This window comes from Kitasatospora sp. NPDC057936, from assembly GCF_042887525.1.
Lineage (GTDB): Bacteria > Actinomycetota > Actinomycetes > Streptomycetales > Streptomycetaceae > Kitasatospora.
This window is the reverse complement of sequence record NZ_JBHVPD010000066.1, coordinates 1-57671: the sequence shown is the minus strand read 5'-3', so window position 1 is coordinate 57671 and position 57671 is coordinate 1. Positions and strand designations below refer to the sequence as shown.

The 57671-nt window shown below is 72.5% G+C and carries 51 protein-coding genes and 1 pseudogene (1 of these 52 running past the window's edge); 15 read left to right on the top strand and 37 right to left on the bottom strand.

Annotation, left to right across the window (positions count from 1 at the left end; genetic code table 11):
* From ACFVU9_RS29495 to ACFVU9_RS29470, 6 genes are all read right to left on the bottom strand, one after another.
* A protein-coding gene (locus ACFVU9_RS29495) for a demethylmenaquinone methyltransferase (RefSeq protein ID WP_380439990.1) crosses the window boundary here: on the bottom strand, positions 1–590 show its 5' portion. It extends 112 nt beyond the left edge of the window; only the first 590 of its 702 coding nucleotides appear in the window; it begins with the start codon at positions 588–590; the stop codon falls past the left edge of the window.
* A gap of 175 nt (positions 591–765) precedes the next feature.
* The gene (locus ACFVU9_RS29490) at positions 766–1353 is read right to left on the bottom strand and encodes a hypothetical protein (RefSeq protein ID WP_380498092.1); all 588 of its coding nucleotides are present in this window, start codon (positions 1351–1353) and stop codon (positions 766–768) included.
* Positions 1354–1645: 292 nt separating this feature from the next.
* On the bottom strand, positions 1646–2314 hold the full coding sequence (locus tag ACFVU9_RS29485) for a hypothetical protein (RefSeq protein ID WP_387598510.1): 669 nt from the start codon (positions 2312–2314) through the stop codon (positions 1646–1648).
* A gap of 82 nt (positions 2315–2396) precedes the next feature.
* The gene (mqnC, locus tag ACFVU9_RS29480) at positions 2397–3617 is read right to left on the bottom strand and encodes a cyclic dehypoxanthinyl futalosine synthase (RefSeq protein ID WP_380439983.1); all 1221 of its coding nucleotides are present in this window, start codon (positions 3615–3617) and stop codon (positions 2397–2399) included.
* A gap of 185 nt (positions 3618–3802) precedes the next feature.
* Positions 3803–5494, bottom strand: a complete 1692-nt coding sequence (locus ACFVU9_RS29475; RefSeq protein WP_387598507.1) for a protein kinase — start codon at positions 5492–5494, stop codon at positions 3803–3805.
* Positions 5495–5619: 125 nt separating this feature from the next.
* On the bottom strand, positions 5620–6516 hold the full coding sequence (locus ACFVU9_RS29470) for a menaquinone biosynthetic enzyme MqnA/MqnD family protein (RefSeq protein ID WP_380439979.1): 897 nt from the start codon (positions 6514–6516) through the stop codon (positions 5620–5622).
* Positions 6517–6837: 321 nt separating this feature from the next.
* Between ACFVU9_RS29470 and ACFVU9_RS29465 the strand changes: the two genes are divergently transcribed.
* Positions 6838–7041, top strand: coding sequence for a cold-shock protein (locus ACFVU9_RS29465; RefSeq protein ID WP_030060085.1), 204 nt, complete (start codon positions 6838–6840; stop codon positions 7039–7041).
* Positions 7042–7243: 202 nt separating this feature from the next.
* Here the strand turns inward: ACFVU9_RS29465 and ACFVU9_RS29460 are convergent.
* A pseudogene (locus tag ACFVU9_RS29460) lies at positions 7244–7402 on the bottom strand (dicarboxylate/amino acid:cation symporter); the annotation flags it as partial.
* A gap of 423 nt (positions 7403–7825) precedes the next feature.
* On the opposite strand from ACFVU9_RS29460, the gene ACFVU9_RS29455 reads away from it, so the two are divergent.
* Positions 7826–9646, top strand: coding sequence for a glycoside hydrolase domain-containing protein (locus tag ACFVU9_RS29455; protein ID WP_387598503.1), 1821 nt, complete (start codon positions 7826–7828; stop codon positions 9644–9646).
* 104 nt (positions 9647–9750) lie between these two features.
* Positions 9751–11187: a recombinase family protein gene (locus ACFVU9_RS29450; protein WP_387598521.1), complete on the top strand. Its 1437-nt coding sequence runs from the start codon at positions 9751–9753 to the stop codon at positions 11185–11187.
* Between the two features lie 108 nt (positions 11188–11295).
* Here the strand turns inward: ACFVU9_RS29450 and ACFVU9_RS29445 are convergent, their stop codons facing one another.
* The 5 genes from ACFVU9_RS29445 to ACFVU9_RS29425 form a co-directional block, all read right to left on the bottom strand.
* Complete coding sequence (locus tag ACFVU9_RS29445) at positions 11296–12735, bottom strand: replication initiator (protein ID WP_387598499.1); 1440 nt, start codon at positions 12733–12735, stop codon at positions 11296–11298.
* 160 nt (positions 12736–12895) lie between these two features.
* Positions 12896–13099: a hypothetical protein gene (locus ACFVU9_RS29440; RefSeq protein ID WP_387598497.1), complete on the bottom strand. Its 204-nt coding sequence runs from the start codon at positions 13097–13099 to the stop codon at positions 12896–12898.
* Entirely contained in the window at positions 13099–14400 is a 1302-nt protein-coding gene (locus ACFVU9_RS29435; RefSeq protein WP_387598518.1) for an FtsK/SpoIIIE domain-containing protein, read from the bottom strand. Before ACFVU9_RS29435 ends, ACFVU9_RS29440 begins: the two co-directional genes overlap by 1 nt.
* Entirely contained in the window at positions 14400–14606 is a 207-nt protein-coding gene (locus ACFVU9_RS29430) for a hypothetical protein (protein ID WP_387598495.1), read from the bottom strand. Before ACFVU9_RS29430 ends, ACFVU9_RS29435 begins: the two co-directional genes overlap by 1 nt.
* Positions 14606–14959 (bottom strand): hypothetical protein, encoded by a 354-nt coding sequence (locus ACFVU9_RS29425; protein ID WP_387598492.1) that lies wholly within the window; start codon positions 14957–14959, stop codon positions 14606–14608. Before ACFVU9_RS29425 ends, ACFVU9_RS29430 begins: the two co-directional genes overlap by 1 nt.
* 249 nt (positions 14960–15208) lie before the next feature.
* On the opposite strand from ACFVU9_RS29425, the gene ACFVU9_RS29420 reads away from it, so the two are divergent.
* Both ACFVU9_RS29420 and ACFVU9_RS29415 read left to right on the top strand, forming a co-directional pair.
* Complete coding sequence (locus ACFVU9_RS29420; protein ID WP_387598490.1) at positions 15209–15997, top strand: GntR family transcriptional regulator; 789 nt, start codon at positions 15209–15211, stop codon at positions 15995–15997.
* 540 nt (positions 15998–16537) lie between these two features.
* The gene (locus ACFVU9_RS29415; RefSeq protein ID WP_387598487.1) at positions 16538–17959 is read left to right on the top strand and encodes an RNA-binding domain-containing protein; all 1422 of its coding nucleotides are present in this window, start codon (positions 16538–16540) and stop codon (positions 17957–17959) included.
* 349 nt (positions 17960–18308) lie between these two features.
* Here ACFVU9_RS29415 and ACFVU9_RS29410 read toward each other — a convergent pair whose 3' ends face one another.
* From ACFVU9_RS29410 to ACFVU9_RS29390, 5 genes are all read right to left on the bottom strand, one after another.
* Complete coding sequence (locus tag ACFVU9_RS29410) at positions 18309–18602, bottom strand: hypothetical protein (protein ID WP_387598484.1); 294 nt, start codon at positions 18600–18602, stop codon at positions 18309–18311.
* Between the two features lie 172 nt (positions 18603–18774).
* Complete coding sequence (locus ACFVU9_RS29405) at positions 18775–19068, bottom strand: hypothetical protein (protein ID WP_387598481.1); 294 nt, start codon at positions 19066–19068, stop codon at positions 18775–18777.
* Complete coding sequence (locus tag ACFVU9_RS29400) at positions 19065–19379, bottom strand: hypothetical protein (RefSeq protein WP_387598479.1); 315 nt, start codon at positions 19377–19379, stop codon at positions 19065–19067. The genes ACFVU9_RS29405 and ACFVU9_RS29400 overlap by 4 nt, the downstream gene beginning before the upstream one ends.
* Positions 19376–19756, bottom strand: a complete 381-nt coding sequence (locus tag ACFVU9_RS29395; RefSeq protein WP_387598476.1) for a hypothetical protein — start codon at positions 19754–19756, stop codon at positions 19376–19378. Before ACFVU9_RS29395 ends, ACFVU9_RS29400 begins: the two co-directional genes overlap by 4 nt.
* 241 nt (positions 19757–19997) lie before the next feature.
* Entirely contained in the window at positions 19998–20444 is a 447-nt protein-coding gene (locus ACFVU9_RS29390) for an ATP-binding protein (RefSeq protein WP_387598473.1), read from the bottom strand.
* 156 nt (positions 20445–20600) lie between these two features.
* Here ACFVU9_RS29390 and ACFVU9_RS29385 point away from each other — a divergent pair, with 156 nt between their 5' ends.
* A complete protein-coding gene (locus ACFVU9_RS29385) occupies positions 20601–21953 on the top strand; it encodes a transcriptional regulator (protein ID WP_387598470.1) in 1353 nt (450 codons plus the stop codon).
* 95 nt (positions 21954–22048) lie between these two features.
* On the opposite strand, the gene ACFVU9_RS29380 is transcribed toward ACFVU9_RS29385, so the two are convergent.
* Complete coding sequence (locus ACFVU9_RS29380; protein WP_387598467.1) at positions 22049–22786, bottom strand: hypothetical protein; 738 nt, start codon at positions 22784–22786, stop codon at positions 22049–22051.
* Positions 22787–22997: 211 nt separating this feature from the next.
* Positions 22998–24320, bottom strand: a complete 1323-nt coding sequence (locus ACFVU9_RS29375) for a dicarboxylate/amino acid:cation symporter (RefSeq protein ID WP_387598464.1) — start codon at positions 24318–24320, stop codon at positions 22998–23000.
* A gap of 431 nt (positions 24321–24751) precedes the next feature.
* On the opposite strand from ACFVU9_RS29375, the gene ACFVU9_RS29370 reads away from it, so the two are divergent.
* Complete coding sequence (locus ACFVU9_RS29370) at positions 24752–25966, top strand: MFS transporter (RefSeq protein WP_387598461.1); 1215 nt, start codon at positions 24752–24754, stop codon at positions 25964–25966.
* 73 nt (positions 25967–26039) lie between these two features.
* Here ACFVU9_RS29370 and ACFVU9_RS29365 read toward each other — a convergent pair whose 3' ends face one another.
* The 4 genes from ACFVU9_RS29365 to ACFVU9_RS29350 form a co-directional block, all read right to left on the bottom strand.
* On the bottom strand, positions 26040–27158 hold the full coding sequence (locus ACFVU9_RS29365; protein ID WP_387598458.1) for a LacI family DNA-binding transcriptional regulator: 1119 nt from the start codon (positions 27156–27158) through the stop codon (positions 26040–26042).
* Between the two features lie 32 nt (positions 27159–27190).
* Positions 27191–27535 (bottom strand): DUF4229 domain-containing protein, encoded by a 345-nt coding sequence (locus ACFVU9_RS29360; protein WP_380498103.1) that lies wholly within the window; start codon positions 27533–27535, stop codon positions 27191–27193.
* Positions 27536–27777: 242 nt separating this feature from the next.
* The gene (locus tag ACFVU9_RS29355; protein ID WP_380507522.1) at positions 27778–28305 is read right to left on the bottom strand and encodes a GNAT family N-acetyltransferase; all 528 of its coding nucleotides are present in this window, start codon (positions 28303–28305) and stop codon (positions 27778–27780) included.
* A 22-nt stretch (positions 28306–28327) separates the two neighbouring features.
* Entirely contained in the window at positions 28328–29644 is a 1317-nt protein-coding gene (locus ACFVU9_RS29350; protein WP_387598454.1) for an MFS transporter, read from the bottom strand.
* A gap of 167 nt (positions 29645–29811) precedes the next feature.
* Between ACFVU9_RS29350 and ACFVU9_RS29345 the strand changes: the two genes are divergently transcribed.
* Complete coding sequence (locus ACFVU9_RS29345; RefSeq protein ID WP_380439961.1) at positions 29812–30780, top strand: GlxA family transcriptional regulator; 969 nt, start codon at positions 29812–29814, stop codon at positions 30778–30780.
* 506 nt (positions 30781–31286) lie between these two features.
* Here ACFVU9_RS29345 and ACFVU9_RS29340 read toward each other — a convergent pair.
* Positions 31287–31766 carry an ATP-binding protein gene (locus tag ACFVU9_RS29340; RefSeq protein WP_380498107.1) on the bottom strand — a complete coding sequence of 160 codons (480 nt, stop codon included), beginning with the start codon at positions 31764–31766 and terminating at the stop codon, positions 31287–31289.
* A gap of 498 nt (positions 31767–32264) precedes the next feature.
* Here ACFVU9_RS29340 and ACFVU9_RS29335 point away from each other — a divergent pair, with 498 nt between their 5' ends.
* Together ACFVU9_RS29335 and ACFVU9_RS29330 are read left to right on the top strand one after the other, a co-directional pair.
* On the top strand, positions 32265–32915 hold the full coding sequence (locus ACFVU9_RS29335) for a sigma-70 family RNA polymerase sigma factor (protein ID WP_387598450.1): 651 nt from the start codon (positions 32265–32267) through the stop codon (positions 32913–32915).
* Positions 32912–34117 (top strand): zf-HC2 domain-containing protein, encoded by a 1206-nt coding sequence (locus ACFVU9_RS29330; protein WP_387598448.1) that lies wholly within the window; start codon positions 32912–32914, stop codon positions 34115–34117. Before ACFVU9_RS29335 ends, ACFVU9_RS29330 begins: the two co-directional genes overlap by 4 nt.
* A 127-nt stretch (positions 34118–34244) precedes the next feature.
* Here ACFVU9_RS29330 and purU read toward each other — a convergent pair whose 3' ends face one another.
* Positions 34245–35111: a formyltetrahydrofolate deformylase gene (purU, locus tag ACFVU9_RS29325; protein WP_380439952.1), complete on the bottom strand. Its 867-nt coding sequence runs from the start codon at positions 35109–35111 to the stop codon at positions 34245–34247.
* A 133-nt stretch (positions 35112–35244) separates the two neighbouring features.
* Positions 35245–35760, bottom strand: a complete 516-nt coding sequence (locus tag ACFVU9_RS29320) for a hypothetical protein (RefSeq protein WP_380439949.1) — start codon at positions 35758–35760, stop codon at positions 35245–35247.
* A gap of 176 nt (positions 35761–35936) precedes the next feature.
* Between ACFVU9_RS29320 and ACFVU9_RS29315 the strand changes: the two genes are divergently transcribed.
* Complete coding sequence (locus ACFVU9_RS29315) at positions 35937–37232, top strand: ABC transporter substrate-binding protein (RefSeq protein WP_380439947.1); 1296 nt, start codon at positions 35937–35939, stop codon at positions 37230–37232.
* Between the two features lie 54 nt (positions 37233–37286).
* On the opposite strand, the gene ACFVU9_RS29310 is transcribed toward ACFVU9_RS29315, so the two are convergent.
* Positions 37287–38465, bottom strand: coding sequence for a hypothetical protein (locus ACFVU9_RS29310; protein WP_387598443.1), 1179 nt, complete (start codon positions 38463–38465; stop codon positions 37287–37289).
* Between the two features lie 168 nt (positions 38466–38633).
* Positions 38634–40010: a transcriptional regulator gene (locus ACFVU9_RS29305; protein ID WP_380439943.1), complete on the bottom strand. Its 1377-nt coding sequence runs from the start codon at positions 40008–40010 to the stop codon at positions 38634–38636.
* A 315-nt stretch (positions 40011–40325) separates the two neighbouring features.
* Between ACFVU9_RS29305 and ACFVU9_RS29300 the strand changes: the two genes are divergently transcribed.
* Complete coding sequence (locus tag ACFVU9_RS29300; RefSeq protein ID WP_380440058.1) at positions 40326–41024, top strand: bifunctional DNA primase/polymerase; 699 nt, start codon at positions 40326–40328, stop codon at positions 41022–41024.
* A gap of 540 nt (positions 41025–41564) precedes the next feature.
* On the opposite strand, the gene ACFVU9_RS29295 is transcribed toward ACFVU9_RS29300, so the two are convergent.
* Positions 41565–42257, bottom strand: a complete 693-nt coding sequence (locus tag ACFVU9_RS29295; RefSeq protein WP_380439941.1) for a metal-dependent transcriptional regulator — start codon at positions 42255–42257, stop codon at positions 41565–41567.
* Positions 42258–42479: 222 nt separating this feature from the next.
* On the opposite strand from ACFVU9_RS29295, the gene ACFVU9_RS29290 reads away from it, so the two are divergent.
* The 3 genes from ACFVU9_RS29290 to ACFVU9_RS29280 all read left to right on the top strand — a co-directional run bounded on the left by ACFVU9_RS29290 (position 42480) and on the right by ACFVU9_RS29280 (position 45267).
* Positions 42480–43244 (top strand): sugar isomerase domain-containing protein, encoded by a 765-nt coding sequence (locus tag ACFVU9_RS29290; protein ID WP_380439938.1) that lies wholly within the window; start codon positions 42480–42482, stop codon positions 43242–43244.
* Between the two features lie 167 nt (positions 43245–43411).
* Entirely contained in the window at positions 43412–44368 is a 957-nt protein-coding gene (locus tag ACFVU9_RS29285) for a DUF4231 domain-containing protein (RefSeq protein WP_387598440.1), read from the top strand.
* A gap of 44 nt (positions 44369–44412) precedes the next feature.
* Entirely contained in the window at positions 44413–45267 is an 855-nt protein-coding gene (locus ACFVU9_RS29280; RefSeq protein ID WP_380440056.1) for an alpha/beta fold hydrolase, read from the top strand.
* A gap of 21 nt (positions 45268–45288) precedes the next feature.
* Here the strand turns inward: ACFVU9_RS29280 and ACFVU9_RS29275 are convergent, their stop codons facing one another.
* From ACFVU9_RS29275 to ACFVU9_RS29240, 8 genes are all read right to left on the bottom strand, one after another.
* Positions 45289–46251 carry a 2-hydroxyacid dehydrogenase gene (locus tag ACFVU9_RS29275; RefSeq protein ID WP_387598438.1) on the bottom strand — a complete coding sequence of 321 codons (963 nt, stop codon included), beginning with the start codon at positions 46249–46251 and terminating at the stop codon, positions 45289–45291.
* Between the two features lie 55 nt (positions 46252–46306).
* A complete protein-coding gene (gene fxsT / locus ACFVU9_RS29270) occupies positions 46307–50314 on the bottom strand; it encodes an FxSxx-COOH system tetratricopeptide repeat protein (protein WP_387598435.1) in 4008 nt (1335 codons plus the stop codon).
* Positions 50311–51666, bottom strand: coding sequence for a TIR-like protein FxsC (locus ACFVU9_RS29265; protein WP_380507503.1), 1356 nt, complete (start codon positions 51664–51666; stop codon positions 50311–50313). The genes fxsT and ACFVU9_RS29265 overlap by 4 nt, the downstream gene beginning before the upstream one ends.
* 137 nt (positions 51667–51803) lie before the next feature.
* Entirely contained in the window at positions 51804–52514 is a 711-nt protein-coding gene (locus ACFVU9_RS29260) for a hypothetical protein (protein ID WP_387598432.1), read from the bottom strand.
* A gap of 99 nt (positions 52515–52613) precedes the next feature.
* Positions 52614–53336 (bottom strand): aminoglycoside N(3)-acetyltransferase, encoded by a 723-nt coding sequence (locus tag ACFVU9_RS29255; protein WP_380498116.1) that lies wholly within the window; start codon positions 53334–53336, stop codon positions 52614–52616.
* 152 nt (positions 53337–53488) lie between these two features.
* Entirely contained in the window at positions 53489–55867 is a 2379-nt protein-coding gene (locus tag ACFVU9_RS29250) for an FxsB family cyclophane-forming radical SAM/SPASM peptide maturase (protein ID WP_380439924.1), read from the bottom strand.
* Between the two features lie 34 nt (positions 55868–55901).
* On the bottom strand, positions 55902–56087 hold the full coding sequence (fxsA, locus tag ACFVU9_RS29245) for an FxSxx-COOH cyclophane-containing RiPP peptide (protein ID WP_359962476.1): 186 nt from the start codon (positions 56085–56087) through the stop codon (positions 55902–55904).
* 239 nt (positions 56088–56326) lie between these two features.
* Entirely contained in the window at positions 56327–57232 is a 906-nt protein-coding gene (locus ACFVU9_RS29240; RefSeq protein ID WP_380498118.1) for an aKG-HExxH-type peptide beta-hydroxylase, read from the bottom strand.
* Positions 57233–57671 lie beyond the last annotated feature (439 nt).

Here is a 57671-nt window from a genome sequence, read left to right as displayed (position 1 = left end):
TGGTCCGGCCAGGCCCGGATCGACTCGGCGAGGTAGACGTAGGCGTCGGGGTTGCTGCTGACCGCGGTGGCGACCGGCGGCAGGGCGCGCATCAGGTACTCGGTGTAGACCGTGCGGAACGGCGTCCAGGTCGGCGTGGAGAACTCGCACAGCACGAGCTTGCCGCCGGGCTTGGTGACCCGGTGCATCTCGCGCAGCGCCGCGTCCGTGTCGTGGACGTTGCGCAGCGCGAAGGAGATCGTCACCGAGTCGAAGGTGTCGTCCGCGAACGGCAGCCGGGTCGCGTCGCCTGCGGTGAGCGGCAGCTCGGGGTGGCGCTGCTTGCCCTCGGCGAGCATGCCGACGGAGAAGTCGCACGGGACGACCCTGGCGCCGGCCTCCGCGAAGGGCAGCGAGGAGGTGCCGGTGCCGGCACCGAGGTCGAGCACGAGGTCCCCGGGTCCGGCGGCCACCGCCTCGGCCACCGCCCGGCGCCAGGCGCGGGCCTGGCCGAGGGAGAGCACGTCGTTGGTGCGGTCGTACTTCGCCGCGACGTCGTCGAACATGGCGGCGACTTCGTGCGGCTGCTTGTCCAGAGAGGCTCGGGTCACGCCCCCATTGTTCACCCTGGCGCCCGCGCCCGGAGCAACGGGGCGGCGCAGCACCCGCGGCCCGCGCCCCTCGGAGCTCACAGGCGCCCCTCCGCACGCCCCCCGACGGACCTCGTGGGGCACCTTGCGGCGCACCTCGTGGGGAGCCCGTCGGCGCACCTCCCGACGTACCCCGTCAGTGCAGTGCGCGCCGTCCGCCCGCACGCCGCTTGCGGCGCGAGCGCTTGCCGTCCGTTATCGCCGGCATCCCCTCGGCCAGGGCCCCGGTCGCGAAGGCGACGGTGGTCGCGATCCGGCCCTGCCCGGTGCGGACGGCGACCGCCCGCCGGTGCCGGCGGATGCGCCACAGGCAGACCAGGAAGAGCGCGACCGCCACCGGCACGCTGTACCGGGCCAGCCCGACGCCGACCGGCTGCGGGTAGGTGTCGCCGCAGATCCGCACCGCGCCCGCGTCGTCGGCGGCGTGCTCCAGGCAGACCTGGTCACCGACCTTGGCGCCGTCCGCGAGCGGCAGCGCGGCGGCCGTGTGCGGCTGGCCGCCGACCCGGTAGCTGACGGCGCTGTAGGAACCGCCCCCGGTCGGGAGCTGGGTGACGACGCCCTCGACCCGCACCGGGTGGGCCTCGATCCGGTCGGCCTGGTCGGCCTGGCGCCAGCCGAGCAGGCACATGCCCACGGCGAGCACGGCGCTGAGCACGGCGGCGAGGTACCAGCCACGGCCCAACCGCGGGGTGCGCGGCGGGGGGACGGTCGCGGATCGCATGGTTCCTTGTCCTGGCTTGCGTCGGGGCCGGGGACGCGGCCCCGCTTCCCGCGGGCACGGGCGGTGGTGTGGTGGGGGTACGGAGTGAGCTGTCCGGGATCGTATCCGCTGGCGGGCCCTCAGGTCACGGCGAAGGGGCAATCACCCGGCGCCACGCGAGCCGGAGTTCGGCCGCACACGAAGGAAGTCCCTTGTGCCGCAGGGAAGTCGGCCCGAAGGCCGGCCGACGACGGGCCAATGGCGGCCCGACGGCGGGCCAACGGCGGTTCGGGCGCCCGCACCGGCCGCGCCGTCAGCGCCGTCGGTACACCAACCGGCCGCCGAGCACGGTCGCCAGGCAGCCCCCCGGCAGCGGCGCCGGGACGTCCCCGTCGCACGCGAACACCGCGAAGTCCGCCCGTCCCCCGGCCGCGATCCGCCCGTGCGCGGCCTGCGCGAGCGGCAGCACGGCGAGCGGGTCCAACGGGCCTTCGGCGGCAGCCGTGCCGCCCCCGGGAGCGAGCGCGGCCAGCCCGGACCGCGCGACCGCCGTCCGCACCGACGCCCGCTCGAAGGGCCCGGCCACCGCCGTCACCCCGAACCCCAGCATCCGCTGCAGCCCGCGCCGGGCGCTCGCCCCGCACCGCACGTCGTCGCGCTCCGCGTCCAGCCCGCCCGGCACCGGCTCGGCGCCGGTCCCCTCGCGCGGGTCCGGGTGGTAGGCGCGCTCCAACAGCCCGTGCCCGTACGGGTTGCACAGCCCGGGTGTGAGCACGGCCGCGCCCCAGTCCCGCACCCGGGCGCCCGGGTGCGCCGCCGCGAGCTCGCCGAACGGGCCCACCGCCTCGACGAGTTCGCCGCGCACCAGCACCGCGCCGTCGACGAGCACCGCGCCGTCGACGAGCACGGCGCTGTCGGCGGGCGCGGGGTCGGCCCCGGCCGGATCGGGCAGCACGAAGCCCGCCCGGTGCAGGGTCAGCACGGCGCCACCACGGCGCCCGGCACGGCTGCGGCGGGCATGGGCGTGGGCGTGGGCGTGGGCGTGGCGACTACGGCGGCGGCGCTCAGTTGTCCAGGATCTTCAGCTCGGGGTGCGCGGTGCCGCCCTCGATCGCCGTGGAGGCGATGTGCGAGGCGACGCGCGGGTCGACCGGGTCGTTCGCCGGGTCGTCCAGCACCCGCAGGTGCTCGTAGGTGGTCGAGCGCTGCGCCGGGACGCGGTCGGCGGCCCGGATGAGGTGGATCAGCTCGGTCAGGTTGGAGCGGTGCTTGGCCCCGGCCGCCGAGACGACGTTCTCCTCCAGCATCACGGAGCCGAGGTCGTCCGCGCCGTAGTGCAGCGACAGCTGGCCCGCCTCCTTGCCGGTGGTGAGCCAGGAGCCCTGGATGTGGGCGACGTTGTCGAGGAAGAGGCGCGCGATCGCGATCATCCGCAGGTACTCGAAGACGGTCGCCTGCGTCGAGCCCTTCAGGTGGTTGTTCTGCGGCTGGTAGGTGTAGGGGATGAACGCGCGGAAGCCGCCCGTGCGGTCCTGCACGTCGCGGATCATCCGCAGGTGCTCGATCCGCTCGGCGTTGGTCTCGCCGGTGCCCATCAGCATCGTGGAGGTGGACTCCACGCCGAGGCCGTGCGCGGCCTCCATGATCTCCAGCCAGCGCTCGCCGGACTCCTTCAGCGGCGCGATCGCCTTGCGCGGGCGCTCCGGCAGCAGCTCGGCGCCGGCACCCGCGAACGAGTCCAGGCCCGCCTGATGGATCCGGGTGATGGCCTCCTCGATCGAGACGCCCGAGATCCGCGACATGTGCTCGACCTCGGAGGCGCCCAGCGAGTGGATCACCAGCTGCGGGAAGTCCGCCTTGATCGCCGAGAACGCGCGCTCGTAGTACTCGACGCCGTAGTCCGGGTGGTGGCCGCCCTGGAACATGATCTGGGTGCCGCCCAGCTCGACCGTCTCGGCGCAGCGGCGCAGGATCTCGTCGAGCTCGCGGGACCAGCCCTTGTCGCTCTTCGGCGGCACGTAGAAGGCGCAGAACTTGCACGCCGTCACGCAGACGTTCGTGTAGTTGATGTTGCGCTCGATGATGTAGGTCGCGATGTGCTCGGTGCCGGCGTAGCGGCGGCGGCGCACCGCGTCGGCCGCCGAGCCGAGGGCGTGCAGGGGCGCGGAGCGGTAGAGCTCCAGCGCTTCCTCGGGGGTGATCCGGCCACCGGCGGCGGCGCGGTCGAGCACGGCCTGCAGGTCGGTGCTGGGCGCATCGAGGGTGGTCGCTGCGAGCTCGGACACCTGGCGGCCTTCTCTCTCTCGGGACTGCTCGGGTACTGCTGTTCTCAGCGCGTCGGTCCCGGTCGCGGGTGTTTCCGGGTACGGCCGAACCAGCCTACGCCAGCCGATTCCGGCCCCTGCGCCAGCCCGCCGCCCGGCCCCTTCCCGCCTCCTGTCCCCCGGTGTTCACCCGTGTTCACCCGTGTTCACCGGCTGGTGCCGTCGGGCTGGGCCGCGCCCGTGCGGTGCATCGTCCCGGCCGGGTTGCCCGCCACCGGGTCGGCGGAGGTGAAGCGGATCGTCCCGTCGTCCTGCAGGGTGAGCGTCTCGGTGTACGCGCCGCCGGAGCACGCGCCGGGCAGGCTGGAGCGGACCAGCCGGGACTGGAACACGAGCTTCTTCGGGCCCGCCTCCCGCAGCTTCCAGACGCCGTCGCAGCTGATCGAGATGATGCCGGACATGCCGTTCTGGCTGGTGGTGTTCTCCTGCCCGATCGCGGCCGGCCCGATGGTGAGCCGGGTGGTGCCCGCGGGCACGCCCTTTTCGGTGGCCATGTCGCCGGTCCAGGTGCCGAGGAACGCGGCCGGCACCGCGTTCGGCCCGGTCGGCGTGCCCGGCCCGCTCGAAGTGCCCGGGGTGCTCGGGGTGCTCGCTACCGCGGTCGGACCGTCCGGCGTCGGCGCGGGCTCCGGCACGGCGCTGCCGCTCCCGGACGGGCCGGTGGGCGAACCGCTGCTCGTGGCCGTCACCGCGGGAGCCGCCGGGTCCAGCCACCGGTACGTCCCGTACCCGCCGCCCGCGAGCACCACCAGCGCCGCCGCCAGGGCCGCGACCAGCACCGCGCGGCGCGGCCGGGAGCCGCCCCCGGGCGCCGGCGGCACGTAGGTCGGCGTCCGCTCCACCCAGGCACCCGCCCCGGCACCCGTCCCGGAAGCCGCCCCGGAGGCCGGCCCCCAGGCCGCCGGCGGCACGTCGGCCGGAGCGCTCCCCGACTCCCCCTCCAGGTCCAGCAGTTCGACCGCGCTGCGCCCCACCCCCGCCGCGAGCGCCGGCGGCAGCCAGCCGCCCTGCCGCAGCCGCAGGGCCGCCGTGCCCTCCGGGTCGAGCCGGGCGCGGAGCTGCTGCGGAGTGGGCCGGTCGGACGGCTCCTTGGCGAGGCAGTCGAGGACGATCGAGCGCAGCGGCCCGCTCAGTCCGGGGACGTCCGGCTGCTCGTGCAGCACCCGGTAGAGGAGGACGGCCGCGCTGACGCCCTCGCCGAAGGGGTGGACGCCGGTGGCCGCGTAGGCGAGCACCGCGCCGAGCGAGAAGACGTCACCGGCCGGCCCGACACCCTGCCCGTTCGCCTGTTCGGGCGACATGAAGCCGGGCGAGCCGACGACGTAACCCGACTGGGTGAATCCGCCGGCGGCGTCCAGGGCGCGGGCGATGCCGAAGTCGATCAGCCGCGGGCCGTCCAGGGTGAGCAGCACGTTGGACGGCTTCACGTCGCGGTGCACCAGGCCGAGGCCGTGGACGTGGGCGAGCGCCTCGGCGAGCCCGACGCCGAGGGCGCGCACGGCGGCCTCGGGCAGCGGCCCGCCGTCGCGGACGGCGGTGCCGAGCGCGGGCCCGGCGACGTAGCCGGTGGCGACCCAGGGCTGTTCGCCCTCGGTGTCGGCGTCCAGGACGGGCGCGGTCCAGCTGCCGCCGACCCGGCGTGCGGCCGCGACCTCCTGCCGGAAGCGGGCGCGGAACTCGGCGTCGTCGGCGAGTTCGCCGCGCACGAGCTTGACGGCGACGGTGCGCCCGCCGGCCGTCCGGCCGAGGTAGACCCGGCCCATGCCGCCGGCGCCGAGCCGGCGCAACAGCCGGTAGGCGCCCACCTGGCGCGGGTCGTCCGACCCCAGTGCCTGCATCCCCCGCATGCTCCCCTCGCCGACGGACGGCCCTCCACCGGGCCGCTCCCGGACGCCCGCACCGCGCGCGCCCGGGAGCAGACCGTACCGGCCCCGGCTTCCCGGGACGTCGGTGCCTCAGGATCTCAGCCGACCACCGCGGGTTCCAGGCCCGCCACCGGCTCCAGCAGCCGCACGGCGACGTCCGGCGCGAAGCCGCTGTCGTGCGCGACCCGGCGGGCGAACTCGGCGACGCCGGCCAGCTGCCGCTCGCCGAGCGAGAAGTCGAGCGCCTCGCTGAAGTACCGCTCCAGCACGTCGGCGCCGAAGGCCTCCCAGCGGGCGGCCTGCTCGGCGACCTTGGCCGCCTCGACCAGCGACAGGTCGCGGGACTCCAGGAAGGCCCGGTGGACGGCGGCGGTCAGTTCGGGCCGGCGCGCGGCGAAGTCGCGGCGCACCGCCCAGACGGCGAAGACGAAGGGCAGGCCGGTCCACTCCTTCCACATCGCGCCGAGGTCGTGGACGGTGAGCCCGAGGTCGGCCGCCTGGCCGAGGTGGGCGCGCAGCGCCGGGTCGCCGATGAGGACGGCGGCGTCGGCCTCGGCGAGCATCTGGGCGAGGTCGGGCGGGCAGCTGAAGTACTCGGGGCGGACGCCCTCGCGCTCCTCCAGGAGCAGGCGGGCGAGCCGGACGGAGGTGCGGCTGGTGGAGCCGAGGGCGACCCGGCGGCCGTCGAGGTCGCCGAGCGGCACCTTGCTGACGATCACGCAGGACATCACCGGGCCGTCGCTGCCGACCGCGATGTCGGGCAGGACGAGCAGTTCGTCGGCGTGCCGCAGGTATTCGACGCAGGTGATCGGGCCGATGTCGAGCGTGCCGTCGACCAGCTGGTCGCTGAGCTTCTCGGGGGTGTCCTTGGTGAGGTCGAGGTCGAGCAGATTGCCGGTCCTGGCGAGTCCCCAGTAGAGGGGTACGCAGTTCAGGAACTGAATGTGTCCGACCCTCGGCCTGACCGGGGTGCGTTCCTCCGGGGTGTGCTCCACTGCGCCGCTCCCTTGCTCTTCGTGCGCCTCCCCGCAGCGTATGCCCGGTGTCGTGAACGGCTCGCACCCGCCCTCCCGACACGCGCCGTGCGCACCGCAGTTCACCCCTGGTCGTCACCGCAACCGCATGCTAGCGTTGCCCTCAGTTGCAGTTTGATTCCCCTTGCAGTACTTGAAGCCTGCGGAGCATGTAACCGCAGGCTTTTTGTAGTTTTTCAGCAATATCGAAAAACTTCGGACTCGTCCGGAGGCAGGGCGATCAGCGCAGCGGACCGGGAGCCACACGGTGTGGCCCCCGACACGCCTCGCAAGGAGAACGGCATGGCCACGGGAACCGTCAAGTGGTTCAACGCTGAGAAGGGCTTCGGCTTCATCGCCCAGGAGGGCGGCGGCCCCGACGTCTTCGTCCACTACTCCGCCATCAACGCGAGCGGCTTCCGCTCGCTGGAGGAGAACCAGGCGGTCAGCTTTGACGTCACCCAGGGTCCGAAGGGCCCGCAGGCGGAGAACGTCACCGCTATCTGACCATCCTCTGATGATCTGATCGCTCGGGACCCCACGGGTCCGCAGGCGGCTCCCGACGGCCGCCACGATGAGCACAAGAGCAACACCCAAGGGGGCCCGCCACACGGCGGGCCCCCTGCCTTTTCCCCACCCCCGCACCACGGACGCGCGAAGGCCCGCGCCCGTGCCGGTCGGGCGCGGGGGCCGGGCCCCGTCGGCTGCGTCAGGCCGCGGCGGCGACCTTCGCCCCGGCCTGGGCCGGGATCACGGCGGAGTCCCGGGCGTCCAGCAGGTCGCCGGCCGGGCTGTTGTACGCCACGAGGTCGAGCGTCTTCTCCCGCGCCGCCACGATGACCGGCACCAGCGCCTGCCCGGCGACGTTCCCGAAGGGCCTGGGCCGGGATCGCCGCTGGGCCGGCCATGCTTCGTCTCCCTCCGTGGCACCCGAGGGACGTCGGCCCGGAGCCGGTTCGACGGGTCACGCAACAGCCCTGTCCGTCAGGGCGTCACCCAGTATCCGGAGATTCGGGTGATGGGCACTCAGCGATCCACGTTCGCCCGAGGGGTAAGCGGCTACTGGCGTGTCAGCCGGGATTTCTATGCTGTGCTGACGCGCTTTCGGCCGCACGGCCTGGGCGCGGGACCTGGCCGCCGAACCGGGCACCGCCCGGGACGCTTCCCACGGGAGAACCCCATCACCACACTGACCAGTCCCCGTCGTCGAATACTCACCGCACTCGGGCTGACGACGGCGCTGTCCGTCGTCAGCCTGGGATCCGCGCAGGCCGATCCGAGCGCGCCGGCGATGCCCACCAAGGATGTTTCCTACCTCGGCCACTCGTTTCACGTGCCCGCCGACTGGCCGGTGATCGATCTCGCGGCCAATCCGACGGCCTGCGTGCGTTTCGACCGGCACGCCGTCTATCTCGGCACCCCCGGGGCCCGCCAGGACTGCCCCGCACACGTGGTGGGCACCACCGAGGCACTGCTCGTCGAGCCCGGCGCCGATGACGCCGCGTCGGCCACGACCGTGTCGGAGATCGAGCGGAGGGTCCACGCCACCGCTCCAGGGATCACGGCCACCGGAGTCTACGACGATGACCAGGCGCTCGTCCGGACGGTCCTCTCCTCGGCCGGCTTCCCCGCCGGCGCAACGAAGGAGCCGATCGCCGCCCCGCCCACCAAGCGGTCGTTCGCGGCGGCGGCACCTGTCCAATCGTCTCCTGCCGCCACTGCGTCGACCCCGCCCGCGCTGCCGGCCGATGCGACCAAGTACACGGGCAAGGGCTTCGACGCCTGTTCGGCACCCGACGCCAACACGATGAACACCTGGCGCGCCAACTCGCCCTACCAAGCCCTCGGCATCTACATCGGGGGCGCCGGCCGAGCCTGCAGCCAGCCCAATCTGACGGCGTCCTGGATGCAGCAGCAGTACTCCGCCGGTTGGCGCTTCCTGCCGGTGTACGTCGGTCTCCAGGCCTCCAGGATCACCGCGCCGGCCAGTCAGGGCGCCGCCGCGGCCGACGATGCCGTGGCCAACGCCGCGGCTCTCGGTCTCGGCCCGGGGAGCGTCCTGTACTACGACATGGAGTCCTACAACGTCGCGACGTACTCCTCGACGGTTCAGCCGTTCCTGTCCGCCTGGAGCGCCGAACTCCACGCGCAGGGCTACAACTCCGGTGTCTACAGCAGTGCCTCCACCGGCATCGCGGATCTGGTCAACAACAGTGGCAGCGGCAAGGGTTACACCATGCCCGACGTGCTGTTCACCGCACGGTGGAACGGCGCTGCGGACGTCAACGAACCGGTGATCCCGAGCACCGCCTGGGCCAACCACCAGCGCGTCCACCAGTACGACGGCAACGTCACCGAGACCTGGGGCGGCGCCACGATCAACATCGACCGCGACTACCTCGACGTCCAGGTCAACACCACGCCCAACGGCAAGCCGACCCTGGCGGGTATCTACCGTCCGGGCGCCCAGACCTTCGCGATGGCCGACAGCAGCGGCAACGTCACCGCAGCCGTCACCTTCGGCTCACCGAACGACATTCCGCTCACCGGCCACTGGAGCGGTCCGGGCCGGGACACCATCGGCGTCTACCGGCCGAGCGACTCCGCGTTCTACCTGACCAACGACAACGCGACCGTCGCCGTCGCGGCCCCGTTCGGCAGCCCCGGCGACATCCCCCTGGTCGGGGACTGGACCGGCCAGGGCCGGGACACCATCGGCGTCTACCGGCCGAGCGACTCCGCGTTCTACCTGACCAACGACAACCAGACGGTGGCTTTCGCCATCAAGCTGGGCAACCCCGGGGACGTTCCGATGGTCGGGAACTGGAGCGGCACGGGCAAGGACACCGTCGGGATCTACCGGCCGGGCGACTGCGCGTTCTACCTGAGCAACTCCAACACCTCGGTCGCCATCAACCACACCGTCCTGTTCGGCGCTCAGGGCGACGTCCCGATCAAGGGCGACTGGAACGGGAGCGGGATCGACAAGGTCGGCGTCTTCCGGCCCAGCACGGCGAGCTTCTACGGCGCACTCTACGACTCCGGCTCGGTGCTCTACAGCCTCCGCTTCGGGGCTGCCACCGACACCCCGGTCACCGGCCGGTGGTTCTGATCGCCCAGTAGCGCACGCAGCTCGCCACGCGGCGCACGCCCAGCGAACGGGCCCTCTCCCCGAGGCGGGAGAGGGCCCGTTCGCCCAAGGCTTCGCGGGTCGGCATCTACGTCCGCATCAGCAAGGATCGCAAGGGACAGGAACTCGGCATCCAGCGCCAGGAGAGGGCCTGCCGGGAACTGTGTGACCGCCTCGGGTGGACCGTCCTGAGGATCTACGCGGAGAACGACGTCTCGGCGTCCACCACCAGCCGGAAGCCCCGGCCCGTCTACACCGAGATGATGAAGGACGCCCGCTCCGGGGTGATCGACGCCATCGTCGTCTACTCGATCGACCGGCTCACTCGACGAATCACCGAGCTGACCAGCTTCCTGGAGGAGCAGAAGGAGTACGGGTTCGCGTTCGCCACCACCGAGGGCGAGGACACCTCCAGCGCCTCCGGCCGCATGATCCTCACGATCAAGGGCGCGGTCGCGCAGCAGGAAACCGAACGCATGGCGGAGCGGGTCAACTCCGCTCTTCTCCGGCGCCGGGAGAAGGAGAAGCCCCACGCCGGCGGACCCCGGGTGTTTGGGTTCGAGGCCGACTCCGGGTTCCAGCAGGTCGTGCCGGAGGAGGTCAAGCTGATCAGGCTCGGCTACGAGATGCTCATGGACCGCAAGACGCCGGGCGACGTGGCCCGCGCGTGGAACGAGAAGGGGTCGCGTTCATCCGCCAGCGGGACCATGTGGACGCCCCACAAGGTCAAGCGCGTGTTCCGGTCCGAGCGCGTCGGCGGGATCATCACCTACAAGGGGCAGGTACTCGGCGACAGCGTCTACCCGCACCCGCTCACCAAGGAGGAGTGGGAGAACGTCCAAGCCGTCCTCGACAGCCGCGCGACCCCGGCGGCTCAAGGATCGGGCAAGCGGAAGCACCTGTACTCGGGCTTCCTGAAGTGCGGCGACTGCCGTGTCGTGATGGCGATCCAGTGGACTAGCGACAAGACCCGGACCTTCCGGCAGACCCGGTGCCACACCGGCCGCACGGGAGCCGAGGGCCGGACCGGCTGCGGCAAGGTCAGCCGGGCGTACACCTGGATCGAGGACCGGCTCAACGAGGTCGTGGAAGCGGCGCTGATTGCCCGACAGCCGAAGATCACGCCAGCGGAGTCCGGCGTCGACCTGACCGGCGACATCTCCCGGCTTGAGGAACGAATCCGGCTGCTGCGCCTCAGGTGGAAGGACCAGAAGTTGGAGGACGAGGACTACTTCGATGCCTTGGGCCACCTGCGCGCGGAGTTGCAGGCGTTGCGGGCCCAGGAAGCCGCCGCAGCAGTCGCCCAGTCTCAGACCGAGGTGGACGCCCTCGCCGTCTGGCGCGACGACACGATGCAGAACCTCGAACGCCGCCGAGCCATCGTGGCGACGGTGATTTCGGAGGTCGAGGTCTACAGCGTCGGGCGCGGCCGGAGGAAGCCGCCGGAGCTCGACTCGATCAGGGTCATTCCGGTTGGCCCGCGGTCCCCGGCGGAGGAGCTAGCGTCCGCCGACGATCACTGACGTAACCGGCGACAACCCCGGAGAGCTGCGCGTCGTAGTCCTCCGGGGGCACCCACCTCGAAAGGATCTCTGCGATCCAGTCCGCCACCGGATCACTCGCCGGGGCCGTCATGACCGCTCACCCGCCGATTGCCTGGCGATCTCCCGGTTGGTGGCGAGGTCTTCGGCGATGCCAGCGGCGATGAGTGCTTCGGCGGGGGTGTGGCTGGTTCCGGCGAAGCGCCAGGCGGTTTCGGTGGTGGTGTCGGTGTCCCAGTCCGTGTAGAGGGCGGGGGCGCCAGCGAGGGTGCGGGCGTGTTCGGCGCGGTCGGTGCGGAGTTGGCCGTAGGTGGTGGAGTAGGCGTGGGTCTTGGTGAGGCAGTGGCCGCGGTAGCCGAGCATGTGGGCCCAGGTGCGCAGGCGTAGGTGTTGGAGTTCGGGCAGTTCGCCGAGGCGCCAGGCGGTGGCGATGAGGGCCCGGATGTGGGGTGTGACGTGCAGTGCTCGGATCTCGGCCGGGGTGGTGATGCGGCGGTCGACGGCGCCGGCGGTTTCGGCGCTCTTACTCGTGTACTTGGCGACGTAGGCGGCTACCGCGTCATCCGTGAGGCGTCCGCCGTCGCCACCGGCGAGGGGGTGGGCGTCGAGCTGGGTACCGAAGCTGAGCCGTCCGTCGGCGTACGCGGCGGATTCGGGGCGGGGCAGGGCGACGGCGGCAGCCGCAGAGCGCACCGTCTCTATAAGGAGGTCCGCTGTTGCCCAGGGCGGGGGCGGGGTGGTGGGTCCGGTGGGGCCGTCGAGGCGGATGACGGCGTGGAAGTGGACGGCGCCGCGTTTCTGGTACTCGGCGACCTTGGCGGTCGAGACCCGCATCAGCTTGCGGATGGCCGTGCGGCCGGAGCCGGTCCGGACGGCGATGTGGTGGTAGAGGTTGTCCCGGAAGGCCTTCCACAGCGCCGGAGCCATGGCGTTCCACAGGACATGGCCCGGGTAGTCGTAGCAGTCGATGCACAGCGGCTGTCCGATCAGCGGGTCCGCATCCGGGTGGGTCCGGCCGCAGCCGTGTCGGCCGCCGTGTTCGCAGCGGCGGCGCCGGACCGGGTGGCAGCCGCCCGCGCGGTGGACCGGGCCGAACGACGGCGCCGTGAGGGTGACGAACAGCCGGGGGTGCGTCCGTACCGTCTCCGGGACGCCCTTGCCGCCGGTGAGGCCGGAGCGGACCAGGTGGAAGGTGTCGCCGCTGTACTCGCGCGAGCAGGACGGGCACCGGGTGGCCCGGCGGTTGCGGCAGCGAACAGGGAGCCGGCCCCCGGGTTCGGTGGCGGTCGAGTAGTGCCGCAGGACCTCCCCGGTGCCGACGTCCAGGGTGGTGGTGTGCCCGGTGAGGTAGACCGGTTCGGCGCAGCCGCCCGTGGCGCGGATCTGCTCCAGCCAGCGGTTCAGGTCCGGCATGTCACCGAGGCGGACCAAGTCCCTTTCCACTGATGATAGTTGGCGCAGCCGCGCCTCCCGGTCGAGGAGGGCGCGGCGTGCGGTGGGGTCGGTGTGCGGGTTGGGGCCGGTGGTCATGGTGGGTGTCTCCAGGGCCAGGGTTCGCCGGGCCCCGGCCGGGCCAAGCTGTGTGTGCTGGCGCGGCCGGGGGTGGCGTGGGGGCGGGTGGAGGGGGTCCGGCGGCCCGGGGTGGAGCCGCCGGTGGTGGCTGGGCTGGTTGGCACGGTGATCACGTCTTTCAGGTGGTGGGGGTGTGGGTGAGGCCTTGGACGATCCAGGTCACGGCGTAGACGATCGGGTCGGTCCAGCCGATGCGGTCGAGGTAGATGGCGAGGATGCCGACGAGGGCGACGTGCCAGGCCTTGATTTCGCCGGAGCGCACCAGGAGGAAGGTGGCCAGGGCCAGGAAGGCGATCAGGATGAGGGCGGCGCCGTTGCCCATCAGAGGTAGACCCCTTCGGTCGGCTCATCGACGTGCAGGCCGGGCCAGCTCGGGGCCAGGCGGGCGTACTTCCGCGCGGCCCGCCGGGCCTGGTCGGGGGTGACGTGGATGGAGCGGGCACGGAGCCACTGCCCGTCGGTGCCGGCCGTGATGGCGACGCCCTGTTCCGCGAGCGTGATGCGCTGGGCTGCAGCGAGGGCGTCCTTGTTGAGGTCGCCGAGCGCCATCTCGGCCGTGCCCGCGTCGCTCACCCGGTGGCAGATCCGGCCGGCCAGCTGCGCCCGCAGCGCGGTGACGCCGGGGCCGAGGTCGGATCCGACCCGCTGCCCCGCGATCACCAGGTGAATGCCGAGCGCCGCGCCGAGCTGGGACAGGCGCAGGAGGTTCGTGGAGATCTCCCCGACCTCCGCCTTGTCCTCCCGCGTCGCCATCAAGTAGAGCTCGGCGACCTCGTCGACGATCAGGACGACGGGCAGCACCCGGAGCTTGGCGGGCAGGTCCCAGATCGACCGGGCCCCGACCGAACGGCACAACTGCATCCGCGCTTCCGTCTCCGCCACCAGCTCGCTGAGCAGCCGGGCCGCTTCCGCCCGGGTCGAGGCCAGCGCCGACAGCCGGTCCTCGAACAGCGACAGTTCCATGCCGCCCTTGAGGTCGATGCCGAACAGAGCGACGCGCTGCGGGGCGAGCTCCTTCACCAGGGAGGCGATCAGGGTGGACTTGCCGGATCGGGTGGCACCGACGATCAGCCAGTGAGGCGCGCGCCGGAAGTCGATCACCCAGGCCCGCCCGTCCTCCAGCAGCCCGACCACCGCCCGCAGCACGCGCTGTTTCAGGTGGTACGGCACGACCGGTGCCCGCAGCGGGTCCCACGCGAGCGCGGACAGGGTGACGAACCCGCGCTCGTCGGAGGACAGCCGGACGGCGTGGACCCGCCAGGCGTGCGTCAGCGCCTCGACAGCGGACAGGAAGTGGTCCGGGACCTGCCCCGGGTGCATCCTCACCGCCACGTCCAGGCCGCCGCGCCGCAGCTTCGGCGCACCCAGGCGGGGCGGGACCGGCTTCAGGGGATCACCCCTCACCACCAGGTCCCCCAGCAGCGCCCTCCCGGGACGCTTGGCGACCGCGAGGCCGAGGTTGGTCGTCAGCCGCCGCCAGGTCAGCCGGACCCGGATCACGGTGACCGGGTAACCGAGCACGCACCACCAGATGTAGGGGTAGGAGTGCCGCAGCCCGGGACCGGTGGCGAGGAGGACGAGCACGGTGGCCAGCAGCGCCAGCCACAGGAGCTGGGCGAGGATCACGGCCGTCCCCCGTTCTCCAGGGCGGTGTTGTGGGCTTCGGTCTCCAGGTCGCGGGCCTGGCCGGAGGCCCTGGCGGCGAGGGTCGCGATGTGGTCGAAGAGCTGGGCGCCGCTGCTGTCGGCGGCGAAGGGGTTGACCTCGTCAGCCAGGTCCCCGAGCTCACCGAGCAGGCGGCGGAGCCGGGCGCGGGTGACGGTGCTCATCAGGCGTCACCACCCTTGCGCGAGGTGGTCTGCGCGGGGGCGGGGACGGGGGTGATGGCGTCGGCGCGGAAGGACAGGCCGTGCCGGTCGCCCATCGCCCAGGAGAAGGCGGTCAGGCCGGTGACGTGCACCCGCACGCCCTCCACGACGCCGGCCGGTTCACCCGACACGCTGATCTCGATGATCGAGGCCCGCCGGCCGTCCTGCCGCACCGCGACACCGACCGTGTACACGGTCTGCCCCTCGCGGTCCTTACGGACTTCACCGGTGTCGCGGTTCGCGATCCGCACCTCCGGGGCGACGATGCAGGTCATCGTGCCGAGCCGGGTTCCGTCCACGGGAATGGACTGCATGAGCGCACGCTCCAATGGAGCAAAGGCCGCCTAACGTCGGTCGTCAAACGTACTTACCTTTGCGCTTCGATGATGCTCCTCCTTGACGCCCCGATGCAAGCGATTCATGCTTACGTTTAACGCCTAGCGACTGACGACAGACCTACAGATGCCGCCCGACCAGGGCAAACGACGACTCACGAACCCTCGAAACCACACGACACACGCGAAGCGGGCCATCCCCGGCGCCCGCACCAAGGGGTCAACACCATGGCGATCATCCGGAACGAGCCGCTGCACAAGCAGGTAGCGGCGGCGATGCGACAGTCCATCGCCGCTGGCGAGTGGCCCCCCGGAACCCAGCTGCCGACGGAAACCGATCTCGCCGAGAAGTACGGCGTCTCCCGCCCGACCGTCCGCCTTGCCGTCGCCGCCCTGCGCAGCGAAGGCCTGTTGGACGTGAAGCAGGGCCGGGGCACCTTCGTCCGCACCGCGGTCAACGGCCCCTCCGGCGCCATGAAGCGCACGGTCACCCACCGCGGCGACGCCTTCGAAACGCCCGCCGATGCCTGGTTCGGCCACGGCGAGGAGCCGACCGTCTACCGCACCCGCACCGACGCCGTCACGGCTCCGCTGCTGGAGATGGAGCACGACGAGCTGCTGATCGGCTGCGACCGCCTGATCGCAGACCCCACCGGCAACGGCCGCGCCCTCCACCGGCTCCTGCTCCCGATGGAACGCATCGAGGACACCCCCCTCGCCCAGCAGCCAGGCGCCACCCCTGCGGAGGCGTACGCGACGCTGGCCGCCGCCGGCCGCGAACTCGCCTGGCGCGAAAGGGTCAGCGCCCGCGTCCCCCAGCCCGACGAGCGCGAAGCCCTGCACCTGTCCGAGGCCGCTGTCCTCCTGGTCGCCCACCGCATCACCTACGACCAGGCCACGAACCTGCCCGTGCTCCTCGAAGAGACCAGGCTCGGCGCCGAAACGACCGCGCTCACCTACGACATCGAGGCCGTCAAGCCCAAGCGCGCCACCCGAACGGCGAAGGCAGCCCGATAGCCGCCCACACCGATCAGCCCCCACGTCCGGACAGGGCGCGGGGGCTGTCGCAACTTGCCTTCACTTACTCAAGCGGCGGCGCCTTCGCGCCGCCGGGCGGTCCCAGCCGCCTCGGCCGGGCTGCGGCCTGCCGGCCGGTCCCGGCCGGGCGCCTGGCCCACCCACGAAGACACGGCCACCAACAGCGCAGGCGCGCAGGCCCGTTCGCTGCCGCGCGACGGCCGGGGACGGGCGGCTCCACGGTTTTACCCACCTCCCCGGTCCGGGACCCGAGTCGGGCAAGACCGGGGGGCCACTCGGCCAAACTGCGGTCAGGCCCAAAAGCCCTGACCGAGTCGCAGCAGCTTACGGCCCCCCGATCATGCCCGACCCCAAACCAGGCAGGACACCGGCCAAAACCGCTCCACCGCCCCTTAGCTGACCTACTGGTTCGTAGCATGCACCACTGTCCGCAGATTGGAGTAGGGTGCGCATCTGACGCGGAGTCTGAACTTCCGCGGGAACGAGATCGAAGCTGGCTAGCTGATCCTCGGAGGGGAAATGGAAGAGCGGTTTCTCTCACTAGATGAAGCACTTTCCCTCGCAAATCGCCTAGAGTCGCACTTCTGGGACTTTAAGAGCGCAGAAAGCGGCGGGCGAAATGTCCAGGAGATTTCCTCGGCATTGGCAAACGCTGAGGGTGGGGAGTTTGTCGTAGGAATTGAAGACGAGAAGCGCTTCACTGGGATCAACCGCTGGAAGGGATTTTCCACCATCGAGGACGCCAACTGGGTTCACCAGAACCTAGTCGGGGAAGTCGACCCGCCAATCCCGTATGATCTTGAGTATCTCTGGATTGAAGGAGAAGAAATCCGCGGCACGTGTTGCCTGGTAACCGTCCAAAAAAGTGCCGATGTGCATAAGACTTCAAAGGGTGAGGTCTATCAGCGGAAGGGCGCCCAATCCCTAAAGCTGACCGGCACCAAAATTGCCGACCTGGCACTCTCCAAAGGGGCCCGCTCCTACGAGGATCAGCCCCTGAAGGATTATACCCTCGATGAAATTTCCGAGGAGCCCGAGCTTCAGAACTTCCTGCAAAGTTACAGCCCGGCGGCGACGGCTGAGAAGTTCCTCAAGCGCCAGAGAATGGTGACAAAGGCCGATGGCCTGGCCACGGTTGCCGCTGCGATACTCTATGCTGAGGAGCCTGCGGCCGTCGTTCCCAAGCGATGCTCTGTCAAGATTGCGCGATATGAGAGCACCGAGGCGGTGCCAGATCGAAAGTTCCTCAAAGGAACGCCTCTTACGATCGACGGCCCAGCGCGATTGCTGATCGAGCGCACGCTTGATGCCGTCGCCGAAATCATCGAAGCAGTGCCAATTCTGGGGACGGATGGCATGATGTCGCCTGTCAAGTACCCCCCAGAGGCACTGAAGGAAATTATTGTAAATGCCGTAATTCATCGGGACTACAATATTTCCGATGATATCTTGATCTCGATCTTCGATAATCGCGTCGAAGTCAGGAGTCCGGGTCGACTTCCGGGGCATATGACGCCCGCCAATATTCTCACGGATCGCTTTGCGCGAAACCCGAGCATTGTGCGACTCCTTAACAAGTATCCCGACCCCCCAAACAAAGACATTGGCGAAGGGCTGGATACGGTGATGAGTGCCATGAAGGCGGCAAAGCTCAAGGAGCCTCAATTTGTTGTCGAGGACAATGCGTTCGTTGTGATTCTTGCGCACACTCCACTGGCTCGCCCGGAGGAGCTGATTTTGGAGTACCTGAGGAATAACGCGGAGATCTCCAACAAGACGGCCAGGTCCCTTACGGGCATCGCTTCAGAGAATCGTGTAAAGCAAGTGTTCTATAAGCTTCGGAACGCCGGAATGATCGAGCCGGTGCCCGAGCGGATCCGTTCGCAGGCCGCGTGGAGGCTTACAGAAAAGGAGGCCGCTCGCGCTACTGCTGGTGGGTGAGTCACCCGGCACAGGCAGTTGGTCGGTTCGGTGCATCTGACCTGTTGCCAGTGGCCGTGCGGCGCGCGGTCACTGGAGCGGTGGAGCGACCTGCGGGCAACATGGATGCCGAACGGTGGGCGTACAAGCTGTTGTAGTGCGGCCTAGATGAGCCACGCGCATCGAGCAGACTGAGTGCTAACTGCGCTGCAACAGGTACGTACGTCGGCGGACAACCACCTACAGCTGGGGATTGTCCGAGCAGGTCAGCGGTGCAGCCAGCCGAGGTTGGGTGGGTGACCGGGCTACTTCGGGGTGAAGAAGTCAGGTCGGGGCCGGTGGAGGCTAGCGCCAACACCGGCCCCACAAGTCAGGCCAGCCCGTCGCGCGCGTGCGCAGCCAGACATAGGAGTTCTTCGAGGCTCAGCCACCCTTCGGCGATGCCCTCCAGCCGGACCACCGGCCCGCCCTGCGCGTCGGTGTCGGCGATCGCCCGGAGGGCGGAGCGCTCCACGCCACACAGGGCCAGCAGCTCGTTCAGCTCCTCGGCTGTCCGCCGCGCGACTCTCCACCCGGCGGCGTAGTCCACTCCCGGCAGCCACACCCACGAGTCCGGGTCGAGGCCGGCCGCCAACTCCGCACTGAAGTCGTCGTCCCCGTACAACAGTCCATCAACTCCCCTGATCCACAACCGAACCGGCCAACCGTGCGCACACATGCCGAGGAGCCCGATACCATCGGCACCGGGTTCCGACCCACCGGACCACCCCACTGTCCCGCCAAGGTCGAGGGGTGGTCCGGCGCGTCTTCAGTTGTCCCTGATCACGCCAGGGGCCCTACCGCGCAGCCTCGTTCTCGTCGGGGTCGCGGCCGAAGATCCGGCGAAACAGCTCCGCCTCGTCCAGCCCGGCCAGCGGATCTTCAACTCCCGTGCGCTCCCGCCAGACCCGGCGCACCAACCTGTCCCGAGAGCTGTCGAGGTACCCGAACTCGGCGAACCAGGCCGACACGTCGCGGTGGACCGCACGCCGGCTCGGGGAGACGGCCCGCACCGGCCAGGAGAACTGGCCACGCAGCGACCACCACCACACGACCCTGCCCCACCAGGTCCGGGGATCCGGGCGGATCACGGCCGCACCTCCGGGTCGGCCGGGTAGAGCTTGACCACGTACGGGGTGATCCCGACGAACGCGAGCGCCCGTACCTGCCCGTACATCGCGAGCCGGTGGCCGACCGAGGGCACCGCGTCCGGCCCGAACAGGTCGTCGAAGTACTTCCACTGGTCCGCGTCCAGCGGCAGCGCCCGCAGCGAGCCGAGCAGCGCCGTCAGCGCGTCCGACAGCCGGGAGAACCGCGCCGTCTCCGTGACCCCGCGCACCTCCACGGCCACCGGGAACGGGTACGGCGCATTCAACTGGGCAGTGCGCCCGGTTCCGGTCATGACCTCCCCTTCCTCCGCGCACGGCGCTTGAACGCCAGCCCGGTCAGCTTGCGCTCCATGACTTCGAGCTCCACCCGGACCCGCACCGAGGGCTGGCGCGTCCGCCGCACCTCACCGACGAACGCCGACTTGCCGCCCCTGAGCGGCGCGTCCGTGTCCAGCGCCCACCTCAGGTAGTCACTGATCGGTTCGATCGCCTCATCGAGCGTCGCCGGCTGGTCGACGGGGAACGCGCACTCCACCGCCTCCAGCAGCTTCGTCAAGGACTCCACGTGCAGCAGCGCGCCCCAGGCGGTGGACAGCAGCTCCGCGTGCTCCATCTCCTCCAGCGCCACCCCCTCCTTGAGCGCCTCCACGGCCCAGTACGCCTCATCCACCCGCCACCGCCCCAGGCTGAACGCCAGGTGCGGAAACCGGTCAGCCGGACGAGGCCGGGCCCCGGCACCCGGCTCCACGGGAAGGCCCGTCACGCCGCCACCTCCCCCGCACGGCGCGGGTGCCACCGGTGCACACCAACCGCCTGACCGTTCACGACGATGAACCGCGCCAGCGCCTTCCGCAGCCCCGCACCGCAGTAGAAGCACCGCGTCCCCGCCACCCCGGACACCCTCCCGAACCTCATCGCCCACCACCTTCCGGACCCACCAGAGCCCAAACGATCTTCCCGACACCGCCCGGCCGAGGGCAGCAGCCCCACTCCACGGACAGGGCCTCCACCAGGCACAACCCCCGCCCCGAGCTGCAATCCGGACCGGTCGACCGCCGGATCACCGGCTTCTCGCTGCTCGCGTCGTGCACCTCCAAACGAAGGCGGTCACAGAGCAGCTCGAACCGGACGCCGATGCGCCGCCCCTTCGGCACCCGGGCGTGCACCACCGCGTTGGTCACCAGCTCCGAGAGGACGAGCACGCCGGCGTCGCCGAGCGCATTGCCACCCGGCATACCGCTGAGGAAGTCCCGCAGCAGAGTTCGAGCTGATCGAACCGACGCCCGGTGGCGCGGAAGCCCAAAGAACGCCTCGGGCGCCGGCGGCATCTCTCCCGCCGATGCATCTGTCCTGTTCACCGCATCCGCCCCATCCCTAGCCGACTTCACTCGGTCCACGAAGCAGCCGTCTCGGCCTTGTACTTCAGACAACACCGAGGGCACGGGTCGGAGTAATGTCGTAGAGGGTGTTGAACCGTTGTGAATGGTCGTCAGACCACCGACAGGGGAACGATCTTGAACGCACCGAACGCTCAACTCGCCGACTGGTTCGGACGCACCGGCTGGTCCCTTGGCGAACTCGCCCGCCGCGTCCGCGCGAAGGCCGCCGAGTGGGGTCACCCCCAGATCTCCTCCGACCCGTCCAGCGTCAAGCGGTGGCTCGCCGGCCAGACGCCCCGGTGGCCAGTGCCGGACATCCTGTCGGACGTGTTCTCAGAGCGCTTCGGCTACCGGGTCACGGCCTACGATCTCGGGCTTGAGGCTGCATCCGTTGCGGACAGGGCCCTTGTCTACAACCAGTCCTACCCCGCTACGGTGGAGGCGGTTGCAGACCTTGGGAGGGCCGACGTGGATCGACGCAAGTTCCTGACCGGATCAACATTCGCTGTCGCGGCTGCCGTCGGGCCGTCGCGCGACTGGCTGCTCCAGACACTCGACCAGGCGCCGAAGCCCGGCCGACGGGTCCAGTTGGAAGACGTGACCGCCGTGAAGAACATGTTCGGCGCGTTCCAGCAGATGGACATCTTTCAGGGCGGCGGATCAGGCCGCCTGGCGCTCGCCGCCTACATGAACGAGCACGTCTTCCCGCTGCTGCGGCAGACCTACACCGAAGACATCCGCCGAGCGCTGTGCGAGGCCGCCGCGGAGCAGACCTACCTGCTCGGGTGGATGGCCTACGACAACGGGGAGCACGGACCGGCACAGCGCTACCTGATCCAGTCCCTCCGCCTGGCCGAGGAATCCGGCAACGTCGCACTCGGCGCCCACGTGCTCGCTGGGATGGCCGATCAGGCCACGCTGCTCGGGCACCCCGACGAGGGCCGGCGGCTCGCCCAGGCCGGACGCGCCGGACTCTCCCGGACGCCCGAATCGGACGCGTGCCTCGCCGACCTCTGGGCACTCGAAGGCCGCGCGCTCGCCAAGCTCGGCGAGAAGCGCGCGGCGGCTCACGCCGTCGTCGCCTCGGAGAGGGCCTACGAGAACGTCCAACTCGACAACGAGGCCGAATGGGCCCGGTTCATCGACCCGGCCTACCTCAACGGCGAGCACGCCCACACGTTCCAGGACATCGGCGACGCCACCGAGTCCGAGCGGTACGCCCGCCTGTCGATCGACCACGCCAGGGCCCAGAAGCGCGCTCGCCGCGGAGCGATGTCGCAAGCAGCCCTCGCTGTATCCCACCTCCATCGCCGGGACCTCGAAGCCGCCCACGCCGCCGGCGTGAGGACCCTCACGCTCACCAGTCAGGTCAAGTCGTCCCGCGCCATCGAGGCCGTCCAGAACCTCAAGCAGCAGATGGTGCCCTTCGGTCGCCATGCGCTCGTGGCCGACTTCAACGAGCGGGCCCGCGAAGTACTCGCGGCCTGATCAACACCGGAAACGCAACAGGCCCTCTCCCTCACCAGGGAGAGGGCCCTTCCTCGGTGAACCGAAGTTCTCTCTACGGCAGCTGCAACCTGCGGTCAGCGCCTTCGCTTCGCTGTCCGAACTGCCAGCAGCCTATCCCCTGACCTAATTCCTACTTCCTGCAGCTTGCGGCCGTCTCTCCCCTGGTCCTGCGTTCCAATTTCCACAAAGGTCTGACCGGTAGTCGGATTTCGAAGCACCCACTGCCGCCCATAGGTATAGGCGTCCACGTAATCATGAATTGACAGATAGGTCACATCGAGCAAATTGGCGACGGTTACGGTATCTGCAGGGAAGTCCAGGACTTGACCGCTTAGGCCCAAATCAATACCGCTTAGATCGACCGTCACGGAGTGGCTCTCAAGGTCCTCGCGAGCAGCGCGAACGGCCTGTTCAATAACAATGTTGGCATCCTGCCCAGACCCTGACGGCAGTCGAGGGATGACCACTCCCTCAACTGCCGCCCTCACTGCGGCATCAACATTCTCCCGGTTCCCCACGGCGGCCGACGAAAGTGCCGCCACGTATGCCTCCATACTGGGCGGATTTGGATAATCCTTAGGGGCGTACAAGACGAATGGCCGAGAGAACAAAATGCGGAAGAACCCGACGGCGACAGCGGAAGGGAACAAAACCGAGAAGAGGGCAAAAACCCCTTGAATCCAGCCCTGCGCCTGAGTTGCCGCCACCCCTACCGTAATCTCGGCCAGGCCCAGGAACAGGGAGATGATCCACAGGGGATTTAAAACTCGCTCTTCCGAACCGCCAACAGAACGGTCTGCGCGCTCAGTCACTCCAGCCCCCTCTGAGAGTCAGGTCGTGCACCTGAATGACTCGCCACCACGATAGCGAGACCATCGCGATCGTTGTGCTCGTCGCACAAAGCCAGGATGCCTTCGCCAGGCGCCCGCACGAAGCGTCTTCCGCTCGCTCGACGATCTATCCACGCCCCTAACAAACGAGCCCTCCCCCGCTTGAGGGGGAGGGCTCGTCCAAGCTGATTGCCTATGCCGCAGCCGCAGCCGGGATGGTGGCCGGCTCGTCGATGAGGTCGCCCTTCGGGCTGTTGTAGGCCTCGCGGTCGAGGATGCCCTCGCGGGCGGCGACGATGATCGGCGTTACAACTTGACCGGCGACGTTCGTCGCGGTGCGCATCATGTCGAGGATCGGGTCGATGGCGAGCAGCAGGCCGACGCCCTCCAGGGGCAGGCCCAGGGTGGAGAGGGTCAGGGTCAGCATGACGATCGCGCCGGTGAGGCCCGCGGTGGCGGCCGAGCCGATGACCGAGACGAAGGCGATCAGGATGTAGTCCTTGATGCCGAGGTCGATGTTGTAGACCTGCGCGACGAAGATCGCGGCGATCGACGGGTAGATCGCAGCGCAGCCGTCCATCTTGGTGGTGGCACCGAATGGGACGGCGAAGGACGCGTACTCGCTCGGGACGCCGAGGCGCTCGGTGACGCGGCGGGTGACCGGCAGGGTGCCGACCGAGGAGCGGGAGACGAAGGCCAGCTGGATGGCGGGCCAGGCGCCCCGGTAGAAGTTGAGCGGGTTGAGGCCGCCGGCGAACTTCAGCAGCAGCGAGTAGACGACGAACAGCACCAGCGCGCAGCCGACGTAGATGTCGGCGGTGAGGGTCGCGAAGGGCTTGAGCAGGTCCCAGCCGTACTTGGCGACGGACTTGCCGATCAGGCCGAGGGTGCCGAGCGGGGAGAGCCGGATGACCCACCACAGGGCGGTCTGGGTCAGCTCCAGGACCGACTCGCTGAGCTTGAGGACGGGCTCGGCCTTGGTGCCGAGCTTGATGACGGCGGCGCCGACGACGACCGCCATGAAGACGATCTGCAGCACGTTCACCTCGGTGAACGCGGTGACGATGTTGGTCGGGAAGATGCCGGTCAGGAAGTCGACCCACGTGCCGCCGCCCTTGGGCGCCTTGAGGCCCTCGGTACTGAGGTTGGTGCCCTTGCCCGGGTCGGTGAGCAGGCCGAGGCCGAGGCCGATGGCGACGGCGATCAGCGAGGTGATCAGGAACCAGAGCAGGGTGCGGACGGCGAGGCGGGCCGCGTTGGTGACATTGCGCAGGTTGGCGACGCTCACCACGATCGCGGTGAAGACCAGCGGCGGGACGGCCAGCTTGAGCAGCTGGACGAAGGTCTTGCCGACGGTCTCCAGGGTGGTGGCCAGCCAGGAGACGTCGCCGGCGCGGGCGACGTAGCCGAGGCCGACGCCGAGCACGAGGCCGGCGACGATCTGCACCCAGAACGGCGTCTTGCGGATGCGGGCGAGCACGGACGGCGACGAGGTCGCCTCGGGCGCTGTGGACATGGGGGTGCGACTCCGGGGGAGGGCGGTGCTGACGGTGGGGTGCGGCGGGGACGGCGGCACGGCGCGCGGGCCGGGCGGTGAGGGCTCGGCCCCCGGTCAGGGGCGTGCCGCCGGAATACAGCAGGCGGCGCGACAACGGCGCGGGCTGTCCACGGCTCCCGGCAGACGGCACGCGCGGGCGGCGGTGGGCGGGGTGCCCAGGCCGTGCATCCGGGGTGCGTCCGAGGGGGTCATGGGCGACACGTTAGCAGTAAAGGTTTGAGATGTTCAAAGTAGTTGTTTGAGGTCAGGGCGGCGCAAGAGCGAGATCCGGACACGAACGAGCCCGACGCACCATCAGGCGGCCACTCCGGTCCGATTGACCGCCCGACGGTTATACGTATAACCTTGACAACGTCCCTGTTCCAGCACGCCCCACCGGAGATCCGCCGATGGGCTATCTCGCCCTGCTCCGCGCCCCCCACGTCAGCCGCCTCCTCTTCGGCACCCTGCTCGGCCGCCTGCCCGCCGGGATGACCGCCCTGGTCATCGCCCTCGCCCTGCGCGAGGCCGGCGCGCCCTACGGCCGGATCGGCCTGGCCACCGCCGTGTACGCCCTGGCGGCCGCCGTCGGCGGGCCCGTGCTCGGCCGGATCGTCGACCTCACCGGGCAGCCCCGCGTCCTGATCGCCTCCGCCGTCGTCGCGGGCGGCGGGTACGCGCTGCTCGCCCTCGCGCCCGGCTCGGTGCTCGCGGCGCCGGCCGGCGCCGCGATCGCCGGGCTCGCGATGCCCCCGCTCGAACCCTGCCTGCGCTCGCTGTGGCCGGCCGTGGTCGAGGAGGAACAGCTGGACACCGCCTACGCCTTCGACTCCGCCTCGCAGCAGATCCTCTACGTCGCCGGGCCGCTGGCCGTCGCCGGGATCGCCGGCCTCTTCAGCCCCGTCGCGGCGCTGTGGGTGGCGGCCGGACTGGGCCTCGCGGGCGCGCTGGTCGTCGCCACCGCCGCGCCGGCACGGGCCTGGCGGGCCCCGGCGCGCGAGCACTCGGCCGGACTGCTGGGCCCGCTGCGCTCCCCCGGCCTGGTGCTGCTGCTGGTCGGACTGGCCGGGGCCGGCTGGGCGGTCGGCGCGCAGAACGTGCTGTTCATCGCCTACGCCGAGCAGCACGCGGGCGCCCTGCCCGGCGGTGCCGGCACGCTGCTGGCGCTGGCGGCGCTCGGCGGGCTGCTGGGCGCGCTCGCGTACGGGGCGGTGAAGTGGCGCAGCGGCACGGGCACCCGGACGTGGGTGATGGCGCTGGTGATGGCCGCCTCCTACCTCCCGCTGGTGGTGCTGCCCGGGCCGTACCCGATGGCCGCGCTGGCGTTCGTGTCGGGGATCGTGCTGGCGCCGCTGCTGGCGGCGGCGTTCGTGCTGGTCGCGGAGCTGGCGCCGACCGGGACGGTGACGGAGGCGTTCGCCTGGCTGGTGACGCTGTTCGCGACCGGGAACTCGCTCGGCTACGCCGTGTCCGGGAACCTCGCGGAGGGCTCGCTGCGGCCGGTGGCGCTGTGCGCGGCGGGCGGGATCGGGCTGGGCGGCCTGCTGCTGTTCGGTGCGCGCCGGTGGTTCCGGGCGGTGCCGCTCGCGCCGGTGCCGCAGCCGCAGCCGGTGCCCGTGGGCTGACCGGCCCCCAGAGACGACTGTGCCCGCCGGAGGTCTGGACCGGCGGGCACAGTCATGCGTGGGCCACGGCCGGTCAGCGGGCGGCGGCGGTGGACGAGCGCAGCACGAGCGAGGTCGCGAGCGGCGGCGGCGGGGCCACCCGCTCGCCGCGCAACAGGCCGGCCAGGGCGGCGGTGCCGGCCCGGCCGAGCTCCTCGCCGGGCAGGTCGACGGTGGTCAGCGGCGGGGCGAGCAGAGCGGCGACCGCGACGTTGTCCATGCCGACCACGGACAGGTCGTCGGGCACCCGCACGCCCAGCTCGGCGGCGGCCTGGTAGACCCCCGACGCCACCACGTCGTCGTCGCAGATCACCGCGCGCGGTGCGTCCGGCCGCTCCAGCATCCCGCGGGCGACGTTCCGGGCGGCCGGGTGTCCCTCGTTCAGTCGGACGCCCAACTCGACGACGTCCAGGCCGAGTTCGGCCACCGCCTGCTCGAAGGCGGCCTGCCGGACCCGGAAGGTGTAGGCGGAGTGGATCGAGCGCAGCCGGCCGATCCGGCGGTGGCCGAGGGCGGCCAGGTGCTCGACCGCGGCCCGCATGCCGCCCGCGACGTCGAGCTCGATGGTGGGCCGGGCGCGGTCGGTGCCCGGGTCGGCATCCAGGAAGACGGCGGGGGTGTCGGCGGGCAGCTCGCCGAGCTGGCTGTCGTCCGGGGAGCAGATCAGCAGGCCGTCGAAGCGGCTGGTGGTGGCGGCCTCGGCGAGGGTCGCGCTGCCCCAGCCCGAACTGACGACGACGGCCAGGCCGTGCCGCCCGGCCTCCTCGTGGACGCCCTCCAGCACGCGCCCGAAGAACGGGCCGAGGAGGTTGGGGACGGCCAGCAGGATCATCCCGCTGCGGCCCAGGCGCAGCTGGCGGCCGGCCGCCTGGGGGCGGTAGCCGAGGCTGCGGGCGGCCTCGCGGACGCGTTCGCGGGTGGCGTCGGAGACCCGGGAGCCGGCCTCGGAGCCGGAGAACACGAGCGAGACGGTGGCCTGGGAGACCCCGGCGAGCCGGGCGACGTCCCGGCCGGTGGGCCGCCGTGCGGGGGCGGGCCAGGTACCGGCGGCGCCGTCGGGCGGCGGCTCGGGGGTCTGCGGCGCGGGGGTGTGCTGCGCGGGGGTCTGTGGCTCGGGGGTCCGTGGGAGATCGGCGGAGGCGGAGGCGGACACGGCGGCGGGAGCGGGTCCGGGGCGGGCCGGCCTCAGTTCCGCGCGGCGGCGGCGCGGGCGGCCTCGTCGGCCGCGTCCTCCTCGGCGTTCTGCGCGGCGATCCGATCGGCGGTACGGCTGCGCATCCCGGAGACCTTGGTGGTGATCTGGGCGGACATGTCGTCGCGCTGGCGGCTCAGCAGCACGTAGCTGAGCGGCGCGGAGGCAATCGCGGCCAGCAGGAAGAGGAAGATCACGCCGGTCTGGCCGCTGACCGGGATGACCCCGAAGTGGCCGAGCAGGAGGGCCACCAGCAGGCAGCCGAGGAAGATGCTGACCCGCAGGGAGGTGTAGCGGAGCGTGGCGTGCGACTTGGCGGGGCCGTTGCTGCTGCTCACTGGGGCACGTCCTTCACTGCGCTGGGGGTCGGGGCCGGTCCCCCAGTGAAGCATGCCCGACGGGCGGAGCGGGGGACGGGTCGCCCGTCCCCCGCTCCGGGCCGTCCGGGACGGCCGCAGGCGCGGGTGCCGACGCAGGTGCCGACGCGGGTGCCGACGCAGGTGCCGGCGCGGGTGTCGGCGCGGGTGCCGGTGCGGGTGCCGGTGCGGGTGCGGGTGCCGACGCGGGCCGGGCCCGGCCGTCAGCGCAGGTCGAGCCAGAAGGTGATGTCGTCGCGGTCGTCCCCCGGGGCGACCCGGATCGCGCCGGGGACCCGGCCGACCTCGCGGTAGCCGCAGCGGGCGTAGAACCGCTCCAGGCCCTGGCCGCCGCGCGCCGTCAGCCGCAGGCCGTCCAGCCCCCACTCCCGGGCGGCCCGCTCGGCCTCGGCCATCAACTCGACGCCGTACCCGCGGCCCTGGGCGTCGGGGTGCACCATGACGCGCTTGAGCATCCGCCAGTGCTCCATGAGGTTGAAGCGCATCGACTCGAAGAAGAGCACCCCGACCAGCCGACCGGTCTCCGTCTCGTGGGCGACGAGCAGGCGGTCCGGCCCCTCGGGGACGAGTCCGGCGAAGTGGTGGTCGGCGGTGTCCCAGACGTCGTCCTCCGTGACCGGCGCCACGAAGCCGACGGCCCCGCCGGCGTTGGTGACGTCGGTCCACAGGCCGACGATCGCGGCCCGCAGGTCGGGGTCGGGCTTCGGGTCGAGGGTGAAGGTGAGCGTCATGGGTGCGGAGCCTAATCGGTCGTTACGACAGGGCGGGCAGGACCCGGTCCTTGCGGCCGGTGCCGCGGAGCGCCAGGCAGAGGCCGACGGCGATCGCGCAGAGGGCGCCCGCGCCGTACCAGGTGGCGTCGTAGTTGCCGAGCGCGTCCCGGGCGAAGCCGGCCAGCCCGGCCACCACGGCCGCGCCGATCTGGTGGCTGGCGAGCACCCAGCCGAAGACGATCGGCGCGTCCTCGCCGAAGTGCCGGCGGCACAGGGCGACGGTCGGCGGCACGGTGGCCACCCAGTCCAGGCCGTAGAAGATCACGAAGGCGAGGATCGGCGGCTGCAGCGAGCCGGCCAGCAGCTGCGGCAGGAGGAGCAGGGAGATCCCGCGCAGCCCGTAGTAGACGACCAGCAGGAGGCGGGAGTCGACGCGGTCGGTGAACCAGCCGCTGGCGATGGTGCCGACCACGTCGAACAGGCCGATCATGGCGAGCAGGCTCGCCGCCGTCGTGACGGGCATGCCGTGGTCGTGGGCGGCCGGGATGAAGTGGGTGCCGACCAGGCCGGCCGTGGTGGCGCCGCAGATCGCGAAGGAGCCGGCGAGCAGCCAGAACGCCCGGGTGCGGGCGGCGTCGCGCAGCACGCGCAGGGTGCGGGCCAGCGCCCGGCCGTCGGCGGCGGGGGCGGGCGGGGCCTCGGTCGCACCGTAGGGCAGGAGGCCGATGTCGGCGGGCCGCTCGCGCATCAGGAGCAGGACCGGGACGGCGACCGCGCTGGCCGCGAGCGAGACGACGACCACCGCCGAGCGCCAGCCGTGGTGTTCGACCAGCCAGGCGCCGACCGGAAGGAAGATCAGGTTGCCCGCGGCGCCGGCGGCCGTCAGCACGCCGGTGACCAGGCCCTGGCGGGCGCGGAACCAGCGGCCGGTGATGGTGGTGGCGAACGCGCCGGCCATCGAGCCGCTGCCGAGACCGACCAACACGCCCCAGCAGAGCACCAGTTGCCACGGCTCGCGCATCAGCATGGTGAGCCCGGAGCCGACCGAGATGGTGAGCAGCGCGCAGACGACGACGAGGCGCACGCCGAAGCGGTCCATCAGGGCGGCGGCGAAGGGGGCGGTGAGTCCGTAGAGGGTGAGGTTGACGGAGGTGGCGCTGGAGATGGTCCCGAGCGACCAGCCGAACTCGTTGTGCAGGGCGTCCATCATCAGGCTGGGCGTGGAGCGGAAGCCGGCCGAGCCGAGCAGCACCAGGAGGGAGACGCCGGCGACCACCCAGGCGTAGTGCACGCGCCGGGCGGGGCGGGCGGGTGTGGCGGCGGAGGGGGTGGGGGCGAGGACGTTGCGTTCGGTCACGCGGTCGAGTCTCCCGGGGCGGCCGGACGGCGACGAGTGGCCTGAATGCCAGCTTTCGAAAGAATCGGGCCACGATCTGGCCTAGGCTGGCCCGGCCCGCAGCCGTACGGGCCACGCGGGCCATGCGGGCCATGCGGGCCATGACGGAAGGAACGAGGAGGAACGAGATGGCGCACCTGGTCGCGGTCCTGGCCCTGAAGGGGGTCATCGCCTTCGAACTCGGCATCCCCGCAAGGATCTTCGGCGGCGCGAAGGGGCCCGGCGGCGAGCCGCTGTACGAGGTGGCGACCTGTACGCTGGACGGCCGGCCGGTCGCCACCAGCGCCGACTTCCGGGTGGCCGTCGACCACGGGCCCGAACTCCTGGAGCGGGCCGACACGGTGGTGATCCCGGCCTCGGCCGACGCCAGCCCGGCCACCGCCGACGCCGCCTACACCCCCGAACTGGCCGCCGCGATCGCCCGGATCCGGCCCGGCACCCGGCTGATGTCGATCTGCACCGGCTCCTTCCTGCTCGCCGCCGCCGGCCTGCTGGACGGCCGCCCGGCCACCACGCACTGGCGCTACACCGAGCGCTTCGCCGAGCTGTACCCGCGGGTCCGGCTGGACCCCGACGTGCTCTACACGGACGACGGCGACGTCCTCACCTCCGGCGGGGTGGCCGCCGGGGTGGACCTGTGCCTGCACGTGGTGCGGCGCGACCACGGCAGCGCGGTCGCCAACGCGGTGGCCCGCAACTGCCTCGTCCCGCCGTGGCGCGAGGGCGGCCAGAAGCAGTACGTGGAGGCCCCGAGCCCGGTGGAGCACGGCGGCACCGGGACGGCGGCGGTCCGCGCGTGGGCGCTGGAGCACCTGGACGAACCGCTTGCCCTGCGTCAGCTCGCCGACCGCGCGGGGATGAGCGTGCGGACGTTCACCCGGCGCTTCCGCGAGGAGACCGGCAGCAGTCCGGGCCAGTGGCTCACCGTCCAGCGCACCGAGCGCGCCCGGCAGTTGCTGGAGCGCACCGACCTGACGATCGACCAGGTGGCCCGGGAGTCCGGCTTCGGCACCGCGGCCTCACTGCGGCTCCAGCTGCGCGGACGCCTCGACGTCGCGCCGAGCGCCTACCGCAGGACGTTCCGGGCGGTGTCCTGAACTCGACGGCGAACCGGACGGCGAATCGGATGACGACTCGACGACGACCCGACGACGACCCGGACGATGGACCGGATGACGAGTCGGATGGCGGCCGGCCGTGCACACCCCGAGCGCGGCACGGCGGGCCGCCATCCGATCGCAACGCACGGGCCCTGAACCCGCACCGGCGCTCCGCACTCGCCGAGGAGGTCGCACCCCTGGCAGGCCGTGGTCCCCCCTGCTGACACGATCCCCCTGGACAGCAGCACCACGACGGCCGTACGGGTGTCCCCTCGGCGTCCCCTCGCGACGGAGAGCTGCACCCAAGCGTGATCAGTCGGATACGTCACGTCAATGGGTTGTCGGAAATTCGGAATGGTTGCGTCAGGTTTCGGCCGGTGATCGTTGCGGCGGTCGCGCCCCTGGTCGGCCCGCTGATCCTGGTCGACCCGGTGATCGTGGTCGGCCCGCTGATCCTGGTCGGCCCGCCGATCCTGGTCGGCCCGCCGATCGCGACACGGCGCCTACTGCGCGAGCGCCGCCCAGTCCACGCCCGCCAGCGGGTCCGCCGGCCGGGCGTCCGCGCCGATCTCGCACCACACCCGCTTGCCCGAGCCGTCCGGGTACCAGCCCCAGCGCTCGCAGAGCAGCTCGACCAGTTCCAGGCCGCGCCCGTTGGTGGCGTCGGCGTCCGGGCCCGCGTGCCGGGGGGCCGGCGCCACCTGGCTCGCGTCCGCGACCTCCACCCGCAGCGGGACGGCCGGTGCCGGGGCGCCCGCCGGGGCGGCGCAGTCCACCGGCAGGCACAGCCGCAGCACGGCCGGACAGCCGGTGTGCACCACGGCGTTGGTCACCAGCTCGGAGACCACCAGCACCACCGTCTCGGCCATCGGCGCGTCCGGGTCGACCCCGTGGTTCAACAGCCGCGAGCGCACCCACCGGCGGGCCCGGCCCACCTCGGCGGGATCCGCCTGCACCGCCAGCTGTACCTGAAGAACCTGCACCGCTCCACCACCCGCACTCGCAGTTCGGCCATCGTCCCGATCGGGCCGGTTCGGCCGGCCGGCAGGGCCGTCGCACGTCCCACCCGGTGCTGGCCGCGACACGAATACGCCTCAGGATGAGCGGGCAGACGGACCGCAGCAAGCGCTTCGGGCATATTCCAGCGATCGGGGGACAGGGCAGTGCATACTGTCCCGTTCACTCTGGCGAACCTCGCACCGGCGCTCGGCCGGACCGCGGCCGACCACGCCGGACCGGCAGTGGCGAACCTACCGCCGCACACCCCCGACACCCGGCCCGCCACTCGCGAACCACCCGTGCGACATATGTCCGACCGTTCTCGAACAGCGGCATCGGCGGACGGTCCCACGAGCCGAACGTCCCACCATGTGACGATCCGAAACTCGGCGTTCCCTTCTTCGGGGATTCCTCCCGCCGCCCGACGGCCGCAAGATACCGTTGAGTAAGCCAGCGGACCCCGGTCAGGAGGGTGGTGTGCGATGGCCGCCCCCGGCCCGATGGCCACCCCGGACCGCGGTGCCGCGACGGCCGCGGACGCCGGCCCCCGCTGGGACGAGCAGCTCCAGCGGCGCCTCGCCCGCGGCGAGGAGACCGCGCTCGGCGAACTCTACGACCTGCTCGCGCCGATGGTGCACGGGCTCGCCGGGCGGATACTGGCCGACCAGGCCGCCGCCGCCCAGCTCACCCGCGAGGTCTTCGCCCACGTGTGGGAGCACCCCGAGGCCTTCGACCCCGCCCAGGGCTCGCTGCGCTCCTGGCTCGGCGCGCTCACCCACCGCCGTGCCGTCGACCGGCTGCGCCTGCGCCGGGCCGCCGAACCGGGCGCCGGGCCCGGGTCCGCCGAGGACGAGATCCGCGAGGTCGCCACCGCCGCGCGCATGCAGTACGTGGTCGACTCCCTCCCCCACAGCCTGCGTGAGACCATCGCCGTGACGTACTACGACGGCCGCACCTACCAGGAGACGGCCCGCCGGCTCGGCATCAGCGAGCAGGCAGCCAAGCAGCGGATGCGGCTCGGCCTGGAGCTGCTCGCCACCGCACTGGCCGACGAGCGCGCCCGCCAGTGCGGCCGGACCGTTCGGGACGGGGCCCGCGGCCGGACCGCGCAGGACGGGAACGGGGGCACGTGACGACCACCGGGGAGCAGCACGACGCCCTGCGCTCGCTGCTCGGCGCCTGGGCCCTCGGCGCGTGCCCGCCCGCCGAGGCCGCCGAACTCGAACTCCACCTGCGCGCCTGCGCGGAGTGCGCCGAGGAGGCCGCGCGGCTGCGCGAGGCGGCCGGCTGGCTCGCCGTGGACGAGCCGCTCGACCAGCCGGGCCCGCTGCGCCAGCAGGTGCTCGACTGGTGCCTGGCCCGCCGCCCGGCCGAACTGCCCGTCCCCGCCTGGGGAGTTCCGTACGCGGCGGAGACCGCCAAGCTCGACGCGCTGCTGCGCGACCTCGGCCCGGAGGAGTGGCAGGAGGTCGCCGAACTCCCGTGGCACGGCGGCACCGAGTACCTGCGCCCGGCCGAGGTGCTGTGCCACCTGACCGCCGTCGACGGCTACGTGGCGCTCGCCCTCGGCCTGCCGGACCCGGTGCCGGCCGTCCCGGGCACCGCCGTCACGCCGGTCGAACGCCGGGTGCCGCCACAGGAGCCGGACGCCCGGCCGCGGGCGCCCCGGGTGCCGCCGCAGGGCGGCCGGTACGCCGGGATCACCGAGCGCACTGCGCGGCTGCTCGCCGGGGCGGCCGGCGCTCCGCCGCAGTCGGTGCGGGCCCGCTGGCGGCGGCAGACCCACGACCTGGTGCGCACCGCCGCCCTCGCCCCGCAGGGCAGCACGCCGGTGGACTTCGGCTTCGCCGCCGTGCCGCTGCGCGACGCGTTCGTGGACCGCGCCTTCGAGTGCTTCGTGCACGGCGAGGACGTGGCCCGTGCGGTGGCCTACCCGTACGACCCGCCGGCGCCGCAGCACCTGCGGCAGATGGTGGAGCTGGCGGTCCGGATGGTCCCGCACGCGCTGGCCGGGCTGCGGGCCGCCCAGCCGGCCGGGGCGGCCGGAGTGGCCGGGACCGGGCGGGGCGGGCGGCGGCTGCGGCTGGTCATCGACGGCCCGGCGGCCGGCGAGTGGCTGATCCCGCTGGACGGCCCGGACGAGGGCCGCGGGGACGGCCGCGCGGAGGTCCGGCCGGGCGGCGAGCCGGTGGCGTCGATGGTGCTGGACGGGCTGGAGTTCTGCCAGCTGGCCGCCGCGCACCGCGATCCCGAGCGGGTGCCGGTCGGCGAGCACGGCGACCGCGCCGCGATCCGCGAGGTGCTGCGCGCGGTGCCGCTGCTGTCGCGGCCCTGAGCGGCCCGAGCGACGCCGACCAACCCCCGAGCCCCGAGCGGCCCTGAGCAACCCCGAGCCCTGAGCAACCCCGAGCGGCCCGAGCGACGCCGAGCAACCCCCGAGAGCAACCCCGAGGGCCCGCCCGTCAGGCGAAGACGACCGTCCGGCTGCCGTTGAGCAGCACGCGGTGCTCGCTGTGCCACTTGACCGCGCGGGCCAGCGCCTGGCACTCGACGTCCCGGCCGAGCGCGACCAGCTGGTCCGGGGTGACGTCGTGGGTGACCCGGGCCACCTCCTGCTCGATGATCGGGCCCTCGTCGAGGTCGGCGGTGACGTAGTGCGCGGTGGCGCCGATCAGCTTCACGCCGCGGGCGTGCGCCTGGTGGTAGGGCTTGGCGCCCTTGAAGCTCGGCAGGAAGGAGTGGTGGATGTTGATCACCCGGCCGGACAGCGCCTTGCACAGGTCGTCCGAGAGCACCTGCATGTAGCGCGCCAGCACGACGAGTTCGACGTTCTCGCGCTCCACCAGGTCGAGCAGCTGCCGCTCGGCGTCGGCCTTGGTGTCCCGGGTGACGGGGATGTGGTGGAAGGGGATGCCGAAGCCCTCGGTGAGGTCCCGGAAGTCGGTGTGGTTGGAGACCACCGCGGCGATCTCCACCGGCAGCGCGCCGATCCGGCTGCGGAACAGCAGGTCGTTGAGGCAGTGCCCGAACTTGCTGACCATGAGGACGATCCGCATCCGCTCCTCGGTCGGGTGGATCTGCCACTCCATGCCGAACGAGGCGCCGATCGCGGCGAAGCTGGCCCGCAGCTTGTCCGCGGTGACCGGCTCGGCGGCCGAGAAGTGCACCCGCATGAAGAACAGGCCGCTCTCCCCGTCCCCGAACTGCTGGCTGTCGATGATGTTGCAGCCGGTCATGAAGAGGTAGCTGGAGACCGCGTGGACGATGCCCTGCTTGTCGGGGCAGGACAGCGTGAGGACGTACTGGGCACTGGCCGGCTGCTGTTCCACGTGGGGGTATCCCGTCCTATGGTCGTGCGGTTCGTGAATGGTCCAGCGTGTCACATCCTGGACAGCACCCGTCCCGGTGCCCGTACTGCGGGACGGCACCGCCCGTTCCGCAGTACGGGCACCGGGCCCCCGCTCAGACCGAGGTCAGGATCCGCAGCACGTCCAGCGACTTGGGCGCCGCGTCCGGGTCGTCCCCGTCGTTGACCGCCAGCAGCACGTGCGCCTCGCGCGCGGCCCGGACGGCCTCGGGCCAGCCGGGGTGGCCGACGTAGGCGGTGGCCGGGGCGTCCGCGCCGACCTCGTGCAGCAGGCTGACCACCCGCAGCACGGCGACGTCCACCAGGGCGGCCTCGGTCGCGTCGCGGAAGATCGCGCCGACGTACTTCTCGGCGGACCAGCGGTCCAGCCAGGTGTCCTCCACGAGCCGGTAGACGGCGTCGGTCACGTCCCCGTACCCCTCCCGGCCGGACAGCCAGGCCTCCTGCTGGAAGGCGGGGTCGGACAGCATGTGCAGGGCCGAGCGCAGTCGGGCTCGCCAGCGCCACCAGGGCAGGTCGTTGAGCGGCATGCCGCCCATCGTGCTGGAGCGGTGGCCCGGACGAGAAGGGTTTCGGGCGGACCGGTGCGAAGAATCTGTGCTGGCGGACATGGGGAACGATCGTACGTTCCCGTGCTGTTCGTGCTCCACTCGCGGGATCTACACGCGTTCCCCTCGGGAGTTCGGCACCCGTTTTCCGAGCGTTCACATTTCGGTCCTCTCGGCTTGTGCCGCCGGGGCTTGGCTTGCTCCGGTGCGCCGGAGGGCGCCCCAGAGAGGGAATACCGATGACCCGCCGAAGGGACACCTTCCAGGCCCGGAACCAGATCGCGCGGCAGCGCCGGACCGCGCGCCGCCCGATCGCCGCCGCCGCGATCGCCGCGGCCCTGCTCCCCACCCTCTTCTCGGCCTCCGCGTGCGGCGGACCGGCCGATGCCACGACCGGCTCCGACCTCACCGTCATGACCTGGGCGCCGGCCGGCACCGGCTCGGCCGACCGGCCCGGCATGACGGCGCTCGCCGAGGCCATCGGACGCGACGTGAACAACAAGGGCGGCTTAAACGGACGACGGCTGCGGGTGCTCACCTGCAACGAGCACAACGACGCCGAGGGTGCCAAGGCGTGCGCGCAGCAGGCGGTGGACAACAAGGCGGTCGCCGTCATCGGCTCCTACAGCCAGTGGGGCGACGCCTTCATGCCCGTCCTGGAGCGTGCCGGGATCCCGCTGATCGGCGGCTACGGCCTCTCCCAGCCGGAGTTCAGCAGCCCGCTGTCCTACCCGGTGGACGGCGGCATGCCCGCGCTCATCGGCGGCAGCGGCCGCCAGCTGGTCGACGCCGGGTGCAGATACGTTTCCCTGGTGCGCCCGGACACCCCGGCCGGCGACAACCTGCTCGGCTACCTGGCCAACGCGCTCAAGCCCGCCGGGCTCAAGCTGCTCGACGTCAAGGCGCCCGAGAAGTCCAACGACTACACGCCGGTGGTGCGCAAGGCGATCGGCAAGGACGAGCCGGGCAACTGCGTGACCATCGCGCTCGGCGCCGAGCCGACCGGCAACCTGCTGGACGCCTACCGGCGGCTGGGCCCGAGGAACACCAGGATCGCCTCGGTGATCGGCAGCGTGCAGCAGTCGGTGGTCGACTCCACCGGCGGCGACAGCGGACCGCTGGGCGGCGCGTTCGTCACCAGCTGGTACCCGCCGGAGTCGGCCAAGGTGTGGGACGGGCTGCGTGACGTCGTGCGCGCCGACGGCCGGACCATCGACGTGTCCGACCCCGGCGTGGAGACCACCTGGGTCGCGTACGAGGTGTTCCGCGTCGTCTCCGACAAGCTGACCTCGGCCGGCAAGGCGGTCGACTCGAAGACGATCACCGCCCTGCTGGACAGCGGCGAGGGCGTCGACGTCGGCCTCACCCCGCCGCTGAGCTGGGGCACCACCAACATGCTGCCCAGCACCGAGTCGCCGCGGCTGGTGAACACCTGGGTCACCTACCAGGTGGTGAAGGGCGGCCGGATGACCCTGCAGCAGCCGGGCTTCGTCGACGTCCGCTGGGTGCTCACGGGCAGCAAGCCCCCGGCGTGACGGTGTGCGGGCCGCCCTCGTGAGGCGCGGGCGGCCCGCCCCTCCGACGCCCTCCTACAGGTCGCCGTCGCCGCGGCTCGGCAGGCCGGTCTGCGTCGCGATCGCGTTCCAGAGCGTGGACGCCTGCTTCTTGGCGTTCGTCGCCGAGCCGCTGGCCGTGACCGCGTTCTTGTAGTGCTGGTTGTCCTGCTTGCCGCACGCACCCGGGGCCTGCGAGTCCGAGGCCCAGGCCGCGTACTCGTCGTCCGCCTGCGCCGAGGCCGTCCAGGCCGCGTTGAGCTGCTCGACCAGCTGCGCACCACCGGGCAGCTTGTCGGTCTTCAGCTGGCCGAGCTTGGTCTGCAGCTCGCGCCGCTTGCCGGCCGCGGCGGTCAGCGCCTGCTGCGACTCCGGCAGCTGGTTGCACTTCTGCACGGCGCCGACCGCGTTCACGACCGCCGAGCGGCTGTCGCTCGCGGTGCCCAGCAGGTCCGACAGCGGCTGCGCCTGCGCCTTGACCTCCGGGTCGACGGCGGCCGCCGAACCGCTCGCGCCCGCCGGGCCGGTCGAGGCGCTGCCGGCCGAGGCCACCGGCGGGGTCTTCTTCTTGTCGCCGCTCGTGCTGTCGTCGCCGCCGCTCATCAGCACGGCGACGAGGATCCCGGCCGCGGCGCAGCCGGCCACCACGCCGCCGATGATCAGCTTCGAGGACGGGCGTCCGCCGCCGCGCTCCTCGCGGACCGGCACGGCGGTGGTCTGGTACTCGGCGCCGGAGTAGTCGACACCGGAGTAGCCGGGCTGGACCGGCTGCGGGTGGGCGGCCGGCGGGTAGCCCTGGTGGCCGTACGCCTGGTCCGGCTGCGGTGCGTAGCCGGGCGCCTGCTGCGGGTAGCCGGGGGCGCCCGGGTAGCCGCCGGCCTGCGGGTCCCCGGTCGGGTACGGCGGGAGGTGCTGGGTCTCCGGCGCCGGGGCGCCCTGCGGGTAGCCCTGGGCCCCGGGGGCCGGGGCGCCGCCCCACGGCGCGCCCTGGGCCGGCATGGCCTGCGTCGGCAGCGCGTGCCCGCCCTCGCCCAGGTACTCCGGCTGCCCGGACGGCTGCCCCACCGGCGGCATCTGCTGGCCGGGGGCGCCCTGCGGCTGACCCGCCTGACCTGGCACGACGGCCTGCGGGCCCTGCTGCTGGCCGGGCTCCGGGCGGAACAGGTCGTCCAGGTTGAAGTCACCCGAGTTGGGATACGAGCGGCGCTGGCTCAACGCGATTCCTCACCTGTGCACGACCGCGCGCTGACGGCGGACCACATCTCGTCGGTTCTTGGGAGCATCACAGTTCCTTGGACGTCGCGCCCACGCTACCGGTTCGCCTCACCGGGTGACCACGTGGGCGGGACATCACGACCTGCTCCCCCGCGGGGGACGATCCGCTCAGGCGGCCTCCGCGTCCGCCCTGGCGTGGAACTCGCGGACCACCCGCTGCTCCCGGTAGGGCTCCAGCCGGCGCCGGAACTCGTCCAGGTACTCCACGCCCCGGTTGGAGCGCAGCCCGCTCAGCAACCGGACCGCCTGCGCGCCCGTCTCGCAGGCGCGCTCCAGGTCCCGCTGCTGCAGCTGCGCCGTGGCCAGCAGGACCAGGTCCACCGCGCGGCGGCGCACCCGCGTCGGCGGATGCAGGTCGAGCGCCCGGCGGGCGTAGTGCTCGGCCTGGCCGGCCTGTTCCAGGTCCCGGTGGCAGTGGGCCAGCTCGTCGGCGAGGTAGGCGTCGTCGAAGTGGACGATCCAGTCCGGGTCGTCCTCCGGGCGGCGCTTCTCCATCATCTCCAGTGCCTTGGCCGCGACCGCCTCGCACGAGCGGGCGTCTCCGAGCAGCGCGTGGCCGCGGGCCTCGGCCGCGTAGAACATCGCCATCGCCGTCGGGGTGGCCACCGTCCGCGCGCCCTCCTGCGCGGCGCGGGCGAGTTGGGCGATCTCGCGCGGGTTGCCCAGCGTCGCCGCGAGGTGGCTCATCGAGGCCGCGAGGACGTAGCCGCCGTAGCCGCGGTCGTCCGCCGCCTGCGCGAGGCGCAGCGCCTGGATGTAGTAGCGCTGGGCGAGTCCGGGCTGTCCGGTGTCCACCGCCATGTAGCCAGCCAGCTCGGTCAACCTCGCCACCGCGGCGAAGAGTTGGCGCCCGGTCTCCTCGCGGTAGGCCCCGCCGAGCAGGCCGGAGACCACCGAGTTGAGGTAGTGGACGACGACCGGGCGCACGTGCCCGCTGCCGAAGCGGTGGTCCAGGTCCACCAGCATCGTCGTGGTCGCCTTGATCGCCGCGACATCCGTCGGGCCGACCCGCGGACCGCCGGTGCGCGCCACCACCGGGTCCGGCGGGGTGATCAGCCAGTCCCGGCTGGGCTCCACCAGGGCGGAGGCGGCGACCGTCGCCCCGGTCAGGAAGTCCCGCCGGCCGACGTCGCTGCGCCAGAGCTCGCAGACCTGCTCCAGGGCCGCGCCCAGGGTCGGCGCGAACTGCAGCCCGATGCCGGAGCTGAGGTTCTTGCCGTCCGCCATGCCGATCTCCTCGACCGACACGCTGCGGCCGAGCTTGCGGCCCAGGGCCTCGGCGATCACCGCCGGCGCCTGCCCGCGCGGCTGTTGGCCGCGCAGCCACCGGGCGACGGAGGTCTTGTCGTAGCGCAGGTCCAGTCCGTGCTCGGCGCCGCAGAGGTTGACTCTCCGGGCCAGGCCGGCATTGGAGCAGCTGGCCTCCTGGATCAGTTGCTGCAGACGCTCGTTGGGCTGTCGTGCGACGAGTGGTCTCGCGGCCATTGGGCTTCGCCTCCCCACACCCTCCGGTCCCGGCCGGCGGGCGACGATTCTGCTGATCTGTTGCCGACTGTCCGACCGTCCAAGGAATCTGACACCAGGTTAGCGATCAGCAACGCCAGCGGGATACCCACGGTGACGAACCGCACCCCCCACGCGCCCTGGGAAATGCTCCCGTGCGCCCCCTCTGCGCCCGCCCCCGCCCGCCCCAACTCGGTTGAGTCACCGGTTCGGGTGACATTGCCATCATGCGCCCATCCGGGCACCGCGGGGCCGTAACCAGGCTCACACACGGTAGTTGAGCAGCGCGTGGAAGACATCCCCGACTCCCCCGACCAGGGCAAGAACGCCGGACTGCCCCCGCTGCTCATCGAAGCCGTCAGCTACGCCGAGAACCGCCACTGGGAGGTCGCCCCGGGCGCCTGGCTGATCGACGGCGACGGGCCCGCCCGCTGCTCCTGCGGCGACCCGCGCTGCCCGCTGCCCGGCGCCCATCCGCTGGACGCGGACTGGGCCCGCAAGGCGAGCGCCGGCCCCGGGGCGGTGCGGCGCTGGTGGACCGAACGGCCGCAGGCCTCCATCCTGCTGCCCACCGGCCGCTCCTTCGACGTCCTGGACGTCCCGGAGGTGGCCGGCTGCCTGGCGCTGGCCCGGATGGAGCGGCAGGACCTCCAGCTCGGCCCGGTCGTGGCCGTCCCCGCCTCCCCCGGCCGGATCGGGCGCCGGCTGCACTTCCTGGTGCTGCCCGGGGTCGCGGCCAAGCTCCCGGAGATGCTCCGCAAGCTCGGCTGGCCGCCCGGCCGGCTCGACCTGGTCGCCCGCGGCGAGGGGGACTGGACGGTCGCCCCGCCGTCCCGGGTCGGCAGCACCGGGTACGCCCAGTGGGCCCGCTCCCCCTCGGCGCTCAACCGCTGGCTGCCGGACGCCGCGGAGCTCATCAGCCCGCTGGCGTACGCGTGCGGCCGCGAGGCCCCCTCGGCCCGCCCGCAGAACGCCCAGCCGGCGGGGGTGCACTGAGGCCGTGGTGCGCCGGAGGGACGTCGGCCGGGCCGTTCGGCCCAGCCGGATTCACCCTCCCCCGGACAGCCGCCCTGCGCCTATCGGGTGAGGGCGTGCGCCGCGCGACACAACGCGCGCGAGTGACGGGCCTTGTCTCCCACCGGAGGCGGGGCCCGTCATACGCATGTGCGGATAAAGGCCCGGTCTACCCGCTGGTCAACCGGAGAAGCCCCTCGTACGAGTGACAGCGCTCAAGGATTGCCATGATCGGCCGAGGGGAGGAATCCGGTGCGAGGGGACGCCGGAAGGGACGCTCGGACGGGGAAGCCGGGCGGGGCGGTGCGGAGGGGAAGCGGGAGGGACCGGAGGGGACGGGAGGGAAGAGGGGGACCGGGGAGGACGAAGAGGCCCGCTGCACGGGGAGCAGCGGGCCTCTTCGTCGTGTGCGACCTCGTACGACCCGTGTGCAGCCGCGTGCCGCCGGTGTGCCCTCGCGTGCGCCGTCGTGCGCCGCCGACGGCGCGGACGGCCTGGCGGCTCGGACGGCTCGGCGGCGGCTCAGGCCTGGGCGACGAACACGTGCTGGGCGATGTCCTTGCCCAGCTCCGCGGCGTTCTCGCCGGTGCCCACCAGGACTCCGCCGACGCCGGGGCTCACCATGACCGTCGAGCCCGGGCGGACGCCCGCCCGGCGCAGCCTGCGCATCAGGCCCTCGTCGGTCTGAATCGGCTCGCCGATCCGGCGGACCACCACGCTGACGCCCTCCTCGCCCGGCTTGACCGAGTCGAGCTGGACCAGCGCGGCGTCGAAGCCCTCGCCCTCGGCCTTGGCGTCGCCGAGCTCGTCGAGGCCGGGGATCGGGTTGCCGTACGGGGACTGGGTCGGGTGGCCGAGCATGGCGAGCACCTTGCGCTCGACCGTCTCGCTCATGACGTGCTCCCAGCGGCACGCCTCCTCGTGCACCTGTTCCCACTCCAGGCCGATCACGTCGACCAGCAGGCACTCGGCGATGCGGTGCTTGCGCATGACGCGCACCGCGAGCCGGCGGCCCTCCTCGGTGAGCTCCAGGTGGCGGTCCCCGGCGACCTGGAGGAGGCCGTCGCGCTCCATCCGGCCGACCGTCTGGCTGACGGTGGGGCCGCTCTGCTCCAGACGCTCGGCGATCCGGGCGCGCATCGGGACGATGCCTTCCTCCTCCAGCTCCAGGATGGTGCGAAGGTACATCTCAGTGGTGTCGATCAGCCCAGACATCGCCGCTGGCTCCGTTCTTCGGGGTCCTCACCGACAATTCTGACGTACCGGCCCGACAACCGGGCCCGCCCGGGGGCTTCCGGTACCGGTTTTCGTTCCTGTTGACAGCGGGACCGCCGAGGCACCACCGTGCTCGCCGTAGCTTTCTCCACTGGCGGCCGGGACCTTCCGGGCCGCCCCACCCGGGCCGGCTCCCTCACCGGCAGAGAGCGGAGGCACCAGATGAACGACCTGGTCGGCCGGTACTTCGACGCCGCGATCGCCCATCTCCAGCGGGTCCGCGAGGAGGAGGCCGAGCCGATCGAGGCCGCCGCCGCGCTGCTCGCCGAGGCGGTCGCGCAGGGCCGCCGGGTGTTCACCTTCGGTGCCGGGCACTCCTCGCTGCCCGCGCAGGACGTGGTCTACCGGGCGGGCGGACTGGTGCCGGTCAACCTGCTGAACGTGCCCGGGATGGCCGGGGTGACGGTGATGCCCGCGCCGCTGGCGAGCGCCCTGGAGCGGGTGTCCGGCCTGGCCACGACGAGCCTGGACCTCACCCCGGCGACGGCGGGCGACGTGCTCTTCGTGATCTCGCTGTCCGGCCGCCAGGTCATGCCGGTCGAGCTGGCCCGGTACGCGCGCGACCGCGGGCTGAAGGTGATCGGGGTCACCTCGCTCGCGTACCCGGGCGAGGTGCCCTCGGCGCACCCGTCGGGGACGTACCTGAAGGACAACTGCGACGTCGTGCTGGACAGCAAGATCGCGGTCGGCGACGGCGAGCTGACCCACCCGGGCGCCCGCACGACGTTCGGCCCGGTCTCGACGATCGTCACCAGCGCCCTGATGCAGGCCGTCGTCGCCTCCGCCGTGGGCCGCCTGGCGGAGGCGGCGCAGGCCGGCACCGCGGAGGCGCCGCCGCTGTTCCGCTCGGGCAACGTGCCGGGCGGGACGGAGTGGAACGTCCGGCAGATGAGCGACAACGCGGAACGGATCTTCTACACCTACTGAGCCGCACCCACGGCCCCCGGGCCGCTCCCGCCGGCCCCCGGGCCGCCCGCCGGACAACCACCGGGGGTTCCCGGCCATTGCGGGCCGGACGGCCGGGCGGCAGGCGTACCGGGGAGCCCGCCGGGGCAGGGAAGGGGTGCGACCGGAGCGACGGGTGGGGGCCGAACATGGCGTCTGGTGCGGGGCGTACCGGGTGGGTGCGGGAGCGGGACCTCCTGCCCGACCTCTTCTGGGCCGCCGACTCCGCCTCGCTGCACGGGCAGCACCGCTCGGTGGTGCTCTCCGCGTGGGAGCTGGTCCTGCTCCTCGTCGCCGCCGCGACCGGCTCGGCCGACGGCGAGGCGTGGGCCTGGCCGGCCGCCGTCGCCTACCTCGGCGCGATCGGGTTCGCCGTGGTGATCGGCCGGCAGAACCCGCAGGGCCTCTGGTACGAGGGCCGGGCCGCCGCGGAGTCGGTGAAGACGCTCGCCTGGAAGTTCGCCGTGCGGGCCGACGCCTACCAGCCGCCGCCGCGCGCCCTGCCGGACGCCGAGGGCCTGTACCGCTTCCAGCTCGGCCGGGTGCTGGGCGCCTTCCGCGGCGGCCCGGCGGTCGGGTCGCCGCCGGGCGCGGAACCGGGCAGGGAACCGCTCGCCGGGCCCGCCGGGATCACCGACGCGATGCGCGACCTGCGCGCGCAGCCGCTGGCCGTCCGCCGCGAGGTGTACCTGCGCGAGCGGATCGAGGTGCAGCACGCGTGGTACCGCTCGAAGTCCCGGTACTGCGCCCGGGCGGGCTTCTGGACCGGTGTGCTCGGCGTGGTGCTGCCCGCCCTCGGGCTGGTGCTCGCGGTGCTGCGGGCGCTCGGCGCGTTCACCTACGACGCGCTCGGCACGGTCTCGGCGGTGGCCGCGTCCGTCGCCGCGTGGGCGCAGCTGCGCCAGTACCGTCCGCTGGCCGCGGCGTACGGCCTCGCGGCCGACGAGCTGGACCAGATCCGGCGCCAACTGGCGGCGCTGGAGCTGGAGTCGGCGGACGCCGAGGAGATCTGGGCCCGGCTGGCCCGGGACGCCGAGGACGCGGTGTCCCGGGAGCACACCACCTGGCAGGCCCGCCGGGAGATCCGCACCACCACCGACCGGTGACCCCCCACCGGTGACACTCAGGAGGCAGGCGCGTGGCGTTACGAATGGTCAAGGCCCCGGGCGGACGCGCACTCGCCGTGGAGTCCCTGGGCGATCCGCGCGGCCGTCCGGTGTTCCTGCTGCACGGCATGCCGGGCAGCCGGGTCGGCCCGCACCCGCGCAGCACCGTGCTGTACCGGCTGGGGGTGCGCCTGATCTCCTACGACCGGCCCGGGTACGGCGATTCGACCCGGCAGGTCGGGCGGCGGGTGAGCGCGGCGGCGGCCGACGTGCGGACCATCGCGGACGACCTCGGCCTGGAGGCCTTCGCGGTGCTGGGCCGCTCCGGCGGCGGCCCGCACGCGCTGGCCTGCGCGGCGCTGCTGCCGGAGCGGGTGAGCCGGGTAGCGGTGCTGGTGGGGCTCGCGCCGCGCAACGCGACCGGCCTGGACTGGTACGCGGGGATGACCCCGTCGAACGTCCGCGCCTACCGGGAGGCGGAGCGCGGCCACGACCGGATCGCGGACACGATGGAGTTCCGCTCCCGCCAGATCAAGGACGACCCGGTCCGGCTGCTGAAGGGCCTGCGGCCCGAACTGTCGCCCGCCGACCGGATGGTGGTGGCCGACAGCGGGCTGCGGCGGATGCTGCAGAGCAACTACCGGGAGGCGTTCCGGCACGGCGCGGACGGCTGGATCGACGACGTACTGGCGTTCACCGCCGACTGGGGTTTCAAGTGCGAGGACATCGCGGTGCCGACCTGGCTGTGGCACGGCGCGGACGACCAGTTCTCGCCGGTCGAGCACTCCCGCTGGCTGGCCGACCACATCCCGGGCGCCGAGCTCTTCCTGGAGCCCGGCGCCGCGCACTTCGGCGCCTTCCGGGTGCTGACCACCGCCCTGGCCTGGGCCGCCGGCTAGGGCGTCAGGCCTTCACCGGCGTCAGGCCTTCACGGGCGTCAGCGGCTCGCCCCCGGCCAGCACCGCCAGGACGTTGTCCACGGCCAGCCCGCCCATCGCCTGACGGGTGGCCACGGTGGCGCTGCCGAGGTGCGGGGCCAGCACGGCGCGCTCCTGGGCGAGCAGGGCGGACGGCACCGCGGGCTCGTGCTCGAAGTTGTCGACGGCCGCGGCGAACAGCGCGCCGGACTCCAGGGCGGCCGCGAGCGCCTCCTCGTCGACCACGCCCGCCGTCATGCTCACCACGACGGCCCCGCGCGGCAGTCGCGCCAGCCGCCGGGCGTCCAGCAGGTGCCGGGTGGCCGCACCGAGCGGGCAGGTGACGACCAGCACCGTGGACGTCGCGAGCAGCTCGTCCAGCGGCTTCCACCGCGCGCCCTCGGCCCGCTCCGACGGCAGTTCGCTCCGGTTGTGGTAGCTCACGGGCATGTCGAAGCCGCGCGCCCGCCGGGCGACGGCCTGCCCGATCCGGCCCATGCCGAGGATGCCGAGCGGGGTGCCGGACAGCTCCATGCCGAGCAGGAAGTTCGGCGCCCACACCCACGGCTGCCCGGAGCGCAGCAGCCGTTCGCCCTCGCCGAGCCGGCGGGTGGCGGCGAGCAGCAGCGCCCAGGCCATGTCGGCGGTGGCGGTGGTGAGCACGCCGGGGGTGTTGGTGACGAGCACCCCCCGTTCGGCACAGGCCGCCACGTCGACGTTGTGGTAGCCGACGGCGTGGTTGGCGACGATCCGCAGCCGCGGCCCGGCGGCGTCGAGGAACTCGGCGTCCACCCGGTCGTCCAGGGTGGTGAGGACGGCCCGGCGGCCGGGCAGGGCGGCCAGCAGCTCCGGCCGGGGCATCGAGCGGTCGGAGTCGTGGCAGGTGGCGGCGTGGTGCGCGGTGAGCCGTTCGATCACCCCGGGCGCGAGGCGGCGGGTGACCAGGACCGGGGGCAGGGTAGTCATGGCTCCGGAGCGTACCCCGCCCCCCTGAACGTCCCTGCGAACGTTCCCCGACGCGTCACACCGGCTGCGGTTCCAGGTCCCGGTTGATCCGCTTCCAGCCGCGTGCCGACACCGTGTTGGGGTGCTCCTCGCCGAACTGCCGGATCAGCTCGGCGATCGAGCGGGCCCGCAGTTCCGCCGCCTGGCCGTGCCGCGCGGCCGCCCGCAGGGTGATCGCCAGGTTGGCCTCGCAGGCGACGGCGTCCGGGTGCCGGGGGGTGTAGCGGGCGCACAGGCCCTCGTAGGCGGCGCGGCCCAGCTCCTCGGCGCGCTGGGTCTGCCCGTCGTCGCCGTACGCGTTGGCCAGGTTGATCATCGCGTTGAGGGTGTAGGGGTGGTCCGGCCCGACGGAGCGGGTGAGCCCGTCGACGGTGGCCCGGCCGCGCTCGATGGCGCCCGGGACGTCGCCGCTGCCGCGCAGGTAGATGCCGAGGTTGTTGGCGCAGGCCAGGGTGAACGGGTGCTCGTCGCCGAACAGCCGCCGGTGGCCCTCGAACACGGTCGCGCACAGGTCCCGCGCGGTCTCCTTGTCGCCGGAGGCGCTGTGGTCGGCGGCCAGGTTGAGCGCGCAGGCGAGCGCGTCGGGGGCGTCGGCGCCGTAGCGCTCCAGGTAGCGCTCGTAGGTCTCCTTGGTGATCCGGCGGGCCTCGGCGAGCTGGCCGATCCGGCGCAGCGAGACGGCCAGCGACTTGGCGTTGCGCAGGTTCTCCGGCAGGTCGGGGTCGAGGACGTCGCCGAGGTCGGCGGTGACCTCCTGGAGGAGTTCCACCGAGCCCTGGTAGTCGCCGAGTTCGCGCAGGTCGCGGGCGAGGTTGGACTTGGTGGAGAGGGTGTAGGGGTGCTTGGCGCCGAGGACGGCGGTGCGCCGGTCGAGGGTCTCCTGGTCGAGTTCGCGGGCGAGTTCGCTCTCGCCGACGAGCCGGTAGTCGATCGCCAGGTTGTTGGCCATGGCGAGGGTGCGCGGGTGGTCGTCGCCGAACAGCTCGCGGAACTGGGAGAGGATCTCGCGGTCGAGTTCGAGGGCGGCCTGGAACCGGCCGAGGGCCCGGCGGTCGGCGCCGAGCGAGCCGGCCGTCATCAGGGTGTAGGCGTGGTGCTCGCCGAGCAGGCCGCGCTGGCGCTCCAGGGTGTCCTCGTCCAGGGCCAGGGCCTCGGCGTAGTTGCCCTGGGAGCGCAGGACGTTGGCGAGCTGGAAGCGCAGGAGGAGGGTCTGCCGGTCGCCCTCGCCGAGCTTGCGGGTCCACTCGGTGTCCAGGGCGTGGCCGAGGTCGCGGGCGCGGTCGAGCTCGCCGCGCTTCCACAGGTAGCGGACGCGGTCGATGAGCAGCTGGCGGGTGTCGGCCTCGTCGCAGTTGTGCGCCTTGGAGGGCGACAGGTGCGGCCAGATCTCGTCGAAGGCGGGCCAGTTGGCGGGGTCGTCGGTGTCGCCGAGGACGGGCCGGGCGCCGGTGAGGATGCGGTGCACCTCGTGGACGGCGACCTCCTGCTCCTCTTCGGTCATCTCGGCCCGGATCACGGCCTGGACGAGCCGGTGCACCTGGAAGCTGTTGCTGCCGGCGTCGACCTTGGCGAGCGCGTAGCGGCCGATGGCCTGGATGACCTTGCCCAGCATGAACTTGTCGCTGAGGTCGGCGTCGTACTTCACCAGCGCCCGGATCATCTGGTCGCTGTAGAAGAGGTTCATCGAGATCGGCTCGGGCGCGAAGAACGCGCACAGCTGGAGCAGCCGCACGGCGGCCGGGGACTGCTGGCGCAGCCGGCCGATGGAGACGTTCCAGGTGGCGCCGACCGGGGTCGGGTAGTCGGCGGGCCGGGCGACGGCCAGCGCGCGGGCGGCCTCGGCGTGCAGCTGGGTGACGTACGTCTCGACCGGGGTGCCGGTGGTGTCCAGCCACGCGGCGGCGACCTCGACGGCGAGCGGCAGGTCGCCGACGGCCTCGGCGACCCGGTCGGCGTCCGCCCGGGACAGGCCGCGGGCGCGCCGGCACAGGTGCTCGACGCTCTCGCCGCGGGTGAAGACGTCGACCTCCAGGGCCTCGGCGTGCCCGGTCCAGGCCTGGTTGCGGGAGGTCACCAGGATGTGGCCGGAGCCGCCGGGGAAGAAGCGGCGGATCTCGGACGGCTCGTCGGCGTTGTCGAAGATCAGCAGCCAGCGCGCGGTGGGCCGGCCCAGGCGCAGTGCCTCCCGGGCGGCCTCGGCGGCCTCGGTGACGGAGTCGCCGACGCGCAGGCCCAGGCGCCGGGCCAGTTCGGCGAGGGCGGGGGCGACGAGCTCGGTCTGCTCGGCGTCGATCCACCACACCAGGTCGTAGTCGGACATGAACCGGTGCGCGTACTCCAGGGCGACCTGGGTCTTGCCGACGCCGCCGAGCCCGTACAGCGTCTGCGGGGTGGGCAGGACGGCCGCCATGCCGCCCCGCAGCTGGTTGCGCAGCTGCTCCAGGACGGCGGCGCGGCCGGTGAAGGACGGGTTGCGCGGCGGGACGTCCCACACGGCGGGCTTGCTGCCGGGGAAGCGCGGCCCGCCGCCGTTGCCCTCCGGCAGGGCGGCCTCGCCGCGGCCGAGCGCGCGCAGCAGCGTCTGGACGGACTGCGCCTCGTCGCGGCCGACCAGGTCGACCGGGTTGCGGTTGCTGAACGGCGCGGTGAGCCGCACGTCGCCGACCCGGACGGGCACGAGCTGGCGGCGCGTCCCGGACGGGTCGGAGCTGACCACGGACTCCCACAGGGCCCGGGCCTGCGGGGAGCGCTGGTAGGCGGGCGAGAGCACGGCGACCGTCCGGTAGGCGGCGTCGATGCCGCGCTCGGTCTCCTCGCGCGGGTCGGTGCCGGCGCTGAGGTCCCGCGGCAGCACCCGGAAGCCGGCCCGGGTGAGGACGGACTCGATCCAGTCCGCCCACATCCGGTCCTCGGGCACGTACGACAGGTAGAGGTCGGCGGGCACGGAGGGGCGGCGGCGGGTGAACGCGTCGACGTAGCGCAGCCGCACCTCCTCGTCCACCGCCGGCAGGTTGGTGACCCGGCCCTCGGTGATGACGGAGGTCAGCCGCTCGCACGCGGCGAGCATCGAGGTGGGCGTGCCGGGCTGGTCGCCGAAGGTCGCGAGGATCTCCTCGTAGGCGTAGAACGGCCGGTACGGGATCTCCACCGAGCCCCAGTACTGGGCGAGTTCCTCGCCGCCCAGGCCGGCCGGCAGCCCGTCGAAGCGCACCCGGGCGAGGGCGCGGCCGGCGTCCGCCTTCTCCTTCTCGCCCTCGTCGATGCGCATCGGGACGGGCAGGATGCGGATGCCGCGCTCGCGGTAGCGGTCGTGGATGTGCTGGGCGATCCGGGAGGCGCCGTCGATCGACTGGTCGCTGAGGGTGAAGCAGACGACGAGGTCGTCGGGCATCTGCACGGTGCAGATCTCGGCGATGTCGGACAGGCCGGTGCGGGAGTCGATCAGGACGTAGTCGTAGCGCTTGGCCATGTCGGCCTTGAGGGCGTCGAAGAACTGCCCGCCGTCGAACCGGTCGTAGAAGATGTCCCAGTCCAGGTGGGTGACGGCCTCCGAGTAGTCCCGGTTGAACTGGCCGGCGGAGAGGAAGTCGAGGCTGCCGCCGCGCGGGAACAGCGGCCAGGACAGCGACAGGGCGTGCGGGTGGACGCGGGCGAAGTCGAGGTGCCAGCCCTCGGCGTGCTCGACCGGGCGCAGCGCCTCCTCCCGGTACTCGGCGATCAGGTCCATCATGCCGGTGGTGCCGGCGAGGGAGGCCGGGTCGAGGAAGGGGTGGAAGAACTTGGCCAGGCCGGGCGCCTCCAGGTCCCAGTCGACGGTGAGCACGCGGTAGCCGTTGGCGGCCAGGATCCAGGCCGTGTTGGCGAGCGCCATGGTGCGGCCGGTGCCGCCCTTGTACGAGTAGAACGTGATGATCCGCCCGCCGCGGTCCTGTTCCTGCGCCCGGCCGCGGGCCTCGCGCTGCGCGGCCAGGTCGGCGGCGGTGAGCCCCCCGAGGCGGAGGTTCCTGGTGGTGTTGTCACTCATCTGGGTCCTCCCACGGGCGCCGTCCCGTAGCCGGGGTCGTCGTCGGTGTCGTCGCGGTCTGGGTGGTCGTCGCGGTCGGTGGGGCCAGGTCCGAAGGGGTCGGGTTCGCGCCGGAACGCGTCCCGCAGGTTGGGCCGCGGCGCCGGGGGGTCGTCCGGCTCGGCCCGGGTGCGGCTCTCGAAGGCGTACTTGGCCTTCATCGCGGCCCGGGGCAGCGCGTCGTCGAAGTCGTCGAGGCTGGTGAGCCCGGCGGTGCCGGTCGCGCCGAGGAAGCTCGGGCGGCTGGCCCGGCGGGTGATCCGCAGCGTGCGGTCGCTCAGTTCGCCGAGCTCGCCCTCGCGTTCCTGGCACTCCGGGTCGTCCATGTTCCACGGCTCCAGGACGCCCACCCAGGTGGCGTCCGAGCGGTCGAAGCGCCGGACCAGCTCGCGGCGGCGCTCGTCGCACAGCGCCCAGCGGTCCAGCAGGAGCAGGCCGGGCGCGGCGGCCTCGCCGCCGATGATCGCCTCGGCCTCGTCGTCGAACTCGTGCACGGTCGGCTGGAAGCCCAACTGCCGCGCGAGGCGCACCGCGTGCTGGGCGATCGGGGAGCCGGAGGGGCGGTAGGGGTGCCAGTCGGTGCGCTTGGCGCCGTAGTAGTCGGGGCTGCGGTCCTCGGGCAACTCGCCCTGGTGGTAGGAGAGGACGGAGATCCGGAGCTGCTTGGTGGGCGCGGTGACGTTGAACGCGCTGGGCAGGGCGTTGAAGTCCAGCCGCCGCCCGACCGGGATCACCGTCTCCTCGGCGACCTGCACGATCCGCGCGGCCAGCCGGTGCACGGCCAGCTCGTAGGCGGCGCGGAAGTAGGTGAGCTTCATCAGCGCGTACAGGCCCTCGGTGGCGTAGTCCGGCCCGAAGCTCGTGTGGTTGAACTGGAGGTCGCCGGCCACCCTGGGCAGTTTGTAGCGGCTCATCGGCGCCCATAAGACCGGCACGATCCCGCTGGTGCGCTCGGAATCGAGGTTCGCCGGATAGACCGGCCGCCGGGTGAAGGCGTGCCACTCCTGGCCGCACGGAACGCTGTTGAAGTACCGCGGCGAGTACAGCGGCACGAACACCCGGCAGTTGGCCAGCTCCTCCGACAGCCGCTCCGCCCACAACTCGCCCTGGTGCATGGACTCGTCCATGAACCCCACCGGCACCCCGGCGGGCACGGTGGTCAGTTGGAGCACCGCCTCGCACAGGTCCCGGTACAGCTGGCGCACCCAGTGGTTCGGATCCCCGGCACCGCGCGCGCCCGACCTCGGGGTGTGGGCGTAGGAGAGGAAGAAGTACGGCCTGGCGTCGTCCTCGTCCCAGCCCCGGTCGTTCACACGCGCCTCCCCCGGGCCCGCCGGCAACCTGTTCCCCGCAGCCCCCGTGCGCGGGGCTTCAGTGTAGGAACGACTGGCACCCCAATGGAATAGCACAACGACTCGCACGAATTGACATGACCGAAACGACGTGCTGGTCAGCTCTGCTTGAGGGAGTCCAGATCGATGATCCGATCAGCGGGCGGGAGGCTGACGGTGACGGGGGCGTCGTAGTCCGAGAAGTCCATCGTGGTGCCGTCCGAACTCCCGCCCACGTGCGGCGACTCGACCCGGAGGGGCCGCGCGGGCCCGTCCGTGGCGACGTACCCCTCGAACGATCCGTCCTTGGACGAGGTCGCGAGGATCCCGGCGGCCTTCCGCCCGTCCACGGTCGCGGTCCCCTCGGACGCGACGTCCTTGTACCAGTCGCCGTCCCCGAAGACGGGCGTGCTCTTGAGGTCGCAGAACGTGGTGACGGTCTGCAGGTCGTCCCCGTCCTTGATCCGCAGCCAGTGGTCCTTTCCGGCCGCCATCGCCTTGTCCCCGCCGAGCCTGGCCAGCAGCCGCTCGTCCTCCTTGAACAGCGTCTGCCCGCCGCTGCGCAGCAGCTCGGCCTTCCCCTGGTCCCCGAAGTCGAACGACCCCGTGCAGTCCCCGCCGGCCGCGGCCGACACGGCGAAGGTCATCTTCTGCCCCGAGTCGCTCTCGCTCCCGGTGATCTTCACCGACGCGGCCTGGGCGAACTGCTTGTGCCCCTGCTCCAGCACCGTCCCGGCACTCATGGCCGGTTCGTCACCGCTCCCGCACCCGGCAAGCCCGGCCAGGGCCAGCACGACCCCGCCGACCACAGCAGCCCGCTTGACACCCACGTCGAACCCTTCGCACAACGAACACCTGCGCGGATCCTACGCGCGGGCCCGCCCGGAACGGCGAGCGAGCCCGTGTGCCGTTGGCGACAGTCGGACGGCTCAGGACCGGGATCGGCGCAGGACGTGTTCGGCCAGGTCGACGGCCTCCCGGAGGGAGATCAGGCGGCAGTGGGCAGTGCCGATGCGGCGGGTGGTGAGGGTGGTGGAGGCGGCGAGGACCCGGGCTCCCAGGTCGGCGAAGTGGAGGTCGTCGAGGTCCGGGGCCTTGAAGGTGGTCCAGCCGTCCGGGCCGACGCAGCGGTACTCGCGCTGGGGGACGTCGGGCATCCGCAGGTCGGCGAGGTGGAAGCCGGTGAAGCGGGCGATCGGGACGCCGATCATCAGGACCTGGGCGTCGAGGTCGTAGAGGCGGCCCAGCGGGGAGTCGGGGCCGAGGTGGGAGGTGAGCGGGTGGTGCGCGGTGATCGCCCGGGCGTGCTTGCCGACGGCCGCCCAGGACGTCTGGGGGTGGTCGCTGCGCCGGGCACGCCGATGCGTGCGGATCGTCTCCGAGAGCGTCCCCATGGTCGGCGAGCACGGCGTACTGGCCGGATCGAACGGGAGCATCCGGTCGAGGTGCTCGGCCCGGCGCTCCGGAGAGAGCCCGGCGGTCTCGGCCCGGTGGATCCGGGAGGTGGCCGAGTTCTCCGGGGTCGCCGTGTAGGCGACGAGGGTGCCTTCCCCCTCCTCGTCCCGCAGGGCTTCGAGCAGGGCCTCGACCACCGTCGTCGCGCCGCCGGGCACCGGGCCGAGCGCACGCAGGGACGCCTGGACGTGGAGCACCGCACCCGCGCGGACTCCGATTTCGGTGAATTCACGGGCGAGCAGGGCGAGTGGTGCGGCGGCGACGCTGCCGGCGCGGGATTCGGTGAGGATGACGGTACCCCGGGATCATGGGCCCCGGGTGAGGGAGCCCCGGGGCGGGTGGATGGTGGTCAGACCGCGGCGTGTTCCCGCCGGGCCCGATCGGCCGCCCGTTCGGCCGCCGCGGGCAGCGGTACGGCCAGCCAGGGGGCCACGGTGGCACGCATGCCGTCGGCGAAGCGCAATCCGAGCGCGGTCAGCGCGCCCGAACCGGCCAGCCGCTCGACGGCTTCCGCGGTGTACCGCCGCCACAGCGCGAACTCGCGCCGGGCTCGGTCCGCGGCCTCGCCCGGCAGCCCGTCGTAGGCGAGCGTGCGGGTGCCCCAGTACTCCGTGACCGCCAGGTGGGCGTACGTTCCCTGGAGCAGGCCCTCCAGCGGCCGGGGGTCGGGCCGCCAGGGCGCGAAGTACAGCGTGTCGTCGCCTCGGTCGTACAGGTCCGTGAGGTCGAGCACCGCGCCCAACTTCACGTGCTGGAACTCGTGGGCCAGCAGGAGGGCGAGCGTCGGCGCCGTCGCCGGGCGGGCGATGCCCACCGCGCCGAAGGCCTGCCGGGCCGCCGAGCTGACGTCCCGGCCCGCGGGGCCCGGCCGCAACGGGGTCACCGTCGTGAGGCCGGCCCGGATGCCCTCCGCGTACCCGGGCAGGTCCCGCCCGAGCAGTTCCCAGGACTCGCGCAACGCACCCGTCCAGTCGAGGAGTTCGCCGCCCGAGAGACGGGCCGACACCGCGTGGGCGTGGCTGTCGCGCAGCGGGTCGACGTCCTCCAGCGCGACCGTCCACCCGCCCGCCAGCCGGACCCGCCGCAGCGGCTCGTCCAGCAGGGTGCGGACGGTCCCGTCGGAGGCGCGGACGGAGAGGCCGTCCGCCGTGCCCGTCACGACGGCCTCCCCGTCCGGGAGGGCGAGGCGCCCGAGCGTCGGCAGGTGCAGCCACCCGCCGCGCACCGGCACGGCCACCGCGTCGCCCCGGGCGGCTCGCACCGCGGCGGCCGCGGCGAGCGCGGCCAGCGGCCCGAGCCCGGTGCCGAGGTCCCCGGCGAGCCGCCGGGCGGCCCAGGCGCGCGCGTACGGGTGGGCGAGGACGGCGTCGACGGCGGCGGGGGCGGCGACGTCCAGCGCGGCCAACAGTGACCACGCCTCGGCCCGCCCCTGTCCGGAGGCGTCCCAGGCGGCGGCCAGCATCGCCCGGGTGAGGGCGAGTTGGGAGCGGCCGAGGGCGTGGACGGTGTCCGCGCTCCCGTAGCCCCGGGCGAGCTCGTCGAGCTGGTGGTCGGCGAGCGCCGCCGGCACGACCGGGGCGGCGTTCTGCGCAGGGACGGCCACCGCACCGCCGTACGCCGCCACGCCGTTGATGAGCGCCATGAGGTCCCCGCAGTAGACGGAGGGGTTGTCGAAGCCGCCTCCCCCATCGTCGCTCCGATAGCGGTGGGCGTACAGACCGCCTCCGCAGCTCCGGACGACGGGGCAGGTGCGGCAGGTGCCGCAGAGGCCGGCGAGACCGGACTGGCGGGCGGCGACGCCGGGGTGCCCGGCGAGGTCGTCGAGGGTGTGCTCGAAGACGTTCAGCCCGGTGGCGGGGGCGCCGTCGTACGCGGTCTTCAGGCTGTCGGCCTGCTCGAACGTACCGTCCGTCTCCAGCACCGCGAGGTCGGAGGGCTCCAGGCCGAGCGACTCGGTGAGGCTGGAGAAGCCGCGCCGCGTCCGGTGGACGGACTCGAAGGTCCGCACGGCGAACGGCCGCCGGTCCGCCTCCCACAGCTCGTGGACGGCGAGCAGCCAGTCGGCGTACGGGGTCGGCCCGAGCGTGGAGGGACGTTTCGGCGGGTCGTCCCAGGTGGCGTGCGGGAGCAGGAAGTCGACGGCGGGTGGCTGGAGTTCGACCAGGGCCCGGTAGACCGCGACCGGATCGTTCTCGACGTCGATCGTGCACAGCAGTCCGGCGAACAGGTGCCGGTACGCGGGCTCGCGCAGCAGCGCGACGGCCCGCAGGACCTGCGGGTGGCTGCTGCGCCCGTCGGCGAAGCGCCGGTGGCGGTCGTTGGCCGCGCGGTCCCCGTCGAGCGAGATGCCGACGCGGACGCCCAGTTCGGCGAACAGCTCGCAGAAGGCGCGGCTCAGCAGCACGCCGTTGGTGTGGATGCGCAGGTCGAGGGCGCAGCCGGGCGGGAGCGCCGCCCGGAGCTCCTCGGCGGCGCGGCGCAGCCGGTCCGGGCCGGCGAGCAGGGGTTCTCCCCCGTGCAGGACGACCCGGACGGCGGGCAGCCGGTGGGCGGCCGCGTGCTCGCCGATGCGTTCGGCGGCCTTGGCCAGGATCTCGTCACCGACGGTTTTCGGCCGGGTGCGCCAGCTGCTGTCGGCGTGCTCGTAGACGTAGCAGTGGTCGCAGGCGAGATCGCACCGGCTGTGCATCTTGACCACGAATTGCGTCAGGGGAATTCGCGTCGTCATGGTCTGACTCGAAGGGTCGGTCTCGGCCCGCCGGTCAGATCGAGGAGTTGAAGGCCGCGACCGGCACGAGGCCGGATTCCGCGCCGGGGAGTGCGCGCCGCAGGCTCTCGGCGAGCTCTTCCGCGCCCAGCGCGGCCAGATCGGCGAGGGAGGGGCGCTCCGGCGTCTCCTGAGGGTCAGTCAGGTTGCCGGCCGGCCTGATGCTGGTTACCGGTGTCATATTCGTTTCCTTAGGCGCGGTTACGACCTGCCGAGGGTGGGTAAGCCACCCGGTTGCGACCAATGTAGTGCCCGCGAGGCACCAGCGCGGCACCTTGCGGTTTCGCGTTGGTGTCCGCAACGGCCCGACACCGTGCGGTGGCGCGTGGGACGCCGAGAATTCACCCGTTCGGCGGTCGCGCACTTCGCCGTGGCGCGCGCCGAAGCGGGATTCTTCGAGCCGCCGTTCGAATCGACCGGTCATCCCCCACCCGGTTCGCGGACGGACCGCACCACTTCCGCCGTGAACTCCAGACCGTAGTCGGTGAGTTCGCCGCTCGCCAAAAGTGTCTCACCCGCCGAGAGCGTGTGCGCCCGCCAGCGCTCGCACTCCCGCTCCGCACGCTCGCGGCCGGCCCCCGAGGCGGCCTCGGTCCGCCAGAAGTCGGCCACCCCCAGGTGCGCGTACGTCCCCTGCAGCAGCGCGCCGACCGGGCGCAGGTCGGGCCGCCAGGGAGCGTGGTAGACGGCGGCGCCGTTGGGCCGGTGGAGCGGCACGAGGTCGAGCAGCGCGCCGAGTTGGACATGCAGGAACTCGTGCACCAGGGCCAGCGCCAGCAGCACCGGATCGTCCGGCAGCGAAGCCGCCACCGCGCCGTACGCGCGCCGGGCGGCCGCGCTCACCGCCTCCCCGCCGGGAGCCGGCCGGAGCGGGACGATCGTGGTGACACAAGCGGCAACAGCCTCCGCGTGCCACCGGTGCCGCCGCACCAGAATCCCCCACGCATCCGCCAACCGCACCTCCCACACGGCCAGTTCGGAAGGCGTCAGGGGCCCGGCCGGCGGCCGCCCGTAGTCCACCCGGTGCGGCCCGACGTGGTCGATCACCGGAGCCCAGCGCAGCCCGTCGCACTCCAGAGCCAGCGGACGCCCGGCACCGAGCCGCACGAACTCACCCAGCCCACCCAACTGCACATCCTCACCAGCCGCCAGGCCGCGCAGGCAGTCGGCCGCCCAGGCGTCCAACTCCGGTCGCAGCAGCACCTCTTCCCACCGCACCCGGTCCGCCCGCTGCAGCGCGCGCACCTCGGCGTACGCCGCGTGGTACCCGTCGTCCTCCGGAGCCGCCCGGCGCAGCGCCACCAGCAGCAGAGCCCGCTTGCTCAACTGCCCCGCACGCAGGAGCCGAACAGCCCCCGCCCCTCCCCGCCCACCCGCGATCGCCCGAAACGTGGCCCGGTCCACCCCGTGCCGGGGCAACCCGTCCGCCCCCCGCGCGCCCGGCACCCCGACCGCCAGAGCCTCACCCGTACCCGTCACCGCAACGTCCTCCCAGTCCGATACCACCCGGCGGCAGTCTCACCCCCTGGCAGACGGGAAACGCCGCCAACAGCCGCACATAACCCAAATGGCCGAAGCACCCCCTCCCCAACTGACCCACCCCCCTCAACCACCTCCACCCGCCGCACCAACGCACGCACCCAAACCACCCACCTTCCCCCTCCCCCCACAGGCGAGAGGGTCGGGCTGCGGGAGGGGGTGGCGGAGGGGGTGGCCGCGGAGAGGGGCGTGACGGGTGATTTTCAGACTGCCAACGGTCTTAACC

Coding starts and splice junctions, on each gene's coding strand:
- ACFVU9_RS29305 (WP_380439943.1), bottom strand. CDS start 40,010: ATGGCCGCGAGACCACTCGTCGCACGACAGCCCAACGAGCGTCTGCAG.
- ACFVU9_RS29425 (WP_387598492.1), bottom strand. CDS start 14,959: ATGCAGTCCATTCCCGTGGACGGAACCCGGCTCGGCACGATGACCTGC.
- ACFVU9_RS29430 (WP_387598495.1), bottom strand. CDS start 14,606: ATGAGCACCGTCACCCGCGCCCGGCTCCGCCGCCTGCTCGGTGAGCTC.
- fxsA (WP_359962476.1), bottom strand. CDS start 56,087: ATGACACCGGTAACCAGCATCAGGCCGGCCGGCAACCTGACTGACCCT.
- ACFVU9_RS29335 (WP_387598450.1), top strand. CDS start 32,265: ATGGCCGCCCCCGGCCCGATGGCCACCCCGGACCGCGGTGCCGCGACG.
- ACFVU9_RS29465 (WP_030060085.1), top strand. CDS start 6,838: ATGGCCACGGGAACCGTCAAGTGGTTCAACGCTGAGAAGGGCTTCGGC.
- ACFVU9_RS29415 (WP_387598487.1), top strand. CDS start 16,538: ATGGAAGAGCGGTTTCTCTCACTAGATGAAGCACTTTCCCTCGCAAAT.
- ACFVU9_RS29250 (WP_380439924.1), bottom strand. CDS start 55,867: ATGACGACGCGAATTCCCCTGACGCAATTCGTGGTCAAGATGCACAGC.
- ACFVU9_RS29275 (WP_387598438.1), bottom strand. CDS start 46,251: ATGACTACCCTGCCCCCGGTCCTGGTCACCCGCCGCCTCGCGCCCGGG.
- ACFVU9_RS29355 (WP_380507522.1), bottom strand. CDS start 28,305: ATGACGCTCACCTTCACCCTCGACCCGAAGCCCGACCCCGACCTGCGG.
- ACFVU9_RS29370 (WP_387598461.1), top strand. CDS start 24,752: ATGGGCTATCTCGCCCTGCTCCGCGCCCCCCACGTCAGCCGCCTCCTC.
- ACFVU9_RS29445 (WP_387598499.1), bottom strand. CDS start 12,735: ATGACCACCGGCCCCAACCCGCACACCGACCCCACCGCACGCCGCGCC.
- ACFVU9_RS29290 (WP_380439938.1), top strand. CDS start 42,480: ATGAACGACCTGGTCGGCCGGTACTTCGACGCCGCGATCGCCCATCTC.
- ACFVU9_RS29440 (WP_387598497.1), bottom strand. CDS start 13,099: ATGGGCAACGGCGCCGCCCTCATCCTGATCGCCTTCCTGGCCCTGGCC.
- ACFVU9_RS29280 (WP_380440056.1), top strand. CDS start 44,413: ATGGTCAAGGCCCCGGGCGGACGCGCACTCGCCGTGGAGTCCCTGGGC.
- ACFVU9_RS29295 (WP_380439941.1), bottom strand. CDS start 42,257: ATGTCTGGGCTGATCGACACCACTGAGATGTACCTTCGCACCATCCTG.
- ACFVU9_RS29420 (WP_387598490.1), top strand. CDS start 15,209: ATGGCGATCATCCGGAACGAGCCGCTGCACAAGCAGGTAGCGGCGGCG.
- ACFVU9_RS29345 (WP_380439961.1), top strand. CDS start 29,812: ATGGCGCACCTGGTCGCGGTCCTGGCCCTGAAGGGGGTCATCGCCTTC.
- ACFVU9_RS29400 (WP_387598479.1), bottom strand. CDS start 19,379: ATGACCGGAACCGGGCGCACTGCCCAGTTGAATGCGCCGTACCCGTTC.
- ACFVU9_RS29285 (WP_387598440.1), top strand. CDS start 43,412: ATGGCGTCTGGTGCGGGGCGTACCGGGTGGGTGCGGGAGCGGGACCTC.
- ACFVU9_RS29315 (WP_380439947.1), top strand. CDS start 35,937: ATGACCCGCCGAAGGGACACCTTCCAGGCCCGGAACCAGATCGCGCGG.
- ACFVU9_RS29490 (WP_380498092.1), bottom strand. CDS start 1,353: ATGCGATCCGCGACCGTCCCCCCGCCGCGCACCCCGCGGTTGGGCCGT.
- ACFVU9_RS29455 (WP_387598503.1), top strand. CDS start 7,826: ATGCCCACCAAGGATGTTTCCTACCTCGGCCACTCGTTTCACGTGCCC.
- ACFVU9_RS29320 (WP_380439949.1), bottom strand. CDS start 35,760: ATGTCCGCCAGCACAGATTCTTCGCACCGGTCCGCCCGAAACCCTTCT.
- ACFVU9_RS29375 (WP_387598464.1), bottom strand. CDS start 24,320: ATGTCCACAGCGCCCGAGGCGACCTCGTCGCCGTCCGTGCTCGCCCGC.
- ACFVU9_RS29475 (WP_387598507.1), bottom strand. CDS start 5,494: ATGCAGGCACTGGGGTCGGACGACCCGCGCCAGGTGGGCGCCTACCGG.
- fxsT (WP_387598435.1), bottom strand. CDS start 50,314: ATGAGTGACAACACCACCAGGAACCTCCGCCTCGGGGGGCTCACCGCC.